Genomic DNA, 57,286 nt, shown 5'->3' with positions numbered 1-57,286 from the left:
CGGCAGGTAGGCCCAGCCCAGCCCGGACTGCACCAGGTCCAGCGTGGCCAGGTAGCTGTCGGTCAGCCAGATGCGCCGCGACAGCACCATGCGTGGGTCCGAGCCGGTGGCCTTGCCTGAGGCCACGATGATCTGCCGTTGTTCGGCAAAGGCCTCCTCAGGCAATGGCGTGCCGCTGTTCTGCCCGGCTGGATGGCGTGGTGAAGCGACGGCCACCAGCAGTTGGCTTCCGGCTTCGAGGAACGACTCACGTTCGTCGATGCCGGGCCGCTCGAACACCAGTGCCAGTTGCACACTGCCGTCATGCAAAAGGCGAATGGCTTCGGTCTGGGTGGCCGAACGTACCTCGATTTCCAGGCTGGGAAACGCTTGGGCGAGGGTCTCCAGTGGCTGGCTCCAGCGGCCGGTCTGCAGCTCGGGCGCCATGGCGATGGTCAGGCGCTTTTCCAGGCCTTGGTGCAATTGCAGGGCTTGGGCATCCAGCAGGTTGAGCTGGCAGATCACCTGCCTGGCCTGGGGCTCCAGCGCCAGGGCGGCGCTGGTGGGCAAGGCTTTGCGTGTGGCCCGGTCGAACAGCGGCAGGTCCAGCTCGGCTTCCAGTTGGGCGATTGCCATGCTCACGGCCGAAGGCACACGGCCCAGCTTGCGCGCTGCGGCGGAGAACGAGCCGGCATCCAGCACCGCGAGGAAAGTTGCCAGGGAGTCGCTGGTAAAGGCCATTGTCAGTAAACCTGATGATGATCAGCTTTTGTTGCAGAAAATTATGAACATTAATGCGCGTACAGGACAGCCCCTCAATGGAGATGAGCATGCAGAGACCAACCGCGTGGCATGTCACTCACTGGAGTACAGACCCGTTCAGCCTCGGTGCCTACAGCGCGCTGCTGGCAGGAGGAACGCCGCAGCATCGAAGTGCCCTGGGCCACGTACTGCAAGAGCGCCTGGTCATTGCCGGAGAAGCCTGTAACACCCGCGCGCCAGCCATGGCGCATGGTGCCTGGAATGATGGCCTGCGTGCCGCCGAGGCAGCCTTGAGTGCTGGCGCGCGCAAGGTGATCGTGATCGGGGCGGGATGTGCAGGCCTGGCTGCTGCACAACGCCTGCGGGCGCAGGCCATCGATTGCACTGTGCTGGAGGCACGGGGGCGAACAGGTGGGCGCACGCATTCTGTCGATCTGGGTGGTGTGAAGGCGGATGAAGGTGCTGCATGGCTTCAGCATTTCGCTGAAAACCCGTTGGCCGCTTTTGCGCAGCAACATGGGTTGGCTTGTGTCGAGACCGACTTCAGCCGCCCGCTTGCAGCCGCAAGAGGCGGGGTACTGCCCGATGTCGACGCTGCCTGGATTGCCTTGACCCAAAGTATTGATCGGCGGCTGCCCTTGTCTGAAGCGATCACCGGCTACATGGCCACACTCGACCCTGCGCGCACGCGCGCCACGCAGTTCGCCATCGACGCCAACCTTGTACTGGAGGCGTGTTTGCCAGTGGAGCAGCTGTCGGTCACTGCGCTGGACGAAGAGGGGGTCGGGCATGGCGATCGCATGCTGCCAGGTGGTTACAGCGAGCTTGTCGAGTTGCTGGCAAAAAATCTGGATATCCGCCTGAACACGCCGGTAACCCACATTGACTGGTCGAGCGCGCGCGTCAAAGTGAATGGAGAGGTGTGCGACTTCTGCATTTGCACAGTCCCTGTGGGGGTGTTGAAAGCATTGCACTTCACCCCTGCATTACCTGAAACACAGCAGCAAGCCCTGGTACATCTGGGCATGGGCAAGCTGGAGAAGGTGATTCTGCAGTTCGATGAGCGTTGGTGGCCTTGTTCACCCTCTGGCTACCTGCGCTGGTATGACGTACCTGCCAGTTGGGGGGAGTGGCTGGACCTGACCGATGCCGTAGGCAAGCCTACCATTGCCGGGCTGATCGCCGCCGACGCGATCGAGCGGCAGTTCAGCGGGCGCACGGACGAACAGATCGCCATGGCAGCGACTGAGGCATTGCAGGCGTGGGCCGCAGCCATCGGGCCCACGCCGTGATAGTTACAGGCCTTCGCCCAGCACCCGGTCAATGCTGTCGACAAAGTAGTCCACGCTCGCCCGGGTGGTGCACATTGGTGGCTTGATCTTGAGGATGTTCAGGTAGTCGCCGGTCGGCTGCATGAAGATGCCCAGGTCACGCAGGCGATTGCACAGCGTCATGGTTTCTGCGGTGGCCGGCTCCAGGGTTGTGCGATCGCGCACCAGCTCCAGCCCCAGGTAGAAGCCCGAGCCATGTGCCGCGCCAGCCAGCGGGTGCTTGTCGACCAGCGCCTGCAGGCGGGCCTTGAAGTAGCGGCCGGTGTCGCGGGCGTTGTCCCACAGGCCTTCTTCCTGCATCACATCCAGCACCGCCATGCCAATGCGGCAGCTGACGGGGCTGCCACCGGCCGAGGAGAAGAAGTAGCCCTCGGCTTCCAGCGCCTCGGCGATTTCACGGCGGGTGATGACCACGCCCAGTGGCTGGCCGTTGCCCATGCCCTTGGCCATGGTGATGATGTCGGGCACCACACCCTGTTCCTCGAAACCCCAGAAGTATTCGCCCAGGCGACCATAACCCACCTGTACTTCGTCGGCGATGCACACCCCGCCACGGGCGCGGACCTTGGCGTAGGCATCGCGCAAGTAGCCGGCCGGTAACGAGATGCCCCCGGCATTGCCGTACACCGGCTCGCAGATGATACCCGCCAGCTGGCGGTTACGGGCATCGAGGTCAGCCAGTTTGGCGTCGACGTCCTGCAGGTAGTCGGCGGCGCTGTCGGGCCCGCGGAAGCGGCCGCGGAAGGTGTTCGGCGCTTCGACCGGGTGTACCCAGTCCGGGCGGGTTTCCAGGGCTTGCGGGTTGTCGGCGATCGACGTGGAGATGGCATCGGTGGCCACCGACCAGCCGTGGTAGGCCTCCAGCACACTGAGCAGGTCACGCCCGCCGCTGTAGGCCCAGGCCAGGCGGATTGCCAGGTCGTTGGCTTCGGTACCGCTGTTGACCATGAACACCCGGTCGAAACCTTCGGGGGCCAAGTCCAGCAGCCGTTCGGAGAACTCGGTGATGGCTGCGTAGTGAAACCGCGAGTTGGTGTTCAGCAGTGACCACTGTCGTGCCGACTCGGCGACCATGCGGGGGTGGCCATGGCCCAGTACCGCGACGTTGTTCAGCATGTCGAGGTAAGAGCGGCCCTGCATGTCGATGAGGTAGTTGCGCCAGCCGCGTTCGATGTGGGGTGGCTGCGCGTAGTAGTGCTTCTGCGAACGGGCGAAGCTGGCATCGCGGCGTGCCAGCAGGGCCTGCGGATCAGGCAGCGGATCGGCATCGCAATCGAAGCCCAGCAGTGCGGCTGGTGACGGGCACAGCGCCAGCCAGGCGGCAGCCTGGGACGGGGTGGCGAACAATGGCGGCTGAATGCAGTTGTCCAGGCACAGCTGCACGCTGAGGAAACCGCAGCTGATGCCCAGCGACTGGCCTTGTTCAACGGCCAGGCCATTTGCCGGGACATTTTCCAGACCCTGCAGCCACAAGGCCCAGTGCGCGGTGCGCAGGCAGCCACGGCCATCCCCATGGCGATGCCAGGTGCCCGCTGCCGGCGCTTGCACCGCGCTGCCGTTGGGTACATGCAGCTCTACGCCAAGGGCGCAGGTGGCTGGCTCCTCGGGGCGGTCGATATGGGTTTGCGACAGGCGATACTGCCCGTGCAGGCTGCAGGCCGGGGCAGGGTGCAGGGTTAGCAGGCGTTGGTCGAAGCCGGGTTGCTCCCAGTTGCCCGCTTCACAATGCTTGCTGAGCACACCGAGGTCAATGCGCGTCACAGGGTGCCCCGCCAGTTCGGGCAGCAGGGGCGTGCAGCCGTTCAGGTCTGGCGTGGCGGGTTGCACGCCGGCAGCCTGCAGGATGGCCGCTTGCATGAGTGCGAAAGGCACGGCGGTAGCGGTGTCGAAAATTTCCCACTCATGGGCCACGTTGTCGCGGGTGTACTGGTTACCCGGGTCCACGGCCAGTTGCTGCGCGCTACTCAGCACCAACACTGCCGCGCGGTTTAGTACCAGAGGCCACAGGGCACGCAGCTCGGCGTCGGTCAGCGGGTTGAGCGCCTGGTAGGCGCTGACCGCCGGCAGGACCCGCAGCGGGTCGCCTTCGGCGTGGTGCAGCAGTGCTGCACAGGTCACTGACAGGTCGGCGATGCGCCAGGTGCGCAGCAGGTCGCCGAAGTCGATCACCCCTTGCAACTGCCACTGGCGCTCGCCGTCAAGGGCCCACACGGTGTTGTCGTCGGTGATGTCCAGATGCACGGCCTGGCTTGGCAGTTGCTCGGCAAGCGGGGCGAGGTGTTGGGCGGCGACGCCGGTGGCCTGTTCGATGCGGGCGCGTTGCTCGCTGTTGTCCAGTACGGGCAGCAGGTGCTGGATCAACGCCTGGGCGTGTTGCGGGTCCCATTGCAGGGTGCGCGCAAGGCCGGGGTGGTCGAAGTCGGCCAGGGTGCTGTCGAGCCGCGCACACAGCCTGCCCATTTCGGCCATCAGCTGCGCCGGCATGTGCTTGAGGCGCGTCAACGGTTGACCTTCGATGTAGTCGAGCAGGCGCACGCGCAGTGGTTGGCCATCAATCTCCACGGCCAGCAAGTTTTCGCCGCTGTGCGCCGCACGTACGGCAGGCACCGACAGGCCGTGCTCACGCAAATAGGCGAGGGCGGCATGCTGCGCCTCCAGCTCCAGCTTTGCGTAGCTGCCATGGCAGGCCTTGAGTACGAACTGCCCTTGGGCCGTGTCGACCCGGAAGTTCAGGTCCTGCTGGCTGCCCAGAGCCGACAACCCACCGCCAACGCCGTAGTGCATCTGCAACAAGGCATGTGCCTGGGCTTCGCTGAGCGTGGGGCCGGGCAGGCTGGCGCGCTGGATCATCTGCTCAAGGGCAGGGGAGACGTTCTTTTGTGGATGACTGGGCATGGGCTCTACCGTTGAAGCAGGAGTGACAGCAGCGACTGTATGCCCGAGATGACTGATGATGAAAGACGATCGTGATCAGAAATCCTGATAAGTGGCGGCCCTTTGCCACGGGCGCAGGTTGATGTTTGTGTTTGGTAAGCATTACCATTTGCGTTCTGTTTCACCTCCTCCGCGCTGTCAGGAATTATCCCATGCCTTCCCGTGTCCCCTCGCGTCCTGCACTACTGGCGATCTGCTGTTCCGTAACCCTGATGGCGCAGGCTGCCGAACCGATCCAGCTGGAGGCGACCGATGTCAGCGCCGATGCCCTGAAAGCGCGCCCCGACGCATTGCCCGACGAGTTTGCCGGCGGCCAGGTGGCCCGTGGCGGGCGAATGGGCGTGCTGGGTAACCAGGACTACATGGATGTGCCCTTTACCATGACCAGCTATACCGCCAAGGTGATCGAAGACCAGCAGGCGGAAGACATCGGTGACGTCCTGGCCAACGACCCCTCGGTGCGTGAATCATTCGGCTTCGGTAACCAGTCCAAGGTCTTCGTGATCCGGGGCTTGCCGCTGGCCGGCGATGATATTTCCTTCAATGGCCTGTACGGCATCTTGCCGCGGCAGATCATGTCCACCGACGGCGTCGAGCGGGTCGAAGTGTTCAAGGGGCCCAATGCCTTCCTCAATGGCGTGAGCCCGACCGGCACGGGCCTGGGCGGCAACGTCAACCTGCAGCCCAAGCGCGCCGGTGATGAGCCGACCCGCCGCTACACCCAGGACATCAGCGCCGATGGCCGTATTGGCGAGCACCTGGATATCGGCCAGCGCTTCGGTGAGGACAACCGTTTCGGCGCGCGCCTGAACCTCAGCCAGCGCGAAGGTGAAACTGCCGTGGATGACCAGGACCAGCGCACCAAGCTGTTCACCGCTGGCCTGGACTACCGTGGCGACAACTTCCGCGTGGCGACTGACATCGGCTACCAGAAACAGCGCATCAACCATTTGCGCAATTCCGTGCGCCTGGGCAGTACCACGACCAAGGCCCCGACCGCGCCGGACGCCAGCCACAACTATGGCCAGAGCTGGAGCTACAGCGAGTCGGAAGATACCTTCGGCATGGTCCGTGGCGAATGGGACCTGAGCGACAACTGGACCGCCTACCTCGCCGGCGGCGCCCGGCACACGCGCGAGCAGGGCACCTACGGTACCCCGGTACTGGTCGGCAACAGCGGTGCAGCGACGATGACCCCTTCGGACATCGTGCACGGTGAAGACAACACCAGCTTCAGTACTGGCCTGAATGGGCGTCTGCAGACCGGGCCGATCAGCCACCAGATCGCCTTGGGGGCCAATACCATGTGGACCCAGGCGGAAAACGCCTACACCTTCTATTCGCCGGTCAGCACCAACATCTACGACGGCGTGCAAAAGGCCAAGCCGGGCACTGTCACCAGCACGGGTGGCGAAATGGGTGACCCCGGTGTTACCGGCAAGACCCGCGCGCGGAGCATCGCCATTTCCGACACCATTGGCGTCTTCGATGATCGCCTGTTGCTGACTTACGGCTTGCGACGGCAGCAGCTGCGGGTGGAAAGCTATACTTACGATGGCACGACCTCTCAAGGGCAGGCCAACCTGGCGAATGACGGCAGCCGCAAAGGCGACCCGTATGAGGAGTCGATCACCACACCGGTGTATGGCATCGTGTTCAAGGCCACCGACAGCATTTCCTTGTATGCCAACCGCATCGAAGGCCTGGCTCAGGGGCCAACGGCGCCAGCCAATGTGTCCAATGCCAACGAGATGTTCCCGCCAGGCCGCACCAAGCAGCTTGAGGCTGGTATCAAGTTCGACCGACAGACCTTTGGTGCGAACCTTGGCGTATTCCGTATCGAGAAGCCTTCAGACGGCTATACGTTGAACAACGTCTTCATTCGCGACGGTGAACAGGTCAACAAAGGCCTGGAGTTGAGCCTGTTCGGCGAGCCGGTCCAGGGTCTGCGCCTGATGGCTGGCGGCACGCGCATGACCTCGGAGCAGAAAAAAACTGCCAACGGCAGCAACGATGGCAACCATGCCATTGGCGTGCCGACGTTCCAGCTCAATGCCAGCGTCGACTGGGACGTGCCTGGTGTACCTGGGCTGGCGCTGAATGCGAGGATGCTGCGCACCGGTGGCCAGTTCGTCGATGCGGCGAACAACGTCAGTTTGCCGACCTGGAACCGTTTCGATGCCGGTGCCCGTTACAAGTTGAAGGTAGCGGAGAAAGACCTGACCCTGCGGGTGAATGTGGAAAACCTGACCAACAAGAACTACTGGGCCTCGGCTAACGGTGGTTACCTGACCCAGGGTGATCCGCGACTGCTGAAGTTCTCCGGCACCATTGACTTCTGATAATCCGGCCGGTGGTGGTGCGGTGTCGCGTAAATCGAGCGCCGCCCGCGCGGCGCTGGATCTGCAACGTGCAACAAGGAGCGAGGCAAACACGCACCCCTACGAAACTTCAACCTCTAAGAACGCCGCCTCCAACAACTGTCGCGTGTACGGATGCTGCGGCGCATGGAAGATCGCCTGCGCATCCCCTTGTTCAACCACCTGCCCATGCTTGATCACCATCAACTGGTGGCTCAGCGCCTTGACCACCGCCAGGTCATGGCTGATGAACAGGTAGGTCAGGTTGTACTTCTGCTGCAGACTGCGCAGCAACTCGACCACCTGCCGCTGCACGGTACGGTCCAGCGCTGACGTGGGTTCATCCAGCAGAATCAGTGCTGGCTTCAACACCAGCGCCCGGGCAATGGCGATGCGCTGGCGCTGGCCGCCGGAAAACTCATGGGGGTAGCGGTGGCGTGTGCGGGGGTCCAGGCCTACCTCCTCCAGGGCCGCGATAATCGCTGCTTCCTGTTCCTGCGCGGTGCCAATGCCGTGAATGCGCAGCCCTTCGCCCACAATGTCCGCCACGCACATACGCGGGCTCAGGCTGCCAAACGGATCCTGGAACACCACCTGCATTTCCCGCCGCAGCGGCCGCACGGCCTTCTGGTTCAGCCCTTGCAAGTCCTGCCCATGGAAACGGATGCCTCCCTGGCTGGAAATCAGCCGCAGGATCGCCAGACCGAGCGTTGACTTGCCCGACCCGGACTCCCCGACAATCCCCAGCGTTTGCCCTTGGGGCAAGCTGAAGTTGACCCCGTCCACGGCCTTTACATGGTCAACCGTGCGCCGCAGCAGCCCCTTCTTGATCGGGAACCACACCTTGAGATCATCCACCTCCAGCAGTGGCGCGCCGACCGGGTTGTGGGCCGGCAGCCCGCTGGGCTCAGCATTGATCAGCATCTGTGTGTAGTGGTGCTGTGGCGCGCTGAACAGCGTGGCACATTCGGCTTGCTCGACAATTTGCCCGCGCTGCATCACGCACACGCGGTGGGCGATGCGACGCACCAGGTTCAGGTCATGGCTGATCAGCAGCAGCGCCATGCCCAGGCGCGCCTGCAGTTCCTTGAGCAGGTCGAGAATTTTCAACTGCACGGTCACGTCGAGCGCCGTGGTCGGCTCATCTGCAATCAGCAGTTCAGGCTCGTTGGCCAGTGCCATGGCGATCATCACCCGTTGCCGTTGCCCCCCCGACAGCTCATGGGGCAGGGCCTTCAAGCGCTTGTGCGGCTCGGGAATGCCGACCAGATCCAGTAGCTCCAGGGTGCGAGCGGTCGCTTCCTTGCCGCTCAGGCCCTTGTGCAGCAAAAGGATTTCGTTGATCTGCTTCTCGATGCAGTGCAGCGGGTTGAGCGAGGTCATCGGCTCCTGGAAGATCATCGCGATGCGGTTGCCTCGGATTCGCTGCAAGGTCTTCTCGTTCTGCTGCAGCAGGTCCTTGTCCTGGTAACGGATGCTGCCGCTGGGGTGGCGGGCCAGGGGGTAGGGCAGCAGGCGCAGGATCGAGTGCGCGGTGACCGATTTGCCCGAGCCGCTTTCGCCCACCAGCGCCAGTGTCTCGCCTTTGCGGATATCGAAGCTGATGCCGTCTACCACCCGGTTGATCTGGTCCCCGGTCACGAACTCCACTGCCAGGTCCCGCACTTCGATCAGGTTCTGTTCACTCATGTCACTTCCTCGGGTCGAAGGCATCGCGGGCGGATTCGCCGATGAACACCAGCAGGCTCAGCATCAGCGCCAGCACCGCAAAGGCGCTGATGCCCAGCCATGGCGCTTGCAGGTTGGACTTGCCCTGGGCTACCAGTTCGCCCAGCGATGGCGAACCGGCGGGCAGGCCGAAGCCGAGGAAGTCCAGGGCAGTGAGGGTGCCGATAGCGCCGGTGAGAATGAACGGCATGAAGGTCATCGTCGAGATCATGGCGTTGGGCAGGATATGGCGGTACATGATTGCGCCGTTGCGCATGCCCAGGGCACGGGCGGCGCGCACGTATTCCAGGTTGCGCCCGCGCAGGAACTCGGCGCGGACCACATCCACCAGGCTCATCCACGAGAACAGCAGCATGATACCCAGCAGCCACCAGAAGTTAGGCTGCACGAAGCTGGCCAGGATGATCAGCAGGTACAGCACCGGCAGGCCCGACCAGATTTCCAGGAAGCGCTGCCCGGCCAGGTCGACCCAGCCGCCATAGAAGCCCTGCAAGGCGCCGGCGATGACGCCGACGATGGAGCTGGCCACCGTCAAGGTGAGGGCGAACAGTACCGAAATGCGAAAGCCGTAGATTACCCGCGCCAGCACGTCTCGGCCCTGGTCGTCGGTACCCAGCCAGTTATCGGTCGAGGGCGGAGCGGGGGCGGGCACGCGCAGGTCGTAGTTGATGCTTTGATAGCTGAACGGGATTGGCGCCCACAGCACGAAGCTGTCTTTCTTCGCCAGCAGTTCGCGGATGTACGGGCTTTTGTAGTTGGCCTCCAGCGGGAATTCGCCGCCGAAGGTGGTTTCCGGGTAGCGCTTGAACGCCGGGAAGTACCATTCACCGTCGTAACGCACGGCAACGGGCTTGTCATTGGCGATCAGCTCAGCGCCCAGGCTCAGGCCGAACAGGATCAGGAACAGCCACAGCGACCACCAGCCACGGCGGTTTGCCTTGAAACGCTCGAAGCGCCGGCGGTTGAGGGGGGACAAGGCCATGTCAGTGCTCCCGGCTGGCGAAGTCGATGCGTGGATCGACCAGGGTGTAGGTCAGGTCGCCGATCAGTTTCACCACCAGCCCTAACAGGGTGAAGATGAACAGGGTGCCGAAGACCACCGGGTAGTCGCGGTTGATGGCCGCTTCGAAACTCATCAGGCCCAGGCCGTCGAGGCTGAAGATGACCTCGATCAGCAACGACCCGGTGAAGAAGATGCCGATGAACGCCGACGGGAACCCGGCAATCACCAGCAGCATGGCGTTACGGAATACGTGGCCGTACAGCACCCTTGGCCGGCTGAGGCCCTTGGCCTTGGCGGTGACCACATATTGCTTGTTGATCTCGTCGAGGAAGCTGTTTTTGGTCAGCAGGGTCATGGTGGCGAAGTTGCCGATGACCAGTGCGGTGATCGGTAGCACCAGGTGCCAGAAGTAGTCCAGCACCTTGCCGGTGGTGCTCAGTTCGTCGAAGTTGTTGGAGGTGAGGCCACGCAGCGGGAACCAGTCGAAGTAGCTGCCACCGGCGAACAGCACGATCAGCAGGATGGCGAACAGGAACGCCGGGATGGCATAGCCGACGATGATCGCCGAGCTGGTCCACACGTCGAAGTGGCTGCCGTGGCGCACGGCTTTGGCGATGCCCAGCGGGATTGACACCAGGTACATGATCAGCGTGCTCCACAGCCCCAGCGAGATCGACACCGGCATCTTCTCCACGATCAGGTCGATTACCTTGGCATCGCGGAAGAAACTGTCGCCGAAGTCCAGCCGGGCGTAGTTCTTGATCATGATCCACAGGCGCTCGGGCGGCGACTTGTCGAAGCCGTACATGCGCTCGATTTCGGCGATCAGCGCCGGGTCCAGGCCCTGGGCGCCACGGTAGTTGGAGCCGGCCACGGAAACCTCGGCGCCACCACCGGCAATGCGGCTGGTGGCGCCTTCGAAGCCTTCGAGCTTGGCGATCATCTGCTCGACCGGGCCACCGGGTGCGGCCTGGACGATGATGAAGTTGATGATGAGGATACCGAACAGGGTCGGGATGATCAGCAGCAGGCGGCGCAGGATGTAGGCCAGCATCTTAGTTGGCCTCGTCCGCAGGGGCTTCGCTGACCGCCGGGGTTACCCCGGGCTTGATCCACCAGGTGTCGATGCCGATGTCGTATTTGGGCGACACTTTCGGGTGGCCGATGTGGTTCCAGTAGGCCACGCGCCAGGTCTTGATGTGCCAGTTGGGGATCACGTAGTAGCCCCATAGCAACACGCGGTCGAGGGCACGGCAGTGGTCGATCAGGCTCTGGCGGGAGTCGGCGTTGATCAGTTGTTCCACCAACTGGTCGATGGCCGGATCGCGCAGGCCGATGAAGTTGCGGCTGCCGGGGTTGTCGGCGGCGGCACTGGACCAGAACTCGCGCTGTTCGTTACCCGGCGAGTTGGACTGCGGGTAGCCGCCGACGATCATGTCGTAGTCACGTGAACGCAGGCGGGTGATGTACTGGGAAACGTCGACCCGGCGGATGCTCAGGTCAATGCCGAGGTCGGCGAGGTTCCGCTTGAACGGCAGCAGAATGCGTTCGAACTCGGTCTGCGCCAGCAAAAACTCGATGGTTACCGGCTTGCCTTGGGCGTCGACCATCTTGTCATCGACGATTTTCCAGCCGGCGTCCTGCAGCAGCTTGTAGGCCTGGCGCTGCTGCTCGCGGATCATGCCGCTGCCGTCGCTGACCGGGTTCTTGTAAGCCTCGGTGAATACCTGATCGGGGATTTTGCCCCGCAGCGGCTCGAGGATGTTCAGCTCGTTGGGGCCAGGCAAGCCATGGGCGGCCATTTCCGAATTCTCGAAGTAGCTGCCGGTGCGGGTGTAGGCGCCGTTGAACAGCTGCTTGTTGGTCCACTCGTAGTCCAGCAGAAGGCTCAGTGCCTTTCGCACGCGAATGTCCTGGAACACCGGGCGGCGGATGTTGAAGACGAAACCTTGCATGCCGGTGGGGTTGCCATTGGGCAGCTCTTCCTTGATCAGGCGGCCTTCGCGCACGGCGGGCACGTTGTAGGCGGTGGCCCAGTTCTTCGCGCTGACTTCCAGTGCATAGTCGAACGCCCCGGCCTTGAGCGCTTCCAGGGCGACGGTGGTGTCGCGGTAGGAATCGAAGGTCATGACGTCGAAGTTGTAGAAGCCACGGTTGATCGGCAGGTCCTTCGCCCAGTAGTCCTTGACCCGCTCGTAGCGCACCGAGCGGCCGGCCTTGACCTCGGCGACCTTGTACGGGCCGCTGCCCAGAGGGATTTCCAGGTTGCCACGGTTGAAGTCGCGGTTTTCATACCAGTGCTTGGGCAGCACGGGCAGTTGGCCGAGAATCAGCGGCAGCTCGCGGTTGCCCTTGTGCTTGAACCTGAACAGCACCTTCAGCGGGTCTTCGGCGACCACCTCAGCGACGTCGGCGTAGTACTGGCGGTACAGCGGTGCACCGTCCTTGATCAGGGCGTTGAAAGTGAACACCACGTCCTCGGCACGCATCGGGTGGCCGTCGTGGAAGCGGGCTTCGGGGCGCAGGTAGAAGCGCACCCAGCTGTTGTCCGGGGCTTTCTCGATTTTGCCGGCCACCAGGCCGTATTCGGTGAACGGCTCGTCCTGGCTCTGGCGCATCAGCGTGTCGTAGATGCTGGCGATGTTCTCGGCCGATACGCCTTTGTTGATGAACGGGTTGAGGCTGTCGAAGCCGCCGAAGCTGGACTGGCGGAGGGTGCCGCCCTTGGGCGCGTCGGGGTTGACGTAGTCGAAGTGCTTGAAGTCGGCAGGGTACTTGGGTGGCTCGTCGTACAGGGTGAGCGCGTGCTGCGGTGCGGCCAGGGTGGGAAGGCTCAGGCAGGCGAGCAACAGGCTGCATGCCAGCCGGCGCAGGCGGTGCGTTGGCGTCATTGGGCTTTCTCCGAAGTCTTGATCCACCAGCTGTTCAGCCCGAGGGTATAGGGCGGCGTGGTGACGAAGGCGAACCGGTTGCGGTAGGCCAGGCGATGGTTGTCGAGGTACCAGTTGGGGATCATGTAGTACTGCCATGAGAGCACGCGGTCCAGGGCGCGGGCGGCGGCGACCTGGTCGTCGCGGGTGCGTGCGGCCAGCAGGGTGTCGAGCAGGTGATCGACCACCGGGTCCTTGACCCCAGCATAGTTCTTGCTGCCCTTGGTCGCGGCCTGGCTGGAATGAAAGTACAGCCACTGCTCCAGGCCGGGGCTCAGGGTCTGGTTCAAGGTCATCAGAATCATGTCGAAATCGAACTGGTCCAGACGTTGTTTGTACTGGGCACGGTCCACGGTGCGCAAGCGTGCATCGATGCCGATGCTGGCCAGGTTTTCGACATAAGGTTGCAGGATGCGTTCAAGGTTGGGGTTAACCAGCAGCAGTTCCATGCGCAGTTGCTGGCCCTTGCTGTCGAGCAGGCGCTGGCCATTCAGCTTCCAGCCAGCCTCGGCAAGCAGGCCCAAGGCCTGGCGCAGGGTCTGGCGGTTGATGCCGCGGCCATCGGTCTGGCTGACCTTATAGGGTTCGCTGAACAGCTTGGCCGGCAACTGGTCGCGGAACGGCGCCAGTAACAGCCATTCCTTACCGGTAGGCACGCCGCTGGCGGCGAACTCGCTGTTGGGGTAGTAACTGGTCGAGCGGCGGTAGGCGCTGCTGAACAGGGCGCGGTTGGTCCACTCGAAGTCCAGCATCAGGCCCAGCGCCTGGCGTACCCGTGGGTCGCTGAAGGTGGCCCGACGGCTGTTCATGAACAGGCCCTGGGTTTGCGTGGGGATGCGGTGCGGGATCTGCGCCTTGATCACCTCGCCGCGGCGCACGGCCGGGAAGTTGTAGCCGTTGGCCCAGTTCTTCGCCTGGTGCTCGATGTAGATGTCGAATTCGCCAGCCTTGAACGCTTCGAACGCGACCGTGGCGTCGCGGTAGAACTCGTATTCCACGCGCTTGAAGTTGTACTTGCCACGGTTGACCGCGAGGTCCTTGCCCCAATAGTTCTTCACCCGTTCGAACACCAGCCGGCGCCCGGGTTGTACCTGGGTGATGCGGTAGGGGCCGCTGCCCAAGGGTGGCTCGAAGGTAGTGGCTTTGAAGTCGCGCTTTTGCCAGTAGTGCTTGGGCAGCACCGGCATTTCGCCCAGGCGCAGGATCAGCAGCGGGTTGCCGGCGCGCTTGAACACGAAACGGATGCGCAGCGGGCCGAGGATGTCTACCCGCTGCACTTCCTGCAGGTTGGTGCGGTAGATCGGGTGGCCGTCCTTGAGCAACGTGCGGTAGGAAAAGGCCACGTCTGCCGAAGTGATCGGCTGGCCGTCATGCCAGCGGGCTTCCGGGCGCAGGTTGAACACCACCCAGCTGCGGTCCTCGCTGTATTCGACCGAACGGGCGATCAGGCCGTAGCTGGAGGTCGGCTCGTCACCCGACGGGTCGTACTGGCCGGTGCCGACCATCAGCGGCTCGTTCAGCTCGCTGATGCCGTACTGCTGGAAATTGGGCGTGGTGATCGGGCTCGACCCCTTGAAGGTGTAGGGGTTGAGGGTATCGAAGGTGCCAAAAGCCATGGCGCGCAAGGTACCGCCCTTGGGCGCTTGCGGGTTGACCCAGTCGAAATGGGTGAATGTGGCTGGGTACTTGAGCGTGCCGAACTGCGCGTATCCGTGGCTTTCGCTCACCATCGCGGCTACGGGAAAGCTCAAGGCCAGGCTGAGTGACAGCAGGAGGGGACGTATCAAGTCGGCATCCGATCCAGAGGCGTTGGGCTTTGATCGGGTACAGTAACAGCTTGGTGAGATTGGAAAAAGAGCGTCCGAATGGACGCTCCATCTTGATCTCAACCTGGATAACGGGCGATGCCGATCAAGTTGGCGTTATCTTCTGAAGTGAATTGGATTTTGTATTCGGTGCCGTGCTGGTCGGTCAGAACCCAGTACGTGTTCGCAACCCAATTGTCCGGCACATCTCGCTCTTGACGAAAGCGCAGCGCGTTCATCTGCCCAGGTACCTGATTGACGGTTATGTCGGTGTTGAGCACTTTGTGCGTCAGCTGCTTTCCAGCAGGATATACAAAATGAAGATACGAAATGTGAGAGGAGAAAGTACCCCTCATGAAATGGTCTGAATAGGCTACCAGGATAGGCGCCACGGCCGGCTTCAAGCGCCTATGGTCGCCTCTGTCATGTTGCGCAGATTTGGCGATCTGGTACTGGGGATCGATAAAACGCAAGGTATAGAGGTCGAAGTCGCCATCATCGTTGATCAGGTACTCCGCCCGGGTAAAGCTGAAGACATCATGAATGTTGGCTTCGAAGCGTTGGAGCTGGCTGTTTTGAGACGGTGCCATGGGTGCAGCCTCTTTGATGGAGTGGAGGCTGCAGCTTCAGCTGTTGGAGGTTGCGCGAGGTATTAGCCGATTACCACACCATGGCAGGTGTACCCGGAGCTTCAGATCAATGCGACAAGTAAACGGTCAGTGTCTGCCCGGGCTTCAATGCATGCCCGCTGCGCGGGTTCCAGCGCTTGAGGTGCTGCATCTCAACGTTGAAACGCTTGGCCACCAGGTACAGCGAGTCGCCCTTGCGTACTTTGTACTGGGTAGAGCGCTTGCCGGAAGCAGCAACCCGATTGCCGGCGGCGCTCGGCCCATTGCCACCGCGCAGGGCCAGCACCTGGCCGGCACGCAGGCTGTTGCCGGACAGGCGGTTCCAGCGCTTGATGTCACTGACCGAAACGCGGTTGGCCTTGGCGATGGCGCCCAGGTTGTCGCCACGCTTGACCCGGTAGCTGCGTGCCGCTACCGGCGCCTTGGCTTCGGCCACAGCGCGGGCGAACACGGCCTTGTTTGGTTGCAGGCTGACCAGTTGCTCGGGCTTGAGGTTGGACAGGCTGTCGCTCAGCAACTGCGCTTTGGCGGTTGGTACCAACAGCTGCTGCGGGCCGTCCACGGTCATGCGCTTCTTGAAGGCCGGGTTGAGCTGGATCAGCTCGTCTTCGTCGATATTGGCAAAGGCCGCCACCCGCGACAGGTCCAGGCGATCATTGATGGCTACCGCTTCGAAGTAGGGCTCGTTGGCGATCGGGTTCAGGTTGACGCCATAGGCTTCAGGCGTGAGTACCACCTGCGACAAGGCCAGCAGCTTGGGCACATAGTCGCGGGTTTCCTGCGGCAGCGGCAGGTTCCAGTAGTCGGTTGGCAGGCCGAGCCTTTCGTTGCGTTCCATGGCGCGGCTGACCGTGCCTTCGCCGGCGTTGTAAGCGGCCAGGGCCAGCAGCCAGTCGCCGTTGAACATGTCGTGCAGGCGGGTCAGGTAATCCAGTGCTGCGTTGGTCGACGCGGTGATATCGCGGCGGCCATCGTAGAAGTTGGTCTGGCGCAGGTTGAAGTGGCGACCTGTCGCTGGCATGAACTGCCACATGCCGGCAGCGCTGGCACGTGAATAGGCCATCGGGTTGTAGGCGCTCTCGATGGCGGGCAGCAGCGCCAGCTCCAGCGGCATGTCGCGCTCTTCAAGACGCTCGACAATGTAGTGCAGGTAGAGGCTGCCGCGCTCACCGGCGCTTTCGATGAAGGTGGGGTTGCTGGCGAACCACAGGCGCTGCTGCTCGATGCGCGGGTTGACGTCGATGCTGTCCTGCAGGGCGAAGCCCTGGCGCATGCGCTCCCAAACGTCCTGCGGCGTTTTCTCAACCGGCTTGACCAGCAGCGGTGCAGGCTTGTGCTTGATCCGCGCCTGGTAATTGTGCGCGCGAACGCTTTCGGAGTCGTCAAGCTGACGGGTGCTCTGGCAGCCCACCAGGGTGGCGGCCAGCGCCAGCGCACTGATTTGGGCCAGGCGCGTCAAGGCGACTGAATGAGCGGTTCTGCGGCTACGGGAAGACATCGGCTGGGACAGGTATCCGGGCAAAAAATTTCGGCGATTCTAGAAACCGCTCCCGGCCGGGTCAACCGTTGTCAGCGCTTTGCGATATATCTTGAGGTTATCAGAAGGTGTCCTTCCAAGACCTCAAGGCAGCAAAAACAGTGACCTGCGAGTCGTTTGAATGTCCCTTCCATTCGTCTGCTTTTTGTTTAACTAATGTTTCAGAGGTGCGCAGGAAGGGGTTGGTGAGGCGTTCCAGGCCAATCGTTGATGGCAAGGTGATGCGATTGTCGGCGCGCAAACGGGTAACGTCCTCGAACCGCTCAAGAACGTGCGGGTTGGTGGGTTCCACCGCCTTGGCAAAGCGCAGGTTGCTGAGGGTGTATTCGTGGGCGCAGTACACTTCAGTTTGTGGCGGCAGCGCCGCCAGGCGGGCGAGGGCCGGTTGCATCTGTTCGGGTGTACCCTCGAACATTCGCCCGCACCCGGCGGCGAACAGGGTGTCGCCACTGAACAATACTGGCGTCGGCGGCTGATCGCTGAAGAACGCGATATGCCCCAAGGTGTGGCCAGGCACCGCCAGGACCTGAAACGTCACGCCAAGCACCGTCACTGGGTCGCCGTCGTCCAGCGCCAGGTCGCGGCAGGGAATGTGCTCGTTGGCCGGGCCGCAGACCCGTGCGTCGGTCAGTTGCTTGAGCCGTTGCACGCCGCCGACATGGTCGTTGTGGTGGTGGGTAATCAGGATGTCGCTGAGCACCCAGTCTGGGTTGGCCGACAGCCAGCGTTCCACTGGGCCGGCATCTCCGGGGTCGACCACCGCGCAGCGGCGTTTGGCAGTATCCTGTAACAACCAGATGTAGTTGTCGGAGAAAGCGGGGAGAGCATCGATCTGTATCATGGTGCGGATCCGATTCGCCAAGCGTGGCACATGAAGGCATCTTAGCCGCGATGGCGCGGTGGGAGAACCTTCGAGGGAGAGCGCAATGACCGACCAAGCCTTTGCCCAGGCCGACCCGGACTGGGTCAAGCTGATCAGCCTGGCCCGTGAGTGGTTCAATGGCCCGCTCGGCCAGCTGATGCTCAAGGAAGAGGAAAAACTGCTGGAAGAAGAGCTCGGGCGCTTCTTCGGGGGTTACCTCGTGCACTACGGCCCCTGCGCGGAGCCGCCGCCCAGCGCTCCCCAGGTGCAGCGCAACGTGCGCCTTGGGGCGCCGCTACCGGGGGTGGAGATTGCCTGTGAAGAACAGGCCTGGCCATTGAGCGAGCACGCCGCCGATGTGGTGGTGCTGCAACATGGCCTGGATTTCAGCCTGTCGCCTCACGGTTTGCTGCGCGAGGCCGCCAGCGCCGTACGCCCGGGCGGGCACCTGCTGATCGTCGGGATCAACCCGTGGAGCAGTTGGGGCATGCGCCACTTCTTCAGCCATGATGCCCTGCGCAAGGCCCGCTGTATCTCGCCGTCGCGGGTAGGCGACTGGCTCAACCTGCTGGGCTTCGCGCTGGAGAAACGCCGCTTCGGGTGCTATCGTCCGCCGCTTGCCTCACCGGCCTGGCAGCAGCGCCTGGCGGGCTGGGAACGGGTGGCTGGCGGCTGGCAGACCTCTGGTGGCGGGGTGTACCTGCTGGTGGCGCGCAAGATGGTGGTGGGCCTGCGGCCGTTGCGCCCGGAGCGCCGCGAGCCGATGGGCAAGTTGCTGCCGCTGCCGCTGGCCAAGGTGAACCGCACGGCGGCCAACCCTGAAACTGACAAGCACTGAATTCAAGAGTGGTACATGAGCGATAGCGTCGAAATGTTTACCGATGGTGCCTGCAAAGGCAATCCTGGCCCGGGTGGCTGGGGCGTCCTGATGATCTACAAGGGCGTCGAGAAGGAACTGTGGGGCGGCGAACGTGAAACCACCAACAATCGCATGGAACTGATGGCGGCCATCCAGGGGCTGATGTCGCTCAAGCGTGAGTGCGACGTGGTGCTGACCACTGACTCGCAGTACGTGATGAAGGGTATCAACGAGTGGATGGTCAACTGGAAGAAGCGCGGCTGGAAAACCGCAGCCAAAGAGCCGGTGAAAAATGCCGACCTGTGGCAGCAGCTCGATGAACAGGTCAACCGCCACAAGGTGAGCTGGAAGTGGGTGCGCGGCCACATTGGTCACCCCGGGAACGAGCGCGCCGACCAACTGGCCAACCGTGGGGTCGATGAGGTGCGCGCCCAGCGTTGAGCTGGGGTACAATTGCGGCCTTTGTAACTGATGCAAGTTGGAGCGCCCCGCGTGGAGCAGCAGCAAGATAAACGCTTCGTCATTCTCGATACCGAAACCACGGGTATGCCGGTCAGCGAAGGCCACCGCATCATCGAGATTGGCTGTGTCGAGGTCATCGGCCGGCGCCTCACCGGGCGGCACTTCCACGTCTACCTGCAGCCGGACCGCGAGAGTGACGAGGGCGCTATCAACGTCCACGGCATCACCGATACTTTCCTGGTCGGCAAGCCACGCTTTGGCGATGTAGCCGAGGAATTCTTCGAATTCATCCAGGGCGCCACGCTGGTCATCCATAACGCGGCGTTTGACGTTGGCTTCATCAACAACGAATTCGCCTTGCTGGGCCAGCAGCATCGCGCTGACATTTCGCAACATTGCACCATCCTCGACACCCTGTTGCTGGCGCGCTCGCGTCACCCGGGGCAGCGCAACAGCCTCGATGCGCTCTGTAAACGCTACGACATCGACAACTCGGGCCGTGAGTTGCACGGCGCATTGCTCGACTCGGAACTGCTGGCTGACGTCTACCTGGCGATGACCGGTGGCCAGACCAGCCTGTCGCTGGCTGGCCATGGGGCGGATGCCGAAGATGACGGGCAGGGCGCTGGCGGCAGCGAGATCCGCCGCATTGTCGGGCGTACGCCGGGGCGGGTGATCATGGCCAGTACCGAGGAACTGGAGGCGCATGCCGAGCGGCTGGCCGCCGTTGCCAAGTCGGCGGGTGGGCCCTCCATGTGGCAGGTCCTTACCGAGACGCCAACAGGGTAATTTTTTCTGCTTGCCGTGGGTTGTGTGGCGCCTTTGAGATCGAGCGCCGCGCGGGCGGCGCTCGATCTACGCGTCACCTCAACGCTCAAGACCGGCCCGTCAACTACCCTGAAGTGGACGCCATGTCCTTCGGAGGTAGCCACCTGATGTACAAGGACCTCAAGTTCCCGATCCTCATCGTCCACCGCGCCATCAAGGCCGACAGTGTCGCTGGCGAGCGCGTGCGGGGTATCGCCGAGGAACTGCGCCAGGATGGCTTCGCCATTCTCGCCGCCGCTGACCACGCCGAAGCCCGTCTGGTCGCCGCCACTCACCACGGCCTGGCCTGCATGCTGATCGCTGCCGAAGGCGTTGGGGAGAATACCCACCTGCTGCAGAACATGGCCGAACTGATCCGCCTGGCCCGCCTGCGCGCACCCGATCTGCCGATTTTCGCCCTGGGTGAGCAGGTAACCCTGGAAAACGCCCCCGCCGAAGCCATGAGCGAGCTTAACCAGCTGCGTGGCATTCTTTACCTGTTCGAAGACACCGTGCCGTTCCTCGCCCGCCAGGTGGCGCGTGCCGCACATACCTACCTTGACGGCTTGCTGCCGCCGTTTTTCAAAGCCTTGGTGCAGCATACCGCGCAGTCCAACTATTCTTGGCACACCCCGGGCCACGGCGGTGGCGTGGCCTACCACAAAAGCCCGGTGGGCCAGGCGTTTCATCAGTTCTTCGGGGAAAACACCCTGCGCTCGGACCTCTCCGTATCCGTGCCGGAACTCGGCTCGCTGCTCGACCACACCGGCCCCTTGGCCGAGGCTGAAGCCAGGGCGGCGCGTAACTTCGGTGCTGACCACACCTTCTTCGTCATCAATGGTACTTCCACGGCCAACAAGATCGTCTGGCACGCCATGGTCGGCCGTGACGACCTGGTGCTGGTGGACCGCAACTGCCACAAGTCGGTGGTTCACGCAATTATCATGACTGGCGCCGTTCCGCTGTACCTGTGCCCGGAGCGCAACGAGCTGGGTATCATCGGCCCGATCCCGCTCAGCGAATTCAGCCCCGAGGCTATCGAGGCGAAGATCCAGGCCAACCCCCTTGCCCGTGATCGCGGGCGGCGCATCAAGCTGGCGGTGGTGACCAACTCCACCTACGACGGGCTGTGTTACCACGCCGGGATGATCAAGCAGTGCTTGGGTGCGAGTGTAGAGGTGCTGCACTTCGACGAAGCCTGGTTTGCCTATGCGGCGTTTCATGATTTCTTCACCGGGCGCTATGCCATGGGCACGGCCTGCACGGCGGGCAGCCCGCTGGTGTTCAGTACCCATTCCACCCACAAATTGCTGGCCGCGTTCAGCCAGGCCTCGATGATCCATGTGCAGGACGGGGCCAGGCGGCAACTGGACCGAGACCGCTTCAACGAAGCGTTCATGATGCATATCTCGACCTCGCCGCAGTACAGCATCCTTGCCTCGCTGGATGTAGCCTCAAGCATGATGGAAGGGCCGGCGGGGCATTCACTGCTGCAAGAGATGTTCGACGAAGCGTTGAGTTTTCGTCGTGCCCTGGCCAACTTGCGCGAGCACATTGCTGCGGATGACTGGTGGTTCAGTATCTGGCAGCCGCCGGGCACCGAAGGTATCCAGCGCCTGGCCGCGCAGGACTGGTTGCTGCAACCGGGTGCCGAGTGGCATGGCTTTGGCGAAGTGGTGGACGACTACGTGCTGCTCGACCCGCTCAAGGTCACATTGGTAATGCCGGGCCTGAGTGCGGGTGGTGTGCTGGGCGAGCATGGCATCCCGGCGGCGGTGGTCAGCAAATTTCTCTGGGAGCGGGGGCTGGTGGTGGAGAAAACCGGCCTGTACAGCTTCCTGGTGCTGTTTTCCATGGGCATTACCAAAGGCAAGTGGAGCACTTTGCTGACGGAGTTGCTGGAATTCAAACGCCACTATGATGGCAACACAGCCCTGAGCAGTTGTCTGCCGAGCGTGGTGGCAGCTGATGCTTCACGCTACCAGAGGATGGGGTTGCGCGACCTGTGTGACCAGTTGCATGACTGCTACCGCGCCAATGCCACGGCCAAGCAACTGAAGCGGCTGTTCACGCGTTTGCCGGAGGTGGCCGTGAGCCCGGCCCGTGCCTATGACCAGATGGTGCGTGGGGACGTGGAGGCGGTGCCGATCGAGGCGCTGCTGGGGCGTGTGGCAGCGGTGATGCTGGTGCCGTATCCGCCCGGTATTCCATTGATCATGCCGGGCGAGCGGTTCACCGAGGCGACCCGCTCGATACTCGACTACCTGGCCTTCGCCCGGGCATTCAACCAGGGCTTCCCCGGTTTTGTCGCCGACGTGCATGGCCTGCAGAACGAGAGCGGCCGTTACACCGTGGACTGCATCACGGAATGCGAATGATCTCGACGCCGCTGCGCGCCAGTTCGAAGCGGTTTTCACCGAGGTGGTTGACCTTGTCGCCGATGGCCAGGCGGTAAGTGGTGATGGGGGCGCCCAGCGTGCTGCCGTCAAGTTGCAAGGTGGACTCCTGGAACTCGTGCACGGGGTAGATACGGCCTTCGGCGTCACGGGCGTGGAATTGGCCGACCATTACTGCTGCCATTTGGGTGGAAACCTCTGAATTACGTAGAAAATGTCTGAAGGCATAGACCGTGCAACAGCCTCGGAAGTTTTCACCCTGAGGAAAAAAAACCAAAGCGCCGAGCAACGGTCATCTATAACTACAACGTCCCTTTACCCAGCAAAGGTTGGAAATTGCCATGAGCCAGGTGTATTCGGTAGCGGTTGTCGTGGGTAGCTTGCGCAAGGAGTCGTACAACCGCAAGGTCGCCCGCGCACTTTCGGAGCTGGCGCCGTCCAGCCTTGCCCTGAAGATCGTCGAAATTGGCGATTTGCCGTTGTACAACGAGGACGTCGAGGCCGAAGCGCCGCCAGAGGCGTGGAAGCGTTTTCGCGAGGAGATCCGCCGCAGTGATGCGGTGCTGTTCGTTACCCCGGAATACAACCGCTCGGTGCCTGGTTGCCTGAAAAATGCCATCGACGTGGGTTCGCGGCCCTACGGGCAAAGTGCCTGGGGTGGCAAGCCGACGGCGGTGGTGAGTGTATCGCCCGGGGCCATTGGAGGCTTTGGCGCCAACCATGCCGTGCGCCAGTCGCTGGTGTTTCTGGACATGCCATGCATGCAAATGCCCGAGGCCTACATTGGCGGGGCAGCAAGCCTGTTCGAGGACTCGGGCAAGCTCAACGACAAGACCCGGCCATTCTTGCAGGCGTTTGTCGACAAGTTTGCTTCGTGGGTGAAGTTGAACAGGGCGGTTTGATCCGCAATCATCGGGTGAGCGCGGCCTTTGTAGGAGCAGCACAAGGCTGCTCCTGCAGAAACACTGCGCTGCATGTTCTAGCGGAAGCTGTAGGAAACACCGGCGTAAACGCCAAACCCTTCGCCCGGCGTCGAACGGGCGTTGTCCTGGCCGGCATCGTTGTAGGTGGGTGTCACTGTCGCCGCATAGCGCTTGTTGGTCAGGTTGCGCAGGTCCAGCCACGTCTGCCAGTCCTGTTTGGGTGAATTCCAGCCCAGGCGCGCGCCTAGCAAGGCATATGCATCGGCGTGATAGCTGTTGGCATAGTCCACCTGCACTTTCGACGCCATTTGCGTGTTGACCCCGGCGTAGAAGCCGCTCGGCCAGTCATAGCGCAGTTCGGCCTGGTAGTAGTGCATGGGGATGCCGGGCAGGCGGTTGTCGCCAAACTTGTCGTCATCACGGTAGTGGAAGTCGCTGAAGGTGTAGGCTTGGCGTACGCTCAGCTTGCCGGTACCGGCGCGTTCCCACAGGGTGCTGTCGAGGCCGGCTTCCACGCCTTGATGCACGGTGGCGCTGGCGTTGAACTCCGAGGTGAAGTTCGGCACCACTTCCACGGCCAGCAGTTCGTGGCGCACTTGCGAGTAGTACCAGGCAAGGTCCCAGTGGCCAAACGCCGAGTCGCCACGCGCCCCCAGCTCAAGGGTAGTGGCGGTCTGGTTCTGCATCTCGATCGGCTGGATCTGCTTGCCGCCTGTGCTGGGGGCGCTCCAGATCAGCGACCACGGGTGTGGCGGCTCTACCGAGCGGCTGAGATTGCCATACACCTGCAGGTCCGGGCGGATGTCGTAGCGCAACCCCAGGCGCGGTGCAAAGTCCCAGTCATACATGCTCACCTTGCCGCCTTCGGCCGGGTAGGTCACGTCACTTTCGCGGCGCGTGTAGATCATGGCCAGGCCGGTGGTCAGCCAGAGGTTGGGCACCAGCTCCAGGTCATTACCTGCATGCACAACGGTGTCCGACCCCTGGTAAGTGAAATCGCGGGTACGTGCGCCGAACACATCGCCATTGCGCGCGAACTGCGAGGCTCCGCTGTTGGGCAGGTGCTTGGTGGTGCGCCAGCCGATGGTGGTCTTGCTCTCATGACCGAACAGGGTGTCGCGGCGGAAATAGTTCAGCGTACCGCTGACATCGGTGTAGGCCACTTTCAGGCGCATCGGGCCTTCGCGCAGGTCCATCGGGTAGTCGTGGTAGACCAGGCCGGCTTCCAGGCGCGTATCGTCGTCGAGGTAGAAGGTGGTCTTGTTGCCCACCCAGGTGCTGCCTGGCTGCGGGCGGCTGTCGTCGCGCGCCAGATAGGCGGGGTTGGCCGCGCGGGGGTGGTGCTTGATCTGGTCTTTGGTCAGGCGCCCGGCCAGTTCGTTTTCGGTCTCCCGGTAACGCAGGTAGAAGCGGGTTTCAAGGTTCGGGTTGAAGCGGTAGCCGACATTGGCGGCAATGCCCTTGGCGCTGCCGCTGCTGTGAGCCTGATAACCGTCATATTCCGAATCGGTCAGGGCCACGTAGTAGTCGAGATTGCCCAGCACTTGACCTGAGCTGATGTGCCGGTGCTGGTAACCGCGGCTGCCGACCTCGTAGCGCACCTGTAGCGGTGCGGCGTCGTAGCCGGTGTGGGTGACATAGTTGATCGCACCGCCCAGCGCAAGGGCTCCCTGGTCGAAACCGTTGGCGCCGCGCAGCACTTCGGCACGGCTCAGCCACAGCGGCTCGAACAGCTCGTAGGGGGTACCGCCCGGGCCCGTCAGGGGCAGGCCGTCGAACATCGTGTAAACCCCGGAGCCGTGGGCCCCTGGAGCGCGGTTGATGCCCGAGCCGCGGATCGACAGTTTGATGCCATCGTTGCCCGCCGATTGGGCAAAAACGCCGGGCTGGTAGGCCAGCACATCCTGGTTGCTGGCAACCCGGCCTTGCCCTGCGCGTTGCATGTCTACCAGATTACTGGCGCCTGGCACCTCGCGCAGGCGTTCGCTGGCAGCTGACAGGTCGTTCTGCTCCTCATCGGTGATCAGCACCTGGCCTAATTCGACCGAGGTTGCTGCCAGGGCCGGCTGGGTGGCAGCAAAGGCAGCCAGCAGGCCAAGGCAGTGCGATGGGGGGAAAACGGAACGCATTGTACGACTCCAGGCGAAAAACGGATGGATAACGGCGTTGAGACGAGCGAAATGCCGCTTGGAGCACGCAGGAACTCAGCAAATTTCGTGAAGCCTTCATCAGATGGTTTTGTACGAAAGTTCTTTACAAGCCGCATCGGTGGAGAGGGTGGCGTGCGCTTCGTAAGGTGGCTGCAAATTGGCAGCGATGCCTCGCTCAACCAGCTGCGGAGTTCAAACATGACTGACAATGCCCGACATTTGCTGCAACACCCCGCTGACGCTCCGGTTCGCTTGACGCCACGTGAACAGCAGGTGCTGTTGTGGTGTGCCTATGGCAAAAGTTCCTGGGAGATAGGCCAGATCCTGGCGTGCAAGGAGTCGACCGTGAACTTTCATGTGTCCAACATCCTGCGCAAGTTCGATGTGCCTACACGGGTGGCGGCAGTGATCAAAGCCATCCGCTACGGCATGCTGGCCGGGCAGTGAGGGGGTGATGCATGGATAACGATCCTCGGCTGCCGCGCTTTGCCGATAGCCACGACCCGTTCTGGCCGCGGGTGGACCTGGGCAGGCTGCGTGAGCGCCTGCAACTGCAAGCGCCTGTCAGTGAGGTTGCACTTGAAGTAGCTGCCCGCTGTGCGGCCATCGACGCGGCACGCGAATTCGCTCGCTGGCGGGCAGTATTGCGAGAGCGCGGCTACAAGCGCCTCGAAGATGTCGCCGGGCATGACCATGGGCGTGCCTTGCGGGTGTGCTACATCCGGTTCGTCGAAGCGGCGGTCATGTACAGCCTGCGTTCGACGGCCTGCCTTTCTGTGCCGCGACGAGGGCAGTCCCATGCCTGAGCAATCTGTGCTGGATAACCTGGCATCGGCCTTCTTGGCGCTGCTCGGTGTGGATGGCAATGTACTGTTCGCTGCGCTGCTGGGGGCATTGCTGGTCAGTGCGGCGCGCGATCGGTTGATTACCAATACAGCCAGGCGCCTGACGCTGAGCAAGAAATTGCTGTTGGTATTCATCACCGTGGGTGTGGGCCATTTATTCGAACCACTGGTTTCGTCACTGGTGCCACTGTTGACCCGTGGCATGGCGGCATTCGTGGCTGCCGTGGTGGTGATCCCCATCAGCCTCAAGGTCATGGTGCTGGTGGACACGCTTGACCCGCGTGAGCTGATCCAGCGCTGGCGCCGGCGGGGTTAGCCACCAAGCTCACTCAACTGCCGCTCCAGTTGCTGGATACGCTGCTTGTCCTTGATGAACAGCAGGATGGCCTGGCGATCACTGGGCGATAGCGTACGCAGGCGCTCAAGCATGTCGCATTCCCAGCCTGCTTCATCAGGGCCTGCGGGGTGCTGATCGGCCTGGCCCAGCAACAGCCAGTCCAGTGAGCAGTCATACTGCCTGGCGATATCTATGCAAAGTGAGTATGGAATGCTGTCGCGCGTCTTCCAGCTGCTCAGCGTTTGTGGGCTCACCGAAAGTGCCCGGGACAGCTCGGCATCGGACTCTGAGCCGGTCAGCAGTTTAAGGCGCGTGAGCACCGCAGCAAGTACGTGAGTACTCATAACAAATATCCATGACTGGTTTAATGATATTCCATGGGCTTAAACTACTCGTTATGAATACAGCCCTGCGTTTTAAGGAGCACTTCTGCAATGAGAACCACCCAATTGAAGAATACACCCACAGTTGCAGCCAATACTTACACACAGGCTGGCTTGGGCAATGCTAGCAGGTACTTGCCGTGAGTACTTACAAGCTGGTTTGCCCGCATTGCCACAGCCGAATGCGCATACGTACTAGCGAGGGGCGCCATATTTTCCTGCGTATCGCTTATTTGCAATGCACCACCGAGGCGTGTGGCTGGTCAGTACGTGCCGAATTCGAAATGACCCATGAACTGTCCCCTAGCGGGATGCCCAATCCGGAAGTGTACCTGCCTTCGGCCAATGGTGATTTGCGCCAGGCCGCCCTGCCTGGAGCAGGCCAGCCCAGCCGGGTTGAGTGAGGCGTCACTGGGGGCAGGCCAAAAATGCGCCGATAAAAAAACACCCCGCATAGGCGGGGTGTTTTGTGTTGCCGGGGCAATCAGCCTATCAGTTGCAGGCCGGCTTGCTGGACCAGCTCCAGCAGCGGTTGCGGGTAGACGCCGAGTACGAAGGCAAGAATGGCGATGGCCAGCAGCATGACGCCACCGGTGCGCTGTTCCCACTTCAGCGGGGCGTCGTGGCGACGCAGGTTCGGCTCGACCAGGTACAGGGTGACCATGACGCGCAGGTAGTAGTAAACGCCGATGGCGCTACCGATCACCAGGGCACCGACCAGCCACCACAGGTGCGACTCTACGCCAGTGGCGATGATGTAGAACTTGCCGATGAAGCCAGCGGTCAGCGGGATGCCCGCCAGCGACAGCATCATCACGGTCAGTACGGCCGTCAGGTACGGACGGCGCCAGAACAGGCCGCGGTACTCATACAGTGCATCGGCGTCACGGCCGCCGTAAGGCGAGGACATCAGGGTGATGACACCGAAGGCACCCAGGCTGGTGATCACGTAGGTGACCAGATAAACGCCCATGGCTTCCAGGGCCAGGCCCTTGCTGGCAACCAGGGCAATGACCAGGTAGCCGAAGTGGGCGATGGACGAGTAACCCAGCAGGCGCTTGAGGTTGCTCTGGGTCAGCGCCAGCAGGTTGCCAATAAGGATCGAGGCCACGGCAATCACCGCCAGTACGGTGCTCAGCGCGCCGCTGCTGGCAGCAGGGGAGAGCATGAACAGGCGCACGACCACAGCGAACACCGCGACCTTGCTGGCGGTGGCCAGGAACGCGGCGACCGGCGCCGGGGCGCCTTCGTACACGTCCGGGGTCCACAGGTGGAACGGTACCAGCGACAGCTTGAAGGCCAGGCCGACCAGCATCATGCCCAGGCCCAGTTGGGCCACCAGGCTTGGCATGCTGGTGGTCGCCAGGGCTTTGCCGATCTGGTCAAAGCTCAGGCTACCTGCATCCGCGTACAGCAGGGCCATGCCGAACAGCAGGAAAGCCGAGCCTGCAGCCGACAGCACCATGTACTTGATGCCGGCTTCCAGTGAACGCTTGTTGAAGAACGCATACGCCACCAGGCCGTAGACCGGTACCGACAGCAGCTCCAGGCCAATGAACAGGCCGGCCAGGTGGTTGGCGCTGACCAGTACCAGGCCACCGAGTGCCGACATCAGCAGCAGCAGGTACAGTTCTTCACGGTTGCCCGGGAAGCCCTTGGAGCCTTCGCCAAGGTAGGCGTGGGCCAAGGTGACGCACGCCAGCGTCGCCACCAGGATGATCGCCATGTACAGGCAGGCGAACTTGTCGATGGTGATCAGCGCGGTGACGGCCAGCGGCGCTACCTTCAGCGCCGGCAGGATCGACAGCAGGGCCAGGTTCAGGCCCACGGTGGACAGCAGGAAGGTCTGCGAGTGGTTGCGCTTCCAGGCGATCGCCAGCATCACCACCACCGTGGTGATGGTGGTGATCAGCATCGGCGCCAATGCGATGAAGTGTTGAGTGGTGAATTCCATAGCGCTCTTACCGGGCCGAAGCGAGTTGAGTGAAAGCGGAACCGAGCCACTGCTGCACACCACTCATGGTGGCGGCAGAGGTGTCGAGGAACGGCTGCGGATACACGCCCAGCAGAATCAGCAGTCCCGCCAGGCCCAGCACCATGATCAGCTCGCGACCATCCATGCCAGCCAGCACGGTGTCGGCCTTGGCCGGGCCGAAGTAGGCGCGGTGGATCATGATCAGCGAGTAGACAGAACCGAATACCAGGCCGGTGGTGGCGATCACGGTGATCCATGGTACATGCGCGAAGCTGCCGATCAGGATCAGGAACTCGCCGACGAAGTTGCCGGTACCTGGCAGGCCCAGGGAGGCAGCGGCGAAGAACAGGCTGATCGCCGGGAGGTAGGCGATGCGGTGCCACAGGCCACCCATCTGACGCATGTCACGGGTGTGCAGGCGCTCGTACAGCTGGCCGGACAGGATGAACAGCGCCGCAGCCGACAGGCCGTGGGCCAGCATCTGGATCACCGCGCCTTGCAGGGCCTGCTGGCTGCCGGAGTAGATGCCGATCAGCACGAAGCCCATGTGCGAGACGCTGGAGAAGGCGATCAGGCGCTTGATGTCGGTTTGCGCAAAGGCCAGGAAGGCACCGTAGAAGATACCGATCAGGCCCAGGGTCATGGCGATGGGCGCGAACTCGGCCGAGGCGTTCGGGAACAGCGGCAGGGCGAAGCGCAGCAGGCCGTAGGCCGCGGTCTTCAGCAAGATACCCGCCAGGTCCACGGAACCTGCGGTCGGTGCCTGGGCGTGGGCATCAGGCAGCCAGGAGTGGAACGGTACCACTGGCAGCTTCACCGCGAAGGCGATGAAGAAGCCCAGCATCAGCAGGTACTCGACACCGGCTGGCAGCTCGGCCTTGAGCAGGTCGCTGTAGTTGAAGGTGAGCACGCCGGTGGTGTTGTAGTTGACCAGCACCAGGCCCAGGATCGCCACCAGCATGATCAGGCCGCTGGCCTGGGTGAAGATGAAGAACTTGGTCGCCGCGTAGATCCGGGTCTTCTTGCCGTCTGCCGAGCTATGACCCCAGAGCGCGATGAGGAAGTACATCGGCACCAGCATCATTTCCCAGAAGAAGAAGAACAGGAACAGGTCCAGGGCCAGGAACACACCGACCACGCCGCCGAGAATCCACATCAGGTTGAGGTGGAAGAAGCCGACGTGGCGCTGGATCTCTTTCCAGGAGCACAGTACCGACAGCACACCGAGCAGGCCGGTGAGCAGGATCATCAGCAGCGACAGGCCGTCGAGGGCCAGGTGGATGCTGATGCCGAAGCGCTGGATCCACTGGAGTTTGTATTCCAGGGCCCAGGCAGGTTCGGCGCCCGGAGCGGGGGCGAGGGTGTAGTCGCCGGTCGCCCACAGCCACAGGCCGATGCCGAGCAGCAGGGACATGGTCAGCAGCGCGATCCAGCGCGGCAAGGTGGCGCCGAAGCGCTCACCCAGCCAGCACAGGAAGCCGCCGATGAAGGGGATCAGGATCAGCCAAGGCAAAATCATGACGGGTTGGTTTCCTTTGGCAAAGTCGCAAGATTCATTGTCATACCGCAGCCACTAACACGGCACCGAGCACCAGCACGGCACCCACGGCGATAGAGGCGGTGTACCAGCGCAGTTGGCCAGTCTCGGTCTTGCTCATGGCGACATGACCGCCACGCGCCATCCGAGGAATCAGGCCGATGCTGCGGTCTACCGGGTCCTTGCGCAGGATGTGGCAGATCAACAGGTACGGTTTGACGAAAAGCTTGTCGTAGATCCAGTCGAAGCCCCAAGCGGCGAACCACCAGGCCGACAGGACGCGGCCGATGCCGCTGTTGGCGACTGCGCTGACGAAGCTGCGCTTGCCCAGGAACAGCAGGGCCGACAGCAGGATACCAGCGATGGCGATGGCACCCGAGGTGATCTCCAGCGCATGCTTGGCTTCACCACCGGCGTGGCCGGCGCTCTCAGGCAGCACGCCTGCCAGCGGCGGGGTGATCCAGGCACCCACGAAGGTCGACAGCACGATCAGCACACCCAGCGGCAGCCAGTGGCTGATGCCGTGACCCGCGTGAGCTTCGGTCTTGGCTTCGCCGTGGAAGGCGATGAAGATCAGGCGGAAGGTGTACAGCGAGGTCATGAACGCACCGACCAGGCCGGCGTACAGCAGGCCGGTGTTACCGCTGGCAAACGCTTCCCAGAGGATTTCGTCCTTGGAGTAGAAGCCCACGGTCACGATCGGCAGGGCGGCCAGGGCAGCACCACCGACCACGAAGCTGGCGTAGGCCAGGGGCAGTTTCTTCCACAGGCCGCCCATTTTGAAGATGTTCTGCTCGTGGTGGCAGGCAACGATCACCGCACCGGAGGCAAGGAACAGCAGGGCCTTGAAGAAGGCGTGGGTCATCAGGTGGAAGATCGCCGCATCCCAGGCGCCAACGCCCAAGGCCAGGAACATGTAGCCGATCTGGCTCATGGTCGAGTAGGCGAGGATACGCTTGATGTCGGTCTGTACCAGCGCGGCGAAGCCGGCCAGTACCAGGGTCACGCCACCGACAACACCTACCAGGTGCAGGATGTCCGGTGCCAGCAGGAACAGGCCGTTGGTACGGGCGATCAGGTACACGCCCGCAGTCACCATGGTTGCCGCGTGGATCAGTGCCGAAACCGGGGTTGGGCCCGCCATTGCGTCGGCCAGCCAGGTCTGCAGTGGCAGCTGGGCCGATTTACCGACCGCACCGCCCAGCAGCATCAGCGTTGCCAGCACCATCCAGGTGTCGCCCGCCTGGAACTTCTGCGGTGCCAGCACCAGCAGTTCCTGCACGTTCAGGGTACCCAGCTGGGCGAACAGGATGAACAGGCCGATGGCCAGGAACACGTCGCCGATGCGGGTGACGATGAACGCCTTGAGTGCCGCGTTACCGTTGTTGCGGTTGCTGTAGTAGAAACCGATCAGCAGGTACGAGCACAGGCCTACACCTTCCCAGCCGAAGTAGATGAACAGCAGGTTATCGCCGAGGATCAGGAACAGCATGCTGGCGATGAACAGGTTGGTGTACGAGAAGAAACGCGAGTAGCCGGCTTCGCCACGCATGTACCAGGACGCGAACAGGTGGATCAGGAAGCCGACACCGGTGACCACGCCGAGCATGGTGACCGACAGGCCGTCCAGATACAGGGTGAAGTTCGGCGCAAAGCCGTCCACCGACATCCACTGCCACAGCAGTTGGCTGTACGCGCCACCTTCAGGTGGTGCGACATTGAACTGCCAGATGACATAGGCGGCGGTGGCGGCCGAAAGGCCCACCGAGCCGACGCCGATCAGGGCGGACAGGTTCTCCGAGAACCGCCCGCGCGAGAACGACAGCAGCAGGAAGCCGACGAGGGGGAAGACGAAAGTCAGGAAGAGAAGGTTCATCCGCGCATCTCACTGGCAGCATCGATGTCGAGAGTGTGGAAGCGGCGATACAGCTGCAGCAGGATGGCCAGGCCAATACTGGCCTCGGCGGCTGCCAGGCTGATCACCAGGATGAACATCACCTGGCCGTCGGGCTGGACCCAACGGGCCCCGGCGACGACGAACGCCAGGGCAGAGGCGTTCATCATGACTTCCAGGCTCATGAGCACGAAGAGGATGTTGCGGCGGACCATCAGGCCAACCAGACCTAAGCAGAACAGGATACCGGCGACCGCCAGGCCATGCTCGAGAGGGATAGCACCCATGATTTACTCCTTCGCCTCGTTGCGGCCCAGGTGGAAGGCGGTGACGGCTGCAGCCAGCAGCAGCATCGAGGCCAGTTCGACCACCAGCAGGTACGGCCCGAACAGGCTGATGCCCACTTCTTTCGGGCCCACGGTGGTGCCGCTGATGCCAGCGCCGCTCGGGGCGACGAACAGCACGTACAGCAGTTCCAGCAGCAGCAGGGTGCCGAGGATCACCGGCCCTGCCCAGATGCCGGGCTTGAGCCAGCCCCGTTCCTGGGCGACCGAAGCCGGCCCCAGGTTGAGCATCATCACCACGAACACGAACAGCACCATGATGGCGCCGGCGTAGGCGATCACTTCCAGGGCACCGGCGAACGGCGCACCCAGTGAGAAGAAGATCATGGCCACGGAGATCAGTGAAATGATCAGGTAAAGCAAGGCGTGCACGGGGTTTGTGCCGGTCACCACCCGAAGGGTGGAGACCACGGCGATCCCGGATGCGAAGTAGAAAGCGAATTCCATCTTTCTGTCCTTATGGGAGCAAGCTCTTCACGTTGATCGGCTCGGCTTCGTTCTGCGCAGCGCCTTTCGGCTTGCCAGCGATCGCCATACCCGCAACACGGTAGAAGTTGTAGTCAGGGTTTTTGCCGGGGCCGGAGATCAGCAGATCTTCTTTCTCGTACACCAGGTCCTGACGCTTGAACTCGGCCATTTCGAAATCCGGGGTCAGCTGGATTGCGGTGGTCGGGCACGCTTCTTCACACAGGCCGCAGAAAATGCAACGCGAGAAGTTGATGCGGAAGAACTCCGGGTACCAGCGACCATCCTCGGTCTCGGCCTTCTGCAACGAGATGCAGCCGACCGGGCAGGCCACCGCGCAGAGGTTGCACGCTACGCAGCGCTCCTCGCCATCGGGGTCGCGGGTGAGGACGATGCGGCCGCGGTAGCGCGGCGGCAGGTACACGGGTTCTTCGGGGTATTGCAGGGTGTCGCGCTTGCGGAACCCGTGGGAGAACACCATGGCCAGGCTGCGCAGCTGTGTGCCGGTGCCCTTAACGATGTCGCCGATATACTTGAACATGGGTCAAATCCTCACTGGGCCGCGACGGCTGGCGTGTTGTAGAGCACGATCGCAGCGGTCACCAGCAAATTGATCAGGGTCAGCGGCAGGCAGAACTTCCAGCTGAAGTCCATCACCTGGTCATAACGTGGGCGCGGAATCGAGGCGCGCAGCAGAATGAACAGCATGATGAAGAACGCGGTCTTCAGGGCGAACCACAGGAACGGCAGTTGCGGCAGGATGCCGAACGGGCCGTGCCAGCCACCGAAGAACAGGGTTACCAGCAGCGCCGAGATGAGGATGATGCCGATGTACTCACCGACAAAGAACATGCCCCATTTCATGCCGGCATACTCGATGTGGTAGCCGTCGGCCAGTTCCTGTTCTGCTTCTGGCTGGTCGAACGGGTGACGGTGAGTCACGGCGACGCCAGCGATGAAGAAGGTGCAGAAGCCGAAGAACTGCGGAATGATGAACCACAGGTTCTGCGCCTGGTACTCGACGATGTCGCGCATGTTGAACGAGCCCACCTGCACCACAACGCCCATCAGCGCCAAGCCCAGGAACACTTCGTACGACACCGTCTGTGCCGAAGCACGCAAGCTGCCCAGCAGGGCGTACTTGTTGTTCGACGACCAGCCGGCGAACAGCACCGCGTAGACCGACAGGCCAGCCATGGCGAAGAAGAACAGCAGGCCGATGTTCAGGTCGGCAACGCCCCAGCCCGGTGTGATCGGGATGATCGAGAAGCCGATCAGCAGGGCGCTCATGGCCACGACCGGCGCCAGGGTGAAGATCATCTTGTCGACGAAGGGTGGGTTCCAGTCTTCCTTGAAGAACATCTTCAGCATGTCGGCGGCGATCTGGAACATGCCGAACGGGCCGACACGGTTAGGACCGTAGCGGTCCTGCCACCAGCCCAGCAGGCGGCGCTCGACGAAGCTGAGCAGGGCGCCGCAGACCACTACGGCCAGCAGCACCACGATAGCCTTGACGACCTGGATGATCACATCGATCACTTCGGGGGTGAACCAGCTCATTGTGCTGCCTCCTGCAGACCTTCGACGGGTGCACCGAAGATGGCAGGCGGGATGCCGGCCAGGCCTTTCGGCAGCGCGACCAGGCCAGCGCCCAGCTCTTCATTGATGCGCAGCGGCAGGCGCAGGGCCACACCGGCCACGTTCAGGCTCAGCAGGGCGCCCTCGTTGACACCCAGGCGGTCGGCTTCGGACTTGGCCAGGGCCACGTAGGCAGCCGGGATACGTTCTTGTACCGGCGCGGCCCGCGAGGAGCTTTCTTCGCTGCCGAACAGGTGGAAGAACGGTACCGCGGTCCAGGTGCCACGGGCCGGGTTGAAGGCGCCCGGAATGGCGTTGAACCAGTTCAGGCGATCGCCTTGCGACTCGATCAGGCGTACGCCAGGGTCACCGGCACGCAGGTGGCCACCGACCTCGTCCTGGAACTTGTTCCAGGCTTGCGGCGAGTTCCAGCCCGGCGACCAGGCGAACGGCACCTGCTGGCGCGGTTCGGCGGAGCCCGAGTAACCTTCCATGGAGAAGGCGAACGCGGTGTCCTTGTCTTGCGGGGTGCGCGGTTCGTGCACGCTGATGTTGGCGCGCATGGCAGTACGGCCGGAGTAGCGCAGCGGCTCACGGGCCAGCTTCATGCCCTTGATGCGGAAGGCGGCGCTTGGTGCAGCGTTGACGATGCCGGCCAGTTGCGGGGCGGCTTCGGCGCAGGCGCTGGTAACGTGGTCCAGCTGGGTCCAGTCGACCGGCTTGTTCAGCAGGGTGGCACGCAGGGCGTGCATCCAGCGCCAGCCTTCGTGGATCTGGATGCTGCTGTCCAGGTACTGCGGGTCGAACACCTGGAAGAAGCGCTGGGCGCGGCCTTCCTGGCTGACGAGGGTTCCGTCGCCTTCGGCGAACGAGGCGGCCGGCAGTACCAGGTGGGCGCGGTCGATCGTCGGCGTTTTCGAGTGGTCGGCAACGATCACCACCTTGGCCGCAGCCAGGGCGGCGTCGACCTTGGCGGCCGGCACGCGGGCGTACAGATCGTTTTCCAGCACGACGATGGCGTCGGCCTTGCCGCTGATGACCGCGTCCAGCGCGGCATCCACGGACTCGCCACCGAGCATGGCCAGGCCGATGCTGTTGGCCTCAGGTACCACCAGGCTCAGCGAACCGTCCTTCTCGCGCAGCTTCAGGGCCTTGGCGATGTTGGCGGCGGCTTCGATCAGTGCCGGGTCGGCCAGCGAAGTACCGGCGACAACCAGTGGGCGCTTGGCGGCAACCAGCGCGTCGGCGATGCGTTGGGCCAGGGCCTTGGCTTCGTCGTCCAGGCCGGCGACGGCGGGTGCGCTCGGGTCGATGGCGTGAGCCACTGCGAAACCGATGCGGGCCAGGTCGGCAGGCGCGGCGTGCACGCATTCTTCGGCAACGTCGTCCAGCTTGGTTTCAGCCAGCGAGGCAATGAACAGCGGGTACAGCGCGTGCTGGCCGATGTTCTTCACGGCGGCGTCGAGCCATGGCTGCACTTTCATCGCTTCGGCCATGGCCTCGGCCTTGCCCTTGGTGGCCTGGCGCACGGCGAGGGCCACGCGGGCAGCGGTCTGGGTCAGGTCTTCACCGAGCACGAACACGGCGTCGTGGTCTTCGATGTCGCGCAGGGTCGGCACCGGCAGCGGGCTGTTGTTCAGCACGTTCAGGGCCAGGCGCACGCGGGCCAGTTCGCCCGCTTCCATGCCGGAGTAGAAGTACTCGGCACCGACCAGCTCACGCAGGCCGTAGTTGCTTTCAAGGCTGGCGCGTGGCGAGCCGATACCGACGATGGTACGGCCGCGCAGCAGGTCGGCAGCCTTGTCCAGGGCGGCGTCCAGGCCCAGCTTGGTGCCATCGGCCAGGTGTGGCTGGCGTGGGCGATCCTTGCGGTTGACGTAGCCGTAACCGAAGCGGCCGCGGTCGCACAGGAAGTACTGGTTGACCGAGCCGTTGAAGCGGTTTTCGATCCGGCGCAGTTCACCGTAGCGCTCGCCCGGGCTGATGTTGCAGCCGCTGGAGCAGCCATGGCAGATGCTTGGGGCAAACTGCATGTCCCACTTGCGGTTGTAGCGCTCGGAGTGGGTCTTGTCGGTGAACACACCGGTCGGGCAGACCTCGGTCAGGTTGCCGGAGAACTCGCTTTCCAGCACGCCGTCTTCGACACGGCCGAAGTACACGTTATCGTGGGCGCCGTAGACGCCCAGGTCGGTACCACCGGCGTAGTCCTTGTAGTAGCGCACGCAGCGATAGCAGGCGATGCAGCGGTTCATCTCATGGGCAATGAACGGGCCGAGGTCCTGGTTCTGGTGGGTACGCTTGGTGAAACGGTAGCGGCGCTCGTTGTGGCCGGTCATCACCGTCATGTCTTGCAGGTGGCAGTGACCGCCTTCCTCGCACACCGGGCAGTCGTGCGGGTGGTTGGTCATCAGCCATTCGACGACGCTGGCGCGAAACGCCTTGGACTCGTCATCTTCGATGGAAATCCAGGTGCCGTCGGAGGCTGGGGTCATGCAGGACATGACGATACGACCACGGGTGTCGTTCTCGTCGGTGTACTGCTTGACCGCGCACTGCCGGCAGGCACCGACGCTACCAAGCGCCGGGTGCCAGCAGAAATAAGGGATGTCGAGGCCTAGCGACAGACACGCCTGTAACAGGTTATCTGCACCGTTGACTTCGAGCGCTTTGCCGTCTACGTGGATAGTGGCCATTGTTCAAAGTTCTTCGTTGGCCCGCGTGAGCGGGCGTGGCTAATGGAAATCTGTATGCCTGCGGCACGCCACACTTCATGCGGGCCGGCCGACAGGCTGGCGGGTGGCACGGACCACCCGCGTTCTATCTTGTTATGCGCCTACCACAATGGGCTTCGCCAGGTTCGGGCGCAGGGTGCCAGCGCTTTCCGGTGCTACACCGGCCTCGAACTCCGAGCGGAAGTATTTGATGGCACTGCCCAACGGCTCCACCGCCCCCGGTGCGTGAGCACAGAAGGTACGGCCGGGGCCGAGGAAGTTGACCAGGCCCAGCAGCGTCTCGATGTCTTCGGCGCGGCCCTGGCCGTTTTCCAGTGCGCGCAGCATCTTCACGCTCCACGGCAGGCCGTCACGGCATGGGGTGCACCAGCCGCAAGACTCGCGGGCGAAGAACTCTTCCATGTTGCGCAGCAGCGACACCATGTTGATGCTGTCGTCCACCGCCATGGCCAGGCCAGTACCCATACGGGTGCCGACCTTGGCGATGCCACCGGCGTACATCTGCGCGTCGAGGTGCTCGGGCAGCAGGAAGCCGGTACCGGCGCCGCCTGGCTGCCAGCACTTGAGCTTGAAGCCATCACGCATGCCACCGGCATAGTCTTCGAACAGCTCGCGGGCGGTGACGCCAAACGGCAGCTCCCACAGGCCTGGGTTCTTCACCTTGCCGGAGAAGCCCATCAGCTTGGTGCCGTGGTCTTCGCTGCCTTCGCGGGCCAGCGACTTGTACCAGTCGTTGCCGTTGGCAACGATGGCTGGCACGTTGCACAGGGTTTCGACGTTGTTCACGCACGTCGGCTTGCCCCACACGCCGACGGCGGCAGGGAAGGGCGGCTTGGAGCGCGGGTTGGCGCGGCGGCCTTCCAGCGAGTTGATCAGTGCAGTTTCTTCACCGCAGATGTAACGGCCGGCACCGGTGTGCACGAACAGCTCGAAATCGAAACCCGAGCCCAGGATGTTCTTGCCCAGCAGGCCGGCGGCCTTGGCTTCATCAATGGCGCGGTTGAGGTTTTTCGCCGCCGTGGTGTATTCGCCACGCAGGAAGATGTAGCCACGGTAGGCCTTCAGGGCGCGGGCGCTGATCAGCATGCCCTCGACCAGCAGATGGGGCTGTTGCTCCATCAGCATGCGGTCCTTCCAGGTGTTGGGCTCCATTTCGTCCGCGTTGCACAGCAGGTAGCGGATGTTCATGGATTCGTCTTTGGGCATCAGGCCCCACTTCACGCCAGTGGGGAAGCCTGCGCCGCCACGGCCCTTGAGGCCGGAGTCCTTGACGCTCTGCACGATATCGTCTTGCGACATCTCGCCCAGCGCCTTGCGGGCAGCAGCGTAGCCGTTCTTGGCCTGGTATTCGGCCAGCCAAACAGGCTCGCCGTCGTCACGCAGGCGCCAGGTCAGCGGGTGGGTTTCGGCCGAGCGCGCAATGCGGTTGGCCGGGCCGAAGGAAGTAATGGTCATACGTAACCCTCCAGCAATTGGGTGACGCCAGCGGGCTGCACGTCGCCAAAGGTGTCGTCGTCGATCATCAGCGCCGGGGCCTTGTCGCAGTTGCCCAGGCAGCACACCGGCAGCAGGGTGAAGCGGCCGTCGGCGGTGGTCTGGCCGAGGCCGATGCCCAGCTCGCTCTGGATCTGGCTGACGACCGATTCATGGCCGCCGATGTAGCAGACCATGCTGTCGCACACGCGGATGATGTGGCGGCCAACGGGCTGGCGGAAGATCTGGCTGTAGAAGGTGGCTACACCCTCCACGTCGCTGGCCGGGATGCCCAGCACCTCGCCGATGGCGTGGATGGCGCCGTCCGGCACCCAGCCACGTTCCTTCTGGACGATCTTCAGGGCTTCGATGGACGCCGCGCGCGGGTCTTCGTAGTGATGCATTTCGTGCTCGATGGCCGAGCGCTCTGTTTCGCTCAGGGCGAAACGGTCTGTCTGGATAAGCGTGCTGTTCATGCTTAGCGGTCCACGTCAGCCATAACGAAGTCGATACTGCCCAGGTACGCAATGAGGTCGGCGACCATGCTGCCTTTGATCACCGAAGGGATCTGCTGCAGGTGCGGGTAGCTCGGGGTACGGATCCGGGTGCGGTAGCTCATGGTGCCGCCATCGCTCGTCAGGTAGTAACTGTTGATGCCCTTGGTCGCCTCGATCATCTGGAACGACTCGTTGGCCGGCATGACCGGGCCCCACGAGACTTGCAGGAAGTGCGTGATCAGGGTCTCGATGTGCTGCAGGGTGCGCTCTTTCGGTGGCGGCGTGGTCAGCGGGTGATCCGCCTTGTACGGGCCTTCCGGCATGTTGCGCAGGCACTGGTCGATGATGCGGATACTCTGACGCATCTCCTCGACACGGACCATGCAGCGATCGTAGGCATCGCCGTTGTGGGCCAGCGGTACTTCGAACTCGAAGTTCTCGTAGCCGGAGTAGGGGCGGGCTTTGCGCAGGTCGAAATCGCAACCGGTGGAGCGCAGGCCGGCACCGGTGGTGCCCCATTCCAGGGCTTCCTTGGTGTTGTATGCAGCAACGCCAATGGTACGGCCCTTGAGGATGCTGTTCTGCAGGGCAGCCTTGGTGTACTCGTCGAGGCGCTTGGGCAGCCATTCAACGAAGTCCTTGACCAGTTTCTCCCAGCCGCGCGGCAGGTCGTGGGCGACGCCGCCGATGCGGTACCAGGCCGGGTGCAGGCGGAAACCGGTGATCGCTTCGATCACGGTGTAGGCGCGCTGGCGGTCGGTGAAGGTGAAGAATACCGGGGTCATGGCGCCAACGTCCTGGATGTAGGTACCCAGGAACAGCAGGTGGCTGGTGATGCGGAAGAACTCGGCCAGCATCACGCGGATAACGTCGACCTTCTGCGGCACCTTGATGCCCGCCAGCTTTTCCACCGCCAGTACGTACGGCAGGTTGTTCATCACCCCGCCGAGGTAGTCGATACGGTCGGTGTAGGGGATGAAGCTGTGCCAGGACTGGCGCTCGGCCATTTTTTCGGCACCACGGTGGTGGTAGCCGATGTCCGGTACGCAGTCGACGATCTCTTCACCGTCCAGCTGCAGAACGATACGGAACGCACCGTGCGCCGAAGGGTGGTTAGGGCCGAGGTTGAGGAACATGTAGTCCTCGTTGGCGCCCTGACGCTTCATGCCCCAGGCTTCCGGGTTGAAGCGCGCCGACTCTTCTTCAAGCTGTTGCTTGGCCAGGGTCAGGCTGTAGGGGTCGAACTCGGTGGCACGGGCCGGGTAGTCCTTGCGCAGCGGGTGACCTTCCCAGGTGGGCGGCATCATGATGCGGCTGAGGTGCGGGTGGCCGGCAAAGTCGATGCCGAACATGTCCCACACTTCGCGCTCGTACCAGTTGGCGTTTGGCCAGATACCGGTCACGGTCGGCAGGTTCAGGTCGCCTTCGCTCAGCGACACCTTGATCATCACGTCACTGTTACGCTCGATCGACAGCAGGTGGTAGAACACACTGAAGTCGGCGGCCGGCAGGCCACGGCGCTGGGTGCGCAGGCGTTCGTCCACGCCGTGCAGGTCGTACAGCATGCTGTAAGGCTTGGCGACACCGCGCAGGAAGCTGAGCACCTCTTTGAGCTGGGCGCGCTTGACCCACAGCACGGGCATGCCGGTGCGGGTTTCCTGGGCGACGAATGCTTCGGCGCCAAAACGGTTGTTCAGTTCGACGACCACATCCTGGTCGTCAGCCTTGTAGGGCGGAATATAAATAGCGTTGTCCGCTGTCATGGTCTCGGTCGCTTTGGGTCAACGTTAAGAATGAAGCCAGGCCGCCGGCTCCAGGGGGAGCGGGCGGCAGGTCGCTGGATCAGACTTCGTCGGGGCTGCGCAGGTTGGTTACTGCAATGCGCTGCTCACGACGCAGGTCTTTCTGGGCTGGCATCTCGGCACGGTAAATACCTTGATCACCAACAACCCAGGAAAGCGGGCGTCGTTCTTGGCCGATCGACTCCTGCAACAGCATCAAGCCTTGCAGGAAAGCCTCAGGGCGTGGCGGGCAGCCAGGCACATAGACGTCCACAGGGAGGAACTTGTCGACCCCCTGAACGACCGAGTAGATGTCGTACATGCCACCGGAGTTGGCGCACGAACCCATGGAAATGACCCATTTCGGTTCGAGCATCTGCTCATACAGGCGCTGGATGATCGGCGCCATCTTGATGAAGCAGGTGCCGGCGATGACCATGAAGTCGGCCTGACGCGGCGAGGCCCGGATGACTTCGGCGCCGAAGCGGGCGATGTCGTGGGGTGCCGTGAATGCCGTGGTCATTTCCACGTAGCAGCAGGACAGGCCGAAGTTGTACGGCCAGAGGGAGTTCTTGCGACCCCAGTTGACCGCGCCACGCAGCACATCTTCGAGTTTCCCCATGTAGATGTTCTTGTGGACCTGGTCCTCCAGCAGTTGGTCGGTGACGGTTTCCCGTTCACCTACCGGGTACTGCTCGTTAGGCGCATCCGGATCGATTCTGGTGAGATTGTATTGCATTGCCAAAGCCTCATTGTTTCAGCTTCGCTTGCCGCTTGCGGCGACCTTCGGGAGCCCAATCAAGAGCACCGACGCGCCATAGGTAGACAAGACCTGCCAACAGAATTGCTATGAAAACGAGTGCTTCGACGAACCCGGTCCAGCCGCTTTCGCGGACGGACACAGACCATGCAAAGAGAAAGAGGGCTTCGATATCGAAGATCACGAACAGCATCGCGACCAGATAGAATTTGGCGGACAGGCGCAGGCGGGCGCTGCCGACGGGCAGCATGCCGGATTCGAAGGGTTCGTTCTTGGCGCGGCCCCAGGCCTTGCTACCGAGCAGGCTGGACAGGCCGAGCATGAAGGCACACAGGCCGACGACACCCAGGAGGAAGATGGCAAAGCCCCAGTTGTGGGCGATGAGTCCTGCCGAATCGGACATGCTAGAGATCCTTATACAGAGACCCAGCTCTGCAGTCTGAAATAAGTAGAGCGGCGACGTGGTGTCGCAGGTGCAGTGACCAAATGTCGCAGCTGAATCAATCGCGCTGATTTTATGGGTAAACCCGGTGCAAGTAAAATTTCTGTCGCAAATTTATTCGTAGGATTAAGAACAAAAGGCAGTCGTAAATGGCTGAAAGCCTTGATATTCGGGCATTGCGTGCGGTTTTGTTAATTATGTTTCTTGCGACTGGTAACGAATTACAAGTTTCGTAATGATAATTAATATCATTTGACCTGGTGCCATGTAATTTGGCTGTTCTGTGCCTTGTAAAGTTCATCCGGCGATGCCCCCTACTTGCAAATGCGAAAGACTCCTGTTCTAGCAGCTTTCGACGCGGCGCGTACCGCTCTGGATCAATACTTTATCGGTTGAGCGTTGATTGGCTGATGCCGCAATCGCCCACTGGCCAAGCCAGTAGATGAGGATGATCAGATAGGGCGCGGCGGCGAACGGGCTGACGAAGCGGTCGATGCCGATCAGGCTGTCCGAGATCACGAACAGGCCGGCGCCGATTGCGGCCAGCCCGCCACAGGCCAGGGCGCGCCAGAGCATGGCGCTGATGACCAGGGCGTACAGCGCGACCGGGATCAGCAACGGGCCGAGGCCGTGGCTGGCCAGTACGCCGAGCAGCGCGATGCCGGTGATGGCGCTGAAGATCAGTGCGGGCAGGGTGGGGCGCAGGGTAATGCCGCAATAGCCGCGCAGGTAAGCCAGGTGGGCACAGAGGAAGGCGGCCAGGCCGAACACGAACAGGTCGGCGGGGATGGCCAGCAGTATGTCGCCCAGTACCGAGAAGCCCAGGCCGATCGAGATCCACTTGCGATAAGGTGTGGCCGGAACGCCGCGCAGCCAGGCGACAAGCGCCAGGACGGGAACGGGTTTGGCCAGCAGGGCGAGCAGGGTATTGTCGCTGGCCAGTGCATATATATAGAGGGCGGCGGCGGCCAGGGCCAGAATCATCAGGTGGCTTGGACGAGGCATGGGCGGTCCTTGCTGCTGTGCTGCCTCAAGCATAGACGTGATTGTGGGGTTTGCTGGTGACGCCATTGGATTGTGTTAGGGCTGGCATGGGCTTGGCGAAAGGAATGCGACGCCTGTGAGATCAAGCGCCGCCCGCCTTGTCTGTCCCCTTCGATATTGAAGGTTGCATCACTGCTCTTCATTAATCTCCAGCCATGCACCCAGGGTGCGCGCGCCTATGGCACAGGAATAATTGGCCCGAAACAAATGTGGGAGCGGCCTTGTGCCGCGAAGCGCCGCGCGGGCGGCGCTCGATTTGAGGAGCGCCGCAACAATCAAGCCGGGCGCCTCGCCGCCCTGACGCAATCGGGCGCAGAACACCTGACAGACAGCGGGCGGATGGCAGCCAAACAGGAAAGAAAGGAGCGAGTCATGCTGAAAGTTGTCCCCGACCCACCCCACAACCCCCACTCCCTCGAAGACACCCTGATCCAGGCCAGCGACTACGCACTATACGCAGCCACCGTGGTGCATCAGGCGTTGCTGCTTCAGCCCAAGTCCCCAGTTTCGATCCTGATGATGACCTCCATGCACGAGCTGGAGGCGCTACGGGCTTTGCCTGAGTCCGCTTTGGTTCAGGTGCAGGCGCCCAGTGAGCGCAGGACTTCGCACTAAGGCTGCTTAATGTGTTGTCAGGGCCGGCCCCTTCGCGGGCACGCCCGCTCCCACAGGATCACCACAGGCTGCAAGACTTGCACAGTACCTGTGAGAGCGGGCGTGCCCGCGAAGGGGCCGGCCCAGGCATTAGAGAATTTTCAGGGAATTGAACAAAGACAACAGAAGACACCCAATTCACCGTCGGCCAGACCACTTTCTATCAAGGCGAAAACGGCACCCATCCACTGTTCCGCATCGAACCCGGCATCCCCTGTCGGGACGCCCGCGAGCAATCTTCGGAATTGATGGGCTATGTCCGTGAACTGACCATCACTGGCCTGATGGAGGAGAAGCCCATGATGATCTGGGCTGCTCACTACCTGAGTGCAATGGCCAAGGCGCTGAGGATGACGCAGAGCTGGGCATGAAGCACTGACATACCGCAGCCCTTTCGCGACACGGGGCCGCCCCTACAGGTTTCGTGCATTTCTGGTCGGTCTGGTATCGACAAAAAGAAAGGCCCAGGGCTTCCGCAGCTCTGGGCCTTTCTTCAGTGGCAACCCACCATCAGTGGAACTGCTCTTCCTCGGTCGAGCCGGTCAGGGCAGTCACCGACGATGCGCCACCCTGAATCACAGTGGTCATGTCGTCGAAGTAGCCAGTGCCCACTTCTTGCTGGTGCGCCACGAAGGTGTAGCCTTTGCTGGCGTCAGCGAATTCCTGCTCTTGCAGCTTCACGTAGGCGGTCATGTCGTTGCGGGCGTAGTCGTGCGCCAGGTTGAACATGCCGTGCCACATGTTGTGGATACCCGCCAGCGTGATGAACTGGTGCTTGTAGCCCATGGCCGACAGCTCGCGCTGGAACTTGGCGATGGTGGCGTCGTCCAGGTTCTTCTTCCAGTTGAAGGAAGGCGAGCAGTTGTACGACAGGATCTGGTCCGGGTACTCCTTCTTGATGGCCTCGGCGAAGCGACGGGCTTCGTCCAGGTCTGGCTTGGCGGTTTCGCACCAGATCAGGTCGGCATATGGCGCATAAGCCAGGCCGCGAGAGATGGCCTGGTCGAGGCCGGCGCGGACCTTGTAGAAGCCCTCACGGGTACGCTCGCCAATCACGAACGGCTGATCGTACGGGTCGCAGTCGCTGGTCAGCAGGTCAGCGGCGTTGGCGTCTGTACGGGCCAGAATGATAGTCGGCACGCCGGAAACGTCAGCTGCCAGGCGCGCGGCCACCAGCTTCTGTACGGCTTCCTGCGTCGGTACCAGTACCTTGCCGCCCATGTGGCCGCATTTTTTGACCGAGGCCAGCTGGTCTTCGAAGTGCACGCCGGCGGCGCCTGCTTCGATCATGTTCTTCATCAGCTCATAGGCGTTCAACACGCCACCGAAACCGGCTTCGGCGTCAGCCACGATTGGGGCGAAGTAGTCGATGTAGCCTTCGTCGCCCGGGTTCTTGCCGGCTTTCCACTGGATCTGGTCGGCGCGGCGGAACGAGTTGTTGATGCGCTTGACCACGGTCGGTACCGAGTCAACCGGGTACAGCGACTGGTCAGGGTACATCGACTCGGCCGAGTTGTTGTCGGCGGCAACCTGCCAGCCGGACAGGTAAATGGCCTGGATGCCGGCCTTGACCTGTTGCACTGCCTGGCCACCGGTCAGGGCGCCCATGCAGTTGACGAAATCTTTGTCTGGGCGGAAGGACGGGTGGGCACCTTGGGTGACCAGCTTCCACAGTTTTTCTGCACCCTGGCGGGCCAGGGTGTGCTCTGGCTGCAGGGAGCCACGCAGGCGAACGACATCAGCGGCGGTGTAGGTACGGGTCACGCCTTTCCAGCGCGGGTTCTCGGCCCAATCTTTCTCGAGGGCTGCAATTTGCTGTTCGCGTGTCAGTGCCATGGAAATAAACCTCGTCGCATCGATCTTGGGTTAATTGTGCTGATGCTCGGGTGCAGATCAGGGCGCTTGGCGGCTGTCCTGTTCGCAGGAGTGCGGCGGCGAACGCGAAGGCTCGAAGGGGGAAGGGTGGGCAGGCCGGGCGAAGGTGTGCTCCGGCAGGTCGGCTCGTGGTTGCCTTGCTGCGGTGCTACGCGATTGCCAGTACTGCGGTGATGCGCTTCCGTCCCTCGGGACAACTTCTTCGTTGCAGTCGCAATCCCGTCGAACCGCCTTGTGGGCCGTATAGACACGAGGCGCCTCCGGGGGTGGGAGGAGCACGCCTCGAAGGCCCTTGCCAGGGCCCCTGATTAGCGGGAGCGAGGCCATCATGCCCTTGGGAAAAAGACCCTGTCAAATGTTTTGTAGTGGATTTTTTCACTTACTACATCTTTGGTCTAATGCGACTTGTCAGTCAGTTTCAAGGCCTTTGGTCGAGGCCTTGAATTGCCTGGGATCAGTCCAGAAGGTCGACTTTCACCCGCAAAGTCATGTTTTCACCGCGCTGGGTGCTGTAACTGCGGCTTGACGCGCTGCGCTCGGCTTGGCTCTGCTGGTTGTAGCCTGCCAGGGTGATCCACTCGCCGAGCTTGCCGGTCACGGTCGTGTCGGTGCTTTGCACTTTCACTACATCTGCACGTTCCTGGCTGATGCGGTCATTATTAGTGCTGATTTGCAGACGAACCGTGTCACCGCTCAAACTGGGCGTGACATAAAAGCCCTGGGTCACATTGCGGTATTCGGTGTTGCTCTGGATGCGCCCATAACCGTCGGTGCTGGTGCTGGTAATCGGGATGCTCTGGCCAACCTGAATGAGTGCAGGCTGGCCTTCGCTGGCCTGAACCTGCTGCATGCCGCCGTCACGGTTGCTGGTGCCGTAGTGGATGACGCGTGCGTTACCGCGGTTGTCCTGGAAGTTGCTGTCGTTGTTGTCAACGCTGATCAGCAGGCGTTTGGGAGCGGTGTCCAGTTGCTGCAGCAAAGTGCGCAGGTCGCTGATGCGCTCGGGGCTGGCGTTGACGATCAGCTTGTTTTCGAAAGCGCTGACCGTGCCGTCCTTGCCAATGAATGCCTGTGCGGCAGGCAGCAGTTCGGCGCTGGCGCGGTGCTGCAGCGGCACCACCTCGGTGGCCGCCTGGGCGGCGAGGCTGGCAACGAGCAGCAGGGAGGCGAAAAAGGGGCGTAGCGGCATGTCCATGATCTCCGCAGGTGGAATCAACATGATGGCAAATTTGCGGATGTCCTGCTGGATCTGGATCACGCTCCGGGGTGGGCAGATGAACCTTTAAGCTGCGCCGTCAGTCGCACTCACAGGGAACGCGTGGGGTGATTACATGAAGGGTAGTCTGATCCTGCTGTTATGGCTTTGCAGCCTTGGTGCACAGGCTGCAGCGGATACGCTGCGCATCAAGCAGCTGCAGCGGTGCGGCGACTTGTTCGGCGATAGCCAGCAGCAATGGTGCCTGCGTGCCGAGGGGCTCGGGGCAGATGTGCCAAAGGTATGGCTGGGCGGTGTGCGGCTGCCAACGTCGGATATCGAGCGTCAAGGTGACCGGCTCACGCTGAAGCTGGCGAAGCAAGCCCAGCGCAGCGCGCCGCTTTGGCTGGAGTCTGGCAGCAGTACCAGCAACCCTGTATGGCTGACCCGCCAGCGCAGTCATGTGGTCGCCGCAAGGCCTGATGAGGTGGCGAAGAACATGGATGGCCTGACCACCTATGTCGACCTGGTCAGCCTGTTGATTGAGGAGAAACACGAAGGCCTTGGAGAGGCCCGGCGTATTGCCGATAAATACGGCGCCCAGGTTGTCGGTGCGATACCGCCGCTGAATGTCTACCAGTTGCGCTTGCCGGTGGCTGACCTGGTGCAGCGTGACGCGATGATCCTGCGCATGGGCAGTGAACTCAGCGTGGATGCCGTGGTTGTCGAGGAGTCTGCACCGGAGCGCGGTGAAGAAGGCAGCGGCCGCGACGCTCGGGCCATCGACCAGGCGGACGAATGGGCCGCCAACCGGTTCATGGATGCGCTGTATTTCTACCAGCGACGGATTGGCGCTTCGCACTTGCCGGTGCACCCCGTGCGGGTTGGGGTAGTCGAGCGTGAAGTGGATTTTGATGCCCCCGCGTTCAGCCAATACCGAGGCGGCTGCGAACAGGGCCAGACCTGCCTGTACGCGCGCGACGGGGATCGCGCGACCAGCCACGGCAGCCATGTCGCAGGCATTCTCGCCGCACAGGGTGAGGGATTTTTGCCGGGGCTGGGCAAGCACAGCCCTGGCTTCGAGGTGATTGTAGAGCGCAACTCCGATGCAGGTATCACCGCCAACATCGCTGCATCGGTGAACCTGGTCGAGGATGGCGTGCGGGTGCTGAACTGGAGCTGGGGCATCCACCGGGTAGGCGCACGCGATGTCAACGGTGATGAGGTCGATTCGCTGGTGCGTTCCGGGCTGGCGATGAGTGGTTACGAGGAATTGCTTGAGGAGTTCTTTCTCTGGCTGCGCAAAGAGCATCCAGATGTGATGGTGGTGAATTCGGCGGGTAACGGTGCGTCGTGGTCAGGTACCGACGAATACCGCCTGCCGTCGTCGTTCATCTCCGAACAACTGCTGGTGGTGGGCGGGCACCAGCGCAGCGACAAGGCGACTGCGGTCGAAGCCCCCGAGCATGTGCGCAAGCGCCACAGCTCCAACGTCGACATGCGCGTGGATGTCAGTGCCGCTGCCTGCATTCGCCCAGCGGCTGCCGCTGCTGCGCATTGCGGCACGTCGTACGCAACACCCTTGGTGACTGCCACCGTTGCAACGATGCTGTCGATCAACCCGGCCCTGACCCCGGAACAGGTGCGCATGCTGTTGCGGCGCAGTGCCCTGACCCTGGGCACCGAGCAGGATTTCGAGGCGATGGATGCCGAAGACCTGACGGCGCCGATCCTGCCTTCGGAACGTGGAGGGCGCCTGAACCACCCTGACCTGGGGCGTTCAGCGCGGCTGGACATGCAGCGTGCGCTGGACCTGGCAGTGCAGAGCCGGGAGCGGGTGCGCTGAACGGTGGCCGCTGTCAGACAAATTCCGTAACATCGCGCCCTCGTTTTTGTAATGTCCCGCACCACAGGAAACCCATGAAGCCCGCCCGAATACGCGCCGACCTGCTCGCCGGCCTGACCACCTCGTTCGCCCTGGTGCCCGAGTGCATCGCCTTTGCCCTGGTGGCGCACCTCAACCCGCTGATGGGCCTGTATGGCGCGTTTATCATTTGTACGCTGACGGCGCTCTTTGGCGGTCGACCGGGGATGATTTCCGGCGCTGCCGGGTCCATGGCGGTGGTGATCGTCGCGCTGGTGGTGCAGCACGGCGCGCAGTATCTGCTGGCCACGGTGCTGCTGGGTGGCGTGGTGATGATCCTGTTCGGCCTGCTACGGCTGGGCAAGCTGGTACGCCTGGTGCCGTACCCGGTCATGCTCGGCTTCGTCAATGGCCTGGCCATCGTCATCGCCATGGCGCAGCTTGAGCACTTCAAGGCGGGTGAGCACTGGCTCAGCGGCGCGCCGCTGTACCTGATGATCGGCTTGGTGGCACTGACCATGGCGGTGGTCTACGTGCTGCCGAAATTGACCCGTGCGGTACCGCCGGCGCTGGTGGCGATCCTGGGCGTTGGCTTGCTGGTGTACCTGCTCGACCTGCCCACCCGCACCTTGGGCGACATGGCGCACATCGCAGGCGGTCTGCCGGGGCTGGCGCTGCCGGATGTACCCTGGAATCTGGACACCCTGAAGATCATCGCCCCCTACGCGGTGCTGATGGCGATGGTCGGCCTGCTGGAGACCTTGCTCACCCTCAACCTGACCGATGAAGTGACCGAGAGCCGTGGTTTCCCGGACCGCGAATGCGTGGCGCTGGGTGCGGCGAACATGGTTTCGGGCCTGTGCGGTGGCATGGGCGGTTGCGCAATGATTGGCCAGACGGTGATCAACCTCAGTTCCAACGGGCGCGGCCGGCTGTCCGGGGTAGTGGCCGGGGTGATGATCTTGCTGTTCGTGTTGTTCCTGTCGCCGCTGATCGAGCGTATTCCGCTGGCAGCGCTGGTCGGGGTGATGTTCGTGGTGGCCCAGCAGACCTTCGCCTGGGCGTCGCTGCGGGTGCTGCACAAGGTGCCGGTGAACGATGTGCTGGCGATCATTGCGGTGACCGTGGTGACGGTATTTACCGACCTGGCCATGGCGGTGCTGTTCGGCATCGTCATCGCGGCGCTCAACTTTGCCTGGCAGCATGCGCGAGAGCTGTACGCCGACAGCCATGAGGACGCTGAAGGTGGCAAGCGTTATCAGGTACATGGCACCCTGTTCTTTGCCTCGACCGCCTCGTTCCTCAACCAGTTCGACCCGGCCCAGGACCCGGCCCAGGTCACGCTGGATTGCCAGCATTTGAGCTTTGTCGATTATTCGGCAATTGCGGCGCTCAAGACCCTGCGCGAGCGCTATGCCAAGGCGGGCAAGCATTTGCGCGTTGTGCATTTGTCGGAGCGGTGCAAGAAGCTGTTGAAGCGGGCTGGCGAGCAGCATTGAAAAAATTGTGGCTGCCTGTTCCGGCCCCTTCGGCTAAAGCCGCTCCCACAGGGGTATGCGATCCCTTGTGGGAGCGGCTTTAGCCGCGAAGGGGCCGGAACAGGAGAGCCACTTACTCCCCGCGATTCTTCTTGACGATGCCATCGGCAATGCTCGCCGGGGCCTCGGCATAGCGGGTGAACTCCATCGAGAAGCTGGCCCGGCCCTGGGTCATCGACCGCATCGAGGTGGCGTAGCCGAACATCTCGCCCAACGGCACCTCGGCGCGGATCACCTTGCCAGCCGGTGTTTCGTCACCGTCCTGGATCATCCCGCGGCGCCGGCTGAGGTCGCCCAGAATGTCGCCCTGGTATTCCTCCGGCGTCACCACCTCCACCTTCATCACCGGTTCCAGCAACACCGCGCCGCCTTTCTGCGACAGCTGCTTGGTGGCCATTGAAGCAGCGATCTTGTAGGCCATCTCGTTGGAGTCGACATCGTGGTACGAGCCGTCGAACACGGCAGCCTTGAGGCTGATCAGCGGGTAGCCGGCAAGCACGCCGTTCTTCATCTGCTCTTCGATGCCCTTCTGGATCGCGGGTATGTACTCGCGCGGTACCACGCCGCCGACGATCTCGTTGATGAACTCCAGGCCTTCCTTGCCCTCGTCGCCGGGGGCGAAACGGATCCAGCAATGGCCGTATTGGCCACGGCCGCCGGACTGGCGCACAAAACGGCCCTCGATCTCGCAGGTATTGCGGATTTTTTCCCGGTAAGCCACCTGCGGCTTGCCGATGTTGGCCTCGACGTTGAACTCGCGGCGCATGCGGTCGACGATGATGTCCAGGTGCAACTCGCCCATGCCCGAGATGATGGTCTGGCCGGTCTCTTCGTCGGTACGTACGCGGAATGACGGGTCCTCCTGGGCCAGCTTGCCCAGGGCGATGCCCATTTTTTCCTGGTCGGCCTTGGTCTTCGGCTCCACGGCCACGGAAATCACCGGGTCAGGGAAATCCATGCGTTCGAGGATGATCGGTTTGTCCAGGTCGCACAGGGTGTCGCCGGTGGTCACGTCCTTCATGCCGATCAGCGCGGCGATGTCGCCTGCGCACACGTCCTTGATTTCGGCACGCTGATTGGCATGCATCTGCACCATGCGGCCGATGCGTTCCTTCTTGCCTTTGACCGAGTTGAGTACCGCGTTGCCGGAACTGAGCACGCCGGAATACACGCGGGCGAAGGTGAGGGTGCCGACGAACGGGTCGGTGGCAATCTTGAAAGCCAAGGCTGAAAACGGCTCTTTGTCGTCGGCGTGCCGTTCCAGGTGCTTTTGTTCGTCGTCCGGGTCGGTGCCGCGGATGGCAGGAATTTCCGAGGGGGCGGGCAGGTAGTCGATTACCGCATCCAGCATCAGCGGTACACCCTTGTTCTTGAACGATGAGCCGAGAATGGTCGGGACGATTTCGTTGGCAATGGTGCGTTGGCGCAGGGCAGCCTTGATTTCTTCGACGCTCAGCTCCTCACCATCGAGAAACTTCAGGGTCAGCTCATCGTTGGCTTCGGCAGCGGCTTCCACCAGGTGAGCGCGCCATTCGTCAGCGAGCGCGCGCAGGTCATCCGGAATTTCTTCTTCGCGGTAGCTGGTGCCATTGTCGGCGTCGTTCCAGTAGATGGCCTTCATCTTCACCAGGTCGATCTGGCCAATGAAGTTTTCTTCGCTGCCGATGGCCAGCTGGATCGGCACCGGGTGGTGCCCCAGGCGCTGGTCGATCTGCTTGACCACCCGCAGGAAGTCGGCGCCCTGGCGATCCATCTTGTTGATGTAGGCCAGGCGAGGCACATGGTATTTGTTGGCCTGGCGCCAGACCGTCTCGGACTGAGGCTCTACCCCGTCAGCGCCGCTGAACACCACCACCGCGCCATCGAGCACGCGCAATGAACGCTCCACCTCGATGGTGAAGTCGACGTGGCCGGGGGTATCAATGATGTTGAAGCGGTATTTGTGCGCGAACTGTTTGGTCGAGCCTTGCCAGAATGCCGTGGTGGCCGCCGACGTGATGGTGATGCCGCGTTCCTGCTCCTGGGCCATCCAGTCCATGGTCGCGGCGCCATCGTGCACCTCACCCATCTTGTGGTTGACCCCGGTGTAGAACAGGATCCGCTCGGTAGTGGTCGTCTTGCCGGCGTCCACGTGGGCGACGATGCCGATATTGCGGTATAGCTCGATGGGGGTTGTGCGGGCCATGGCGGACTACCTGCGGATGGGCGGATTCCACCACGTTAGCAGACCGGTGGAATCCTGCCCTGCCGCCGGGCCGTCAGTCGGCCTGGGCTTGCAGCATCCATTGGCCATCCACTTCACGGGCCAGGCCACTGGCCGTGAGCAGCGCCAGCAGGCGCGGGTGCAGGTCCGCTTCGGTGAAGGTCTTGAGGGTGGCCAGGTCCAGTGGGCCGACCAGGTTGAGGTCGGCCTTGGTGTACGACAGCCAGGCCTTTTTCAATACCTGGGCGACATCGCTGCCTGATGTACTGGCGAAGCGGCGATGGCACTGGCGGCTTGCAAAAGTGAAGGTGTGGGCGTGGCTGTAGGTGCTTTCGTCACCCCCTTCAGTGCAGCGGTGGCAGCGGCACGGGCCTTCGCCGAAGGCGTTGCGCAGGTAGCTGTTGAAGTCCACGACGGGCTTGAGGGACAGGCGTTTATCGACATCGAACAGGTCGGCGATCAGGGGTTCTTCGGCGCTCACTCGGGATCCTCGTGTGGTGTGGCGTGCATCGGCGGGCACCCTAACAGATCGGGGCATTCAGATCACCTGTAGAGACAACAGAGACCACCTGCCGTACTCTACGCGCCCTTACGCCTACACACCCACTGAGGTAACCCCGTTTGAGCACCAAGTACCCGTACACCGCCACCGTGACCATCAGCGCCGAAGACCGTGGCGGAGATACCGAAGCTTCGGAAAACCCCAGCATGCGCGTGGGCCTGGAAGCGGTGACCGAAACCCTGAAGAAGGTGCATTTCGTCGGTACGCTCGCGGCACCTGAAAAACAGGCCACGCACATCTGCGTGACCCTGGAGAACGGCCTGACCTACTACGGCCCGATCGTCAACGGCCACGCCGAACTCGAAGGCGGCTGGATCGCCTTCGAATCCGACATGCTGACCCCCGAAGAACTGGGCCTGTAAGCCTCAGTTCAGCTCCACCAGGCACTGCTCGAGGATATCCAGCCCTTCCTCGAGCACCTCGGCTTCGATGGTCAAGGGGGCCAGCAGGCGGATGATGTGTCGCGCCTTGCCGCTGGGCATCAGCAGCAAGCCCTTGGCCCGTGCCGACTCCATTACCTTGGCCAGTTGCGCCGGCGCCGGGCTGCCGTCGGCATTGACGAATTCGATGCCGCGCATGGCGCCCACGCCGGTCAGTCGGCCGATGTACGGGCTCAGACCCGAAGCCTTCCAGCGCTGGTGGCGGCTGACGATGGCCTGCTCCTGGCGCTCACCCCAGGTGGCGATGTTTTCGTCGGTCATCTGCGCCAGGCTGGCCAACGCCGCCGCACAGGCAATCGGGTTGCCCGAATAGGTGCCACCGAGGCCGCCCTTGGGCAGTGCTGCCATCAATGCCTTGCGCCCGACCACCGCCCCCAGCGGCATGCCGCCGGCGATGCTCTTGGCCAGCAGCAGCAGGTCGGGCTCGATGCCGAGGCGCGGGAAAGCGAAGCGCTGGCCGGTGCGGCCGAAGCCGGACTGGATCTCGTCGATGATGATCAGGATGCCGTGTTGGTCGCAGAAGCGGCGCAAGGCCTGGGCGAAGGCCGGGTCGAGGGCGAGGAAACCGCCTTCGCCCTGAACCGGTTCGAGGATGAACGCTGCCACGTCTTCCACGGCCAGCTCCACGCTGAACAGGCGCTCCATGGCCTTGAGCGCCTGCTCGCAGGTAACCCCGGTATCCACGCTGGGGTAGGGCAGGTGGTACACCGGTCCGGGCAGCTCGCCGACCCGTTGCTTGTAAGGGGCTACCTTGCCATTGAGGTTCAGGGTGGCCAGGGTACGGCCGTGGAAGCCGCCGTCGAAGGCAATGATGGCGCGTTTGCCTGTAGCACCGCGGGCGACTTTAAGGGCGTTTTCTGCCGCTTCCGCACCGCTATTGGTGAGCATGCCGGCCAACGGGTAGCTGACCGGTACGAACTGGCTCAGCTGTTCCATCAGCGCCAGGTATGGACCGTGGGGTGCGGCGTTGAAGGCATAGTGGGTCAGACGGGTGGCTTGCGCCTGGATGGCTTCGACCACGGCGGGGTTGCAGTGGCCCAGGTTGAGCACGCCGATACCGCCGACAAAGTCGATGTAACGTTTGCCGTCGGTGTCCCAGACTTCGGCATTACGGCCATGGGAAAGTGTGATCGGGTGAACGATGGCGATGGATGGGCTGATACTTTCCTGGTTCATGGGCACGCGGGACCTTTGTTCAAGTTTCTTATTATCCAAGCGTGTTGGGGGGTTATTCCGCAAACGAATTATTCGATTGCGGTCATTCCCTGAATTCGTGAACTGGCCGGTATGTGTGTTGCCTGTGCCGGCCTCTTCGCGGGTAAACCCGCTCCCACAGGTTCATCATGGACCCAAGCATTGTGCGATCTCCGTGGGAGCTGGCTTGCCGGCGATAGGGCCAGGGCAAGCACAATCAGTCCCCCTCAGCCACCCGCTCCCGAATCCACTGCACAAAGGCCCTGATCTTGGGCACTTCGGCCGCATGCTCGGCATGCGCGATAAAGTGCTTGCCGTTGCTCGCCACCGGGTGGTCCCAGGCCACCACCAGCTTGCCCTCGCTCAGCTCCTCGGCCACCAGGTAGCGCGGAATCAGGGCTATGCCGCAACCGGCGATCGCTGCGCGGATGCACAGGTAGAACGTGTCGAAACGCGGCCCGTGGTAGCTGTTCTGGCTGTGTAGCCCCAACCCCAGGAACCATTCATGCCAGGCCTCCGGGCGCGACACGCATTGCAGCAGGCGGTGCTCGGTAAGCGCCTGGGCGCTTTCAAAGGGGTGGTTGGCCAGCAGCTGCGGGCTGCATACCGGTACCACTTCTTCGCTGAACAGCTCGATGCAAGTGGCCCCAGGCCAGGTGCCCTGGCCGAAGAAAAAAGCCACGTCGGCCTTGGCCTGCACCAGGTCGAATGGCTCCAGCTCGTTGCGCACGTCCAGGTGAATGCGGGGGTAGCGGTCGCCGAAACCCTTGAGCTTGGGCACTAGCCAGCGCGCGCCGAAGGTAGGCTGGGTAGCAATACGCAGCACTTCGGTTTCGTCGCCGTAGCTGAGGATGTAGCGGCTGGAAATATCGATCTGGGTGAGGATCTTGTTCACTTCGGTGAGGTACAGCGCACCCGCCGGGGTCAGGTGCAGGCGCCGACGAATGCGCTGGAACAGGGAGTGCGAGAGCATGTCTTCGAGCTGCGCCACCTGCTTGCTGACGGCGCTTTGCGTCAGGTGCAGTTCCTGGGCCGCGCGGGTGAAGCTGAGGTGGCGGGCAGCCGCTTCGAAGCACTGAAGGGCGGTGGTCGAAGGCATCAGGCGTTTGGACATGACGGGCAAATACCGAGCAAAAAAAGGAAGGAGTTCATTCCAAAGCGGAATCATGTGGTTCGAAAAGGTCGTTTGTTGACCCCGGCCTATAGATTAATACTGACCTGGATCAACGATTACAACCGGTCATGTGAAGAGGAGGTCAGTACCCGCTTCCGGCATCTGCAAAACAACAAAAACGACTATCAGAAATTTACAAGAATTCTGCTCCGACCTTCAGCCGCTTTGTCGCGGCCGACCCATTCGAGGGTTCTTCATGGCTTCGCAAGACAACAAGAAACAGCGTTCCCTGCAGCACGGCCTGACTTCCCGTCAGGTGTCCATGATCTCCATTGCCGGCATCATCGGCGCCGGCCTGTTCATCGGCTCGTCGAACGCCATCGCCACCGCCGGCCCGGCCATCCTCATTTCCTACGCCATGACCGGCCTGCTGGTATTGCTGGTGATGCGCATGCTGGGCGAAATGGCCATCGCCAACCCTAACAGCGGCTCGTTCTCCACCTATGCCTCAGAAGCCATCGGCCCTTGGGCGGGCTTTACCATCGGCTGGTTGTACTGGTGGTTCTGGGTGCTGATCATTCCGGTGGAGGCCATCGCTGGCGCCGACATCCTGCATGCTTACTTCCCCGGCGTACCGTCCTGGTTGTTTGCCTTCCTGATCATGCTGGTGCTGTCGTGCACAAACCTGATCAGCGTGAAGAACTTTGGTGCCTTCGAGTACTGGTTCGCACTGGTCAAGGTGGTGGCGATCATTGCCTTCATTGTGGTCTGCAGCCTGGCGGTATTCGGCTTCTGGCCGCTGGCCGAGGTGTCCGGAGTCAGCCGGCTGTGGGACAACGGCGGCTTCATGCCCAACGGGTTCGGCACGGTGCTCGGTGGTGTGCTGATCACCATCTTCTCGTTCTTCGGCGCCGAAATCGTCACCATTGCCGCTGACGAAACCGCAAACCCGAAAGACAAGATCCGCCGTGCCACCAACCTGGTGGTGTACCGCATTGCCATCTTCTACCTGGCGTCGATCTTCCTGGTGGTGTCGCTGGTAGCCTGGAATGACCCTGCGCTGAAAGCAGTCGGTTCGTTCCAGCGCGTGCTGGAAGTGCTGA

49 protein-coding genes and 1 pseudogene (2 of these 50 running past the window's edge) are annotated in these 57,286 nt (G+C 62.5%); 17 read left to right on the top strand and 33 right to left on the bottom strand.

What is annotated here, in order from left to right; all coding sequences use genetic code 11:
- On the bottom strand, window positions 1-720 hold the 5' portion of the coding sequence (locus CKW35_RS08520) for a LysR family transcriptional regulator (protein ID WP_016488251.1). It extends 186 nt beyond the left edge of the window; the window shows 720 of its 906 coding nt (coding positions 1-720); the start codon lies at window positions 718-720; the stop codon falls past the left edge of the window.
- 77 nt (window positions 721-797) lie between these two features.
- Between CKW35_RS08520 and CKW35_RS08515 the strand changes: the two genes are divergently transcribed.
- A complete protein-coding gene (locus CKW35_RS08515; RefSeq protein WP_095115686.1) occupies window positions 798-2,033 on the top strand; it encodes an NAD(P)/FAD-dependent oxidoreductase in 1,236 nt (411 codons plus the stop codon).
- A 3-nt stretch (window positions 2,034-2,036) separates the two neighbouring features.
- Here the strand turns inward: CKW35_RS08515 and CKW35_RS08510 are convergent, their stop codons facing one another.
- Window positions 2,037-4,967: an aminotransferase gene (locus CKW35_RS08510; protein ID WP_095115684.1), complete on the bottom strand. Its 2,931-nt coding sequence runs from the start codon at window positions 4,965-4,967 to the stop codon at window positions 2,037-2,039.
- Between the two features lie 191 nt (window positions 4,968-5,158).
- Here CKW35_RS08510 and CKW35_RS08505 point away from each other — a divergent pair, with 191 nt between their 5' ends.
- Complete coding sequence (locus tag CKW35_RS08505; RefSeq protein ID WP_095115682.1) at window positions 5,159-7,348, top strand: TonB-dependent siderophore receptor; 2,190 nt, start codon at window positions 5,159-5,161, stop codon at window positions 7,346-7,348.
- A 99-nt stretch (window positions 7,349-7,447) separates the two neighbouring features.
- On the opposite strand, the gene CKW35_RS08500 is transcribed toward CKW35_RS08505, so the two are convergent.
- The 8 genes from CKW35_RS08500 to gloB form a co-directional block, all read right to left on the bottom strand.
- Window positions 7,448-9,055 (bottom strand): ABC transporter ATP-binding protein, encoded by a 1,608-nt coding sequence (locus tag CKW35_RS08500; RefSeq protein ID WP_016488247.1) that lies wholly within the window; start codon window positions 9,053-9,055, stop codon window positions 7,448-7,450.
- A 1-nt stretch (window position 9,056) separates the two neighbouring features.
- On the bottom strand, window positions 9,057-10,076 hold the full coding sequence (locus tag CKW35_RS08495; protein WP_016488246.1) for an ABC transporter permease: 1,020 nt from the start codon (window positions 10,074-10,076) through the stop codon (window positions 9,057-9,059).
- Window position 10,077: 1 nt separating this feature from the next.
- On the bottom strand, window positions 10,078-11,151 hold the full coding sequence (locus tag CKW35_RS08490) for a microcin C ABC transporter permease YejB (protein WP_016488245.1): 1,074 nt from the start codon (window positions 11,149-11,151) through the stop codon (window positions 10,078-10,080).
- Window position 11,152: 1 nt separating this feature from the next.
- Window positions 11,153-12,988 (bottom strand): extracellular solute-binding protein, encoded by a 1,836-nt coding sequence (locus tag CKW35_RS08485; RefSeq protein ID WP_095115680.1) that lies wholly within the window; start codon window positions 12,986-12,988, stop codon window positions 11,153-11,155.
- Window positions 12,985-14,814: an extracellular solute-binding protein gene (locus CKW35_RS08480; protein ID WP_207268618.1), complete on the bottom strand. Its 1,830-nt coding sequence runs from the start codon at window positions 14,812-14,814 to the stop codon at window positions 12,985-12,987. The genes CKW35_RS08485 and CKW35_RS08480 overlap by 4 nt, the downstream gene beginning before the upstream one ends.
- Window positions 14,815-14,912: 98 nt before the next feature.
- Complete coding sequence (locus tag CKW35_RS08475; protein WP_095115678.1) at window positions 14,913-15,422, bottom strand: hypothetical protein; 510 nt, start codon at window positions 15,420-15,422, stop codon at window positions 14,913-14,915.
- Window positions 15,423-15,528: 106 nt separating this feature from the next.
- Window positions 15,529-16,959 (bottom strand): lytic transglycosylase domain-containing protein, encoded by a 1,431-nt coding sequence (locus CKW35_RS08470; RefSeq protein WP_016488241.1) that lies wholly within the window; start codon window positions 16,957-16,959, stop codon window positions 15,529-15,531.
- 100 nt (window positions 16,960-17,059) lie between these two features.
- Entirely contained in the window at window positions 17,060-17,839 is a 780-nt protein-coding gene (gloB, locus tag CKW35_RS08465; RefSeq protein WP_016488240.1) for a hydroxyacylglutathione hydrolase, read from the bottom strand.
- Window positions 17,840-17,924: 85 nt separating this feature from the next.
- Here gloB and CKW35_RS08460 point away from each other — a divergent pair, with 85 nt between their 5' ends.
- The 4 genes from CKW35_RS08460 to CKW35_RS08445 all read left to right on the top strand — a co-directional run bounded on the left by CKW35_RS08460 (window position 17,925) and on the right by CKW35_RS08445 (window position 22,366).
- Window positions 17,925-18,698, top strand: coding sequence for a class I SAM-dependent methyltransferase (locus CKW35_RS08460; RefSeq protein WP_016488239.1), 774 nt, complete (start codon window positions 17,925-17,927; stop codon window positions 18,696-18,698).
- Window positions 18,699-18,713: 15 nt separating this feature from the next.
- On the top strand, window positions 18,714-19,160 hold the full coding sequence (gene rnhA / locus CKW35_RS08455; protein ID WP_016488238.1) for a ribonuclease HI: 447 nt from the start codon (window positions 18,714-18,716) through the stop codon (window positions 19,158-19,160).
- Between the two features lie 51 nt (window positions 19,161-19,211).
- Window positions 19,212-19,970, top strand: coding sequence for a DNA polymerase III subunit epsilon (dnaQ, locus tag CKW35_RS08450; RefSeq protein WP_016488237.1), 759 nt, complete (start codon window positions 19,212-19,214; stop codon window positions 19,968-19,970).
- 146 nt (window positions 19,971-20,116) lie between these two features.
- Window positions 20,117-22,366, top strand: coding sequence for an Orn/Lys/Arg decarboxylase N-terminal domain-containing protein (locus CKW35_RS08445; protein WP_023047507.1), 2,250 nt, complete (start codon window positions 20,117-20,119; stop codon window positions 22,364-22,366).
- On the opposite strand, the gene CKW35_RS08440 is transcribed toward CKW35_RS08445, so the two are convergent.
- Window positions 22,350-22,568, bottom strand: a complete 219-nt coding sequence (locus tag CKW35_RS08440) for a hypothetical protein (RefSeq protein ID WP_016488235.1) — start codon at window positions 22,566-22,568, stop codon at window positions 22,350-22,352. The two genes, CKW35_RS08445 and CKW35_RS08440, sit on opposite strands and share 17 nt — an antisense overlap.
- Window positions 22,569-22,725: 157 nt before the next feature.
- Here CKW35_RS08440 and chrR point away from each other — a divergent pair, with 157 nt between their 5' ends.
- Entirely contained in the window at window positions 22,726-23,286 is a 561-nt protein-coding gene (gene chrR / locus CKW35_RS08435; RefSeq protein WP_023047506.1) for a class I chromate reductase ChrR, read from the top strand.
- A 77-nt stretch (window positions 23,287-23,363) separates the two neighbouring features.
- On the opposite strand, the gene CKW35_RS08430 is transcribed toward chrR, so the two are convergent.
- The gene (locus CKW35_RS08430; protein ID WP_095115677.1) at window positions 23,364-25,436 is read right to left on the bottom strand and encodes a TonB-dependent receptor domain-containing protein; all 2,073 of its coding nucleotides are present in this window, start codon (window positions 25,434-25,436) and stop codon (window positions 23,364-23,366) included.
- A gap of 219 nt (window positions 25,437-25,655) precedes the next feature.
- On the opposite strand from CKW35_RS08430, the gene CKW35_RS08425 reads away from it, so the two are divergent.
- From CKW35_RS08425 to CKW35_RS08415, 3 genes are read left to right on the top strand one after another with little or no spacing between them, the layout of a single operon-like run.
- The gene (locus CKW35_RS08425; RefSeq protein ID WP_024717878.1) at window positions 25,656-25,904 is read left to right on the top strand and encodes a helix-turn-helix domain-containing protein; all 249 of its coding nucleotides are present in this window, start codon (window positions 25,656-25,658) and stop codon (window positions 25,902-25,904) included.
- A gap of 11 nt (window positions 25,905-25,915) precedes the next feature.
- Window positions 25,916-26,263 (top strand): head completion/stabilization protein, encoded by a 348-nt coding sequence (locus CKW35_RS08420; RefSeq protein WP_016488231.1) that lies wholly within the window; start codon window positions 25,916-25,918, stop codon window positions 26,261-26,263.
- Entirely contained in the window at window positions 26,256-26,618 is a 363-nt protein-coding gene (locus CKW35_RS08415; protein WP_016488230.1) for a hypothetical protein, read from the top strand. Before CKW35_RS08420 ends, CKW35_RS08415 begins: the two co-directional genes overlap by 8 nt.
- Here the strand turns inward: CKW35_RS08415 and CKW35_RS08410 are convergent.
- Window positions 26,615-26,983: a helix-turn-helix domain-containing protein gene (locus CKW35_RS08410; RefSeq protein ID WP_016488229.1), complete on the bottom strand. Its 369-nt coding sequence runs from the start codon at window positions 26,981-26,983 to the stop codon at window positions 26,615-26,617. The genes CKW35_RS08415 and CKW35_RS08410 overlap by 4 nt on opposite strands.
- Before the next feature lie 179 nt (window positions 26,984-27,162).
- Between CKW35_RS08410 and CKW35_RS08405 the strand changes: the two genes are divergently transcribed.
- Complete coding sequence (locus tag CKW35_RS08405) at window positions 27,163-27,426, top strand: ogr/Delta-like zinc finger family protein (protein WP_016488228.1); 264 nt, start codon at window positions 27,163-27,165, stop codon at window positions 27,424-27,426.
- 80 nt (window positions 27,427-27,506) lie between these two features.
- Here the strand turns inward: CKW35_RS08405 and nuoN are convergent, their stop codons facing one another.
- The 14 genes from nuoN to CKW35_RS08335 all read right to left on the bottom strand — a co-directional run bounded on the left by nuoN (window position 27,507) and on the right by CKW35_RS08335 (window position 43,505).
- On the bottom strand, window positions 27,507-28,976 hold the full coding sequence (gene nuoN / locus CKW35_RS08400; protein WP_016488227.1) for an NADH-quinone oxidoreductase subunit NuoN: 1,470 nt from the start codon (window positions 28,974-28,976) through the stop codon (window positions 27,507-27,509).
- A 7-nt stretch (window positions 28,977-28,983) separates the two neighbouring features.
- Window positions 28,984-30,516 (bottom strand): NADH-quinone oxidoreductase subunit M, encoded by a 1,533-nt coding sequence (gene nuoM / locus CKW35_RS08395; protein ID WP_016488226.1) that lies wholly within the window; start codon window positions 30,514-30,516, stop codon window positions 28,984-28,986.
- Window positions 30,517-30,556: 40 nt separating this feature from the next.
- Window positions 30,557-32,410 carry an NADH-quinone oxidoreductase subunit L gene (gene nuoL, locus CKW35_RS08390; protein WP_016488225.1) on the bottom strand — a complete coding sequence of 618 codons (1,854 nt, stop codon included), beginning with the start codon at window positions 32,408-32,410 and terminating at the stop codon, window positions 30,557-30,559.
- The gene (gene nuoK, locus CKW35_RS08385) at window positions 32,407-32,715 is read right to left on the bottom strand and encodes an NADH-quinone oxidoreductase subunit NuoK (RefSeq protein WP_003251446.1); all 309 of its coding nucleotides are present in this window, start codon (window positions 32,713-32,715) and stop codon (window positions 32,407-32,409) included. Before nuoK ends, nuoL begins: the two co-directional genes overlap by 4 nt.
- Before the next feature lie 3 nt (window positions 32,716-32,718).
- Window positions 32,719-33,219 carry an NADH-quinone oxidoreductase subunit J gene (gene nuoJ, locus CKW35_RS08380; RefSeq protein ID WP_016488224.1) on the bottom strand — a complete coding sequence of 167 codons (501 nt, stop codon included), beginning with the start codon at window positions 33,217-33,219 and terminating at the stop codon, window positions 32,719-32,721.
- 10 nt (window positions 33,220-33,229) lie between these two features.
- Window positions 33,230-33,778, bottom strand: coding sequence for an NADH-quinone oxidoreductase subunit NuoI (gene nuoI / locus CKW35_RS08375; protein ID WP_016488223.1), 549 nt, complete (start codon window positions 33,776-33,778; stop codon window positions 33,230-33,232).
- Between the two features lie 11 nt (window positions 33,779-33,789).
- Complete coding sequence (nuoH, locus tag CKW35_RS08370; protein WP_016488222.1) at window positions 33,790-34,797, bottom strand: NADH-quinone oxidoreductase subunit NuoH; 1,008 nt, start codon at window positions 34,795-34,797, stop codon at window positions 33,790-33,792.
- Window positions 34,794-37,508 (bottom strand): NADH-quinone oxidoreductase subunit NuoG, encoded by a 2,715-nt coding sequence (nuoG, locus tag CKW35_RS08365; RefSeq protein WP_016488221.1) that lies wholly within the window; start codon window positions 37,506-37,508, stop codon window positions 34,794-34,796. The genes nuoH and nuoG overlap by 4 nt, the downstream gene beginning before the upstream one ends.
- Before the next feature lie 132 nt (window positions 37,509-37,640).
- On the bottom strand, window positions 37,641-39,002 hold the full coding sequence (gene nuoF, locus CKW35_RS08360) for an NADH-quinone oxidoreductase subunit NuoF (protein ID WP_016488220.1): 1,362 nt from the start codon (window positions 39,000-39,002) through the stop codon (window positions 37,641-37,643).
- On the bottom strand, window positions 38,999-39,496 hold the full coding sequence (gene nuoE, locus CKW35_RS08355; protein WP_016488219.1) for an NADH-quinone oxidoreductase subunit NuoE: 498 nt from the start codon (window positions 39,494-39,496) through the stop codon (window positions 38,999-39,001). The genes nuoF and nuoE overlap by 4 nt, the downstream gene beginning before the upstream one ends.
- 2 nt (window positions 39,497-39,498) lie before the next feature.
- Window positions 39,499-41,280, bottom strand: coding sequence for an NADH-quinone oxidoreductase subunit C/D (gene nuoC, locus CKW35_RS08350; protein WP_016488218.1), 1,782 nt, complete (start codon window positions 41,278-41,280; stop codon window positions 39,499-39,501).
- 79 nt (window positions 41,281-41,359) lie between these two features.
- Window positions 41,360-42,037 carry an NADH-quinone oxidoreductase subunit B family protein gene (locus CKW35_RS08345; RefSeq protein ID WP_012313769.1) on the bottom strand — a complete coding sequence of 226 codons (678 nt, stop codon included), beginning with the start codon at window positions 42,035-42,037 and terminating at the stop codon, window positions 41,360-41,362.
- A gap of 10 nt (window positions 42,038-42,047) precedes the next feature.
- Window positions 42,048-42,461: an NADH-quinone oxidoreductase subunit A gene (locus tag CKW35_RS08340; protein WP_003251427.1), complete on the bottom strand. Its 414-nt coding sequence runs from the start codon at window positions 42,459-42,461 to the stop codon at window positions 42,048-42,050.
- Window positions 42,462-42,842: 381 nt separating this feature from the next.
- Window positions 42,843-43,505 (bottom strand): lysoplasmalogenase, encoded by a 663-nt coding sequence (locus CKW35_RS08335; RefSeq protein WP_016488217.1) that lies wholly within the window; start codon window positions 43,503-43,505, stop codon window positions 42,843-42,845.
- Between the two features lie 411 nt (window positions 43,506-43,916).
- Here CKW35_RS08335 and CKW35_RS08330 point away from each other — a divergent pair, with 411 nt between their 5' ends.
- Both CKW35_RS08330 and CKW35_RS08325 read left to right on the top strand, forming a co-directional pair.
- The gene (locus CKW35_RS08330) at window positions 43,917-44,159 is read left to right on the top strand and encodes a hypothetical protein (protein ID WP_095115716.1); all 243 of its coding nucleotides are present in this window, start codon (window positions 43,917-43,919) and stop codon (window positions 44,157-44,159) included.
- 158 nt (window positions 44,160-44,317) lie between these two features.
- Window positions 44,318-44,577, top strand: a pseudogene (locus CKW35_RS08325) (DUF3077 domain-containing protein); the annotation flags it as partial.
- A gap of 131 nt (window positions 44,578-44,708) precedes the next feature.
- Here the strand turns inward: CKW35_RS08325 and aceA are convergent.
- Window positions 44,709-46,034 carry an isocitrate lyase gene (gene aceA, locus CKW35_RS08320; protein WP_016488214.1) on the bottom strand — a complete coding sequence of 442 codons (1,326 nt, stop codon included), beginning with the start codon at window positions 46,032-46,034 and terminating at the stop codon, window positions 44,709-44,711.
- A 493-nt stretch (window positions 46,035-46,527) separates the two neighbouring features.
- Entirely contained in the window at window positions 46,528-47,292 is a 765-nt protein-coding gene (locus CKW35_RS08315) for a secretin N-terminal domain-containing protein (RefSeq protein ID WP_172901768.1), read from the bottom strand.
- A 112-nt stretch (window positions 47,293-47,404) separates the two neighbouring features.
- On the opposite strand from CKW35_RS08315, the gene CKW35_RS08310 reads away from it, so the two are divergent.
- Together CKW35_RS08310 and CKW35_RS08305 are read left to right on the top strand one after the other, a co-directional pair.
- Complete coding sequence (locus CKW35_RS08310; protein WP_095115675.1) at window positions 47,405-49,114, top strand: S8/S53 family peptidase; 1,710 nt, start codon at window positions 47,405-47,407, stop codon at window positions 49,112-49,114.
- A gap of 74 nt (window positions 49,115-49,188) precedes the next feature.
- Entirely contained in the window at window positions 49,189-50,631 is a 1,443-nt protein-coding gene (locus CKW35_RS08305; protein WP_016488212.1) for a SulP family inorganic anion transporter, read from the top strand.
- Window positions 50,632-50,743: 112 nt separating this feature from the next.
- Here the strand turns inward: CKW35_RS08305 and fusA are convergent, their stop codons facing one another.
- Together fusA and CKW35_RS08295 are read right to left on the bottom strand one after the other, a co-directional pair.
- Window positions 50,744-52,855: an elongation factor G gene (gene fusA / locus CKW35_RS08300; RefSeq protein ID WP_095115673.1), complete on the bottom strand. Its 2,112-nt coding sequence runs from the start codon at window positions 52,853-52,855 to the stop codon at window positions 50,744-50,746.
- Between the two features lie 73 nt (window positions 52,856-52,928).
- The gene (locus CKW35_RS08295; protein WP_016488210.1) at window positions 52,929-53,354 is read right to left on the bottom strand and encodes a hypothetical protein; all 426 of its coding nucleotides are present in this window, start codon (window positions 53,352-53,354) and stop codon (window positions 52,929-52,931) included.
- A gap of 140 nt (window positions 53,355-53,494) precedes the next feature.
- On the opposite strand from CKW35_RS08295, the gene CKW35_RS08290 reads away from it, so the two are divergent.
- Window positions 53,495-53,797 (top strand): hypothetical protein, encoded by a 303-nt coding sequence (locus tag CKW35_RS08290; protein ID WP_016488209.1) that lies wholly within the window; start codon window positions 53,495-53,497, stop codon window positions 53,795-53,797.
- 3 nt (window positions 53,798-53,800) lie between these two features.
- On the opposite strand, the gene CKW35_RS08285 is transcribed toward CKW35_RS08290, so the two are convergent.
- Both CKW35_RS08285 and gcvA read right to left on the bottom strand, forming a co-directional pair.
- Window positions 53,801-55,051 (bottom strand): aspartate aminotransferase family protein, encoded by a 1,251-nt coding sequence (locus CKW35_RS08285; RefSeq protein ID WP_095115672.1) that lies wholly within the window; start codon window positions 55,049-55,051, stop codon window positions 53,801-53,803.
- A 235-nt stretch (window positions 55,052-55,286) separates the two neighbouring features.
- Entirely contained in the window at window positions 55,287-56,183 is an 897-nt protein-coding gene (gcvA, locus tag CKW35_RS08280; RefSeq protein ID WP_016488207.1) for a transcriptional regulator GcvA, read from the bottom strand.
- Between the two features lie 256 nt (window positions 56,184-56,439).
- On the opposite strand from gcvA, the gene CKW35_RS08275 reads away from it, so the two are divergent.
- Window positions 56,440-57,286 carry the 5' portion of an amino acid permease gene (locus tag CKW35_RS08275; protein ID WP_016488206.1) on the top strand. The gene runs 536 nt beyond the window's last position, so the window shows 847 of its 1,383 coding nt (coding positions 1-847); the start codon lies at window positions 56,440-56,442; the stop codon falls past the right edge of the window.

It is taken from the genome of Pseudomonas sp. Irchel 3F3, from assembly GCF_900187545.1.
GTDB classification, from domain to species: domain Bacteria; phylum Pseudomonadota; class Gammaproteobacteria; order Pseudomonadales; family Pseudomonadaceae; genus Aquipseudomonas; species Aquipseudomonas fortuita.
Note: the sequence above shows the minus strand (reverse complement) of the source record. Positions and strands in the feature narration are given on the sequence as shown.

Bases quoted from the DNA above. Each gene is read 5' to 3' on its own strand.
- CKW35_RS08515 (WP_095115686.1), top strand. From the start codon at position 798: ATGGAGATGAGCATGCAGAGACCAACCGCGTGGCATGTCACTCACTGG.
- CKW35_RS08510 (WP_095115684.1), bottom strand. From the start codon at position 4,967: ATGCCCAGTCATCCACAAAAGAACGTCTCCCCTGCCCTTGAGCAGATG.
- CKW35_RS08505 (WP_095115682.1), top strand. From the start codon at position 5,159: ATGCCTTCCCGTGTCCCCTCGCGTCCTGCACTACTGGCGATCTGCTGT.
- CKW35_RS08500 (WP_016488247.1), bottom strand. From the start codon at position 9,055: ATGAGTGAACAGAACCTGATCGAAGTGCGGGACCTGGCAGTGGAGTTC.
- CKW35_RS08495 (WP_016488246.1), bottom strand. From the start codon at position 10,076: ATGGCCTTGTCCCCCCTCAACCGCCGGCGCTTCGAGCGTTTCAAGGCA.
- CKW35_RS08490 (WP_016488245.1), bottom strand. From the start codon at position 11,151: ATGCTGGCCTACATCCTGCGCCGCCTGCTGCTGATCATCCCGACCCTG.
- CKW35_RS08485 (WP_095115680.1), bottom strand. From the start codon at position 12,988: ATGACGCCAACGCACCGCCTGCGCCGGCTGGCATGCAGCCTGTTGCTC.
- CKW35_RS08475 (WP_095115678.1), bottom strand. From the start codon at position 15,422: ATGGCACCGTCTCAAAACAGCCAGCTCCAACGCTTCGAAGCCAACATT.
- CKW35_RS08470 (WP_016488241.1), bottom strand. From the start codon at position 16,959: ATGTCTTCCCGTAGCCGCAGAACCGCTCATTCAGTCGCCTTGACGCGC.
- gloB (WP_016488240.1), bottom strand. From the start codon at position 17,839: ATGATACAGATCGATGCTCTCCCCGCTTTCTCCGACAACTACATCTGG.
- CKW35_RS08460 (WP_016488239.1), top strand. From the start codon at position 17,925: ATGACCGACCAAGCCTTTGCCCAGGCCGACCCGGACTGGGTCAAGCTG.
- rnhA (WP_016488238.1), top strand. From the start codon at position 18,714: ATGAGCGATAGCGTCGAAATGTTTACCGATGGTGCCTGCAAAGGCAAT.
- CKW35_RS08445 (WP_023047507.1), top strand. From the start codon at position 20,117: ATGTACAAGGACCTCAAGTTCCCGATCCTCATCGTCCACCGCGCCATC.
- CKW35_RS08440 (WP_016488235.1), bottom strand. From the start codon at position 22,568: ATGGCAGCAGTAATGGTCGGCCAATTCCACGCCCGTGACGCCGAAGGC.
- chrR (WP_023047506.1), top strand. From the start codon at position 22,726: ATGAGCCAGGTGTATTCGGTAGCGGTTGTCGTGGGTAGCTTGCGCAAG.
- CKW35_RS08430 (WP_095115677.1), bottom strand. From the start codon at position 25,436: ATGCGTTCCGTTTTCCCCCCATCGCACTGCCTTGGCCTGCTGGCTGCC.
- CKW35_RS08425 (WP_024717878.1), top strand. From the start codon at position 25,656: ATGACTGACAATGCCCGACATTTGCTGCAACACCCCGCTGACGCTCCG.
- CKW35_RS08420 (WP_016488231.1), top strand. From the start codon at position 25,916: ATGGATAACGATCCTCGGCTGCCGCGCTTTGCCGATAGCCACGACCCG.
- CKW35_RS08415 (WP_016488230.1), top strand. From the start codon at position 26,256: ATGCCTGAGCAATCTGTGCTGGATAACCTGGCATCGGCCTTCTTGGCG.
- CKW35_RS08410 (WP_016488229.1), bottom strand. From the start codon at position 26,983: ATGAGTACTCACGTACTTGCTGCGGTGCTCACGCGCCTTAAACTGCTG.
- nuoN (WP_016488227.1), bottom strand. From the start codon at position 28,976: ATGGAATTCACCACTCAACACTTCATCGCATTGGCGCCGATGCTGATC.
- nuoM (WP_016488226.1), bottom strand. From the start codon at position 30,516: ATGATTTTGCCTTGGCTGATCCTGATCCCCTTCATCGGCGGCTTCCTG.
- nuoL (WP_016488225.1), bottom strand. From the start codon at position 32,410: ATGAACCTTCTCTTCCTGACTTTCGTCTTCCCCCTCGTCGGCTTCCTG.
- nuoK (WP_003251446.1), bottom strand. From the start codon at position 32,715: ATGGGTGCTATCCCTCTCGAGCATGGCCTGGCGGTCGCCGGTATCCTG.
- nuoJ (WP_016488224.1), bottom strand. From the start codon at position 33,219: ATGGAATTCGCTTTCTACTTCGCATCCGGGATCGCCGTGGTCTCCACC.
- nuoI (WP_016488223.1), bottom strand. From the start codon at position 33,778: ATGTTCAAGTATATCGGCGACATCGTTAAGGGCACCGGCACACAGCTG.
- nuoH (WP_016488222.1), bottom strand. From the start codon at position 34,797: ATGAGCTGGTTCACCCCCGAAGTGATCGATGTGATCATCCAGGTCGTC.
- nuoG (WP_016488221.1), bottom strand. From the start codon at position 37,508: ATGGCCACTATCCACGTAGACGGCAAAGCGCTCGAAGTCAACGGTGCA.
- nuoF (WP_016488220.1), bottom strand. From the start codon at position 39,002: ATGACCATTACTTCCTTCGGCCCGGCCAACCGCATTGCGCGCTCGGCC.
- nuoE (WP_016488219.1), bottom strand. From the start codon at position 39,496: ATGAACAGCACGCTTATCCAGACAGACCGTTTCGCCCTGAGCGAAACA.
- nuoC (WP_016488218.1), bottom strand. From the start codon at position 41,280: ATGACAGCGGACAACGCTATTTATATTCCGCCCTACAAGGCTGACGAC.
- CKW35_RS08345 (WP_012313769.1), bottom strand. From the start codon at position 42,037: ATGCAATACAATCTCACCAGAATCGATCCGGATGCGCCTAACGAGCAG.
- CKW35_RS08340 (WP_003251427.1), bottom strand. From the start codon at position 42,461: ATGTCCGATTCGGCAGGACTCATCGCCCACAACTGGGGCTTTGCCATC.
- CKW35_RS08335 (WP_016488217.1), bottom strand. From the start codon at position 43,505: ATGCCTCGTCCAAGCCACCTGATGATTCTGGCCCTGGCCGCCGCCGCC.
- CKW35_RS08330 (WP_095115716.1), top strand. From the start codon at position 43,917: ATGCTGAAAGTTGTCCCCGACCCACCCCACAACCCCCACTCCCTCGAA.
- aceA (WP_016488214.1), bottom strand. From the start codon at position 46,034: ATGGCACTGACACGCGAACAGCAAATTGCAGCCCTCGAGAAAGATTGG.
- CKW35_RS08315 (WP_172901768.1), bottom strand. From the start codon at position 47,292: ATGTTGATTCCACCTGCGGAGATCATGGACATGCCGCTACGCCCCTTT.
- CKW35_RS08310 (WP_095115675.1), top strand. From the start codon at position 47,405: ATGAAGGGTAGTCTGATCCTGCTGTTATGGCTTTGCAGCCTTGGTGCA.
- CKW35_RS08305 (WP_016488212.1), top strand. From the start codon at position 49,189: ATGAAGCCCGCCCGAATACGCGCCGACCTGCTCGCCGGCCTGACCACC.
- fusA (WP_095115673.1), bottom strand. From the start codon at position 52,855: ATGGCCCGCACAACCCCCATCGAGCTATACCGCAATATCGGCATCGTC.
- CKW35_RS08285 (WP_095115672.1), bottom strand. From the start codon at position 55,051: ATGAACCAGGAAAGTATCAGCCCATCCATCGCCATCGTTCACCCGATC.
- gcvA (WP_016488207.1), bottom strand. From the start codon at position 56,183: ATGTCCAAACGCCTGATGCCTTCGACCACCGCCCTTCAGTGCTTCGAA.